The following is a 41160-nucleotide window of genomic DNA, read 5'->3' as shown; positions in this document are numbered from 1 at the left end:
CGGCGCGCCTCGGAGGTCGACGCCGACATCCTGCTGGCAAGCCAGGGCTACCTGTTTTGCGCGCCGGAGAACCTGGCCAGCCTGAGCGGCGAAATGAAGGAATGCTTCGACCGCAACTACTACGCCGTGCTCGACCGGATCCAGGGCCTGCCCTACGGCTGCGCGATCAGCGCGGGCAGCGACGGCTCAGGCGCCGCACGGCAAGTTGAACGGATTTGCACCGGCTGGCGGCTGAAGGCTGTGGCGCCGGCGCTGATCGTCAACATGGGTGCGCAGACGGCCGAACAGATCTGGGCAGAGAAGACGGTGCGCGAGGAAGACCTGGCCAGGTGCGAGGAATTGGGGGGATTGCTGGCGGGAATGGTGCTGATGGGGGGATGATGGGTTACGCGCGGTCGCCGTGCCAAAAAGAAAAAGCCCTTCGGCATGCCGAAGGGCTTTTTGCTTGCAGGCGGATATCGCTTAGACGGCGGCCGTCACGACGATTTCGACCTTGAAGTCCGGGTTGGCCAGGCGGGCTTCGACCGTGGCGCGCGGAGGCGAATTACCGTCGGCGACCCATGCGTCCCATGCCTTGTTCATGCCGTCGAATTCCTTCATGTTGGCCACATAGATCTGGGCCATCAGGATCTTGGTCTTGTCGGTGCCGGCTTCGGCCAGCAGGCGATCGATCGTCGCCAGCACTTGCTCGGTCTGGCCGGTGATGTCCAGCTTGGCATCGTCAGGCACCTGGCCTGCCAGGTACGCGACGCCGTTGTACACGGCCATGTCCGACAGGCGCTTGGCGACGTGGAAGCGCTTGATGCTGCTCATGAATATTCCCCTAGAGTCGAGTTGAGTGGGTGGATCAATACAAGGAAACCAGCAATTTACCCCGAGCCGCCCTCAGGCGGGGGGCAGCTGGAACACCTGGCGCAGATATGCCAGGTAGGCGGGATCGTCGCACATGGTCTTTTCAGGCGCGTCGGACACCTTGGCCACGGGCTGGCCGTTGCAGCGGACCATCTTCATGACGATCTGCAGCGGTTCATGGCCGAGGTCGTTGGTCAGGTTGGTGCCGATGCCGAACGACACCTTGCAACGCCCGGCAAACTGGCGGGCCAGTTCGATCGCGCGCGGGAACGTCAGCGAATCCGAGAACACCAGGGTCTTGGCGCGGGGGTCCACGCGATTCTTCCGGTAGTGTTCCAGCAGACGCTCGCCCCAGACGAAGGGGTCGCCGGAGTCGTGGCGCGCGCCGTCGAAAAGCTTGCAGAAATACATATCGAAGTCGCGCAGGAAGGCATCCATGCCGTAGACGTCGGACAGCGCGATGCCCAGGTCGCCGCGGTATTCCTTGGCCCAGACTTCCAGCGCGTACACCTGGGAATCGCGCAGGCGCGGGCCGAGGGCCTGGCAGGCCTGCAGGTATTCATGGCCCATCGTGCCCAGCGGCAGCACTTCGTGCTGCTTGGCCAGCAGCACGTTGCTGGTGCCGGCAAAGTGCGGCCCCATCTGCGCCTTCATGGTGGACACGACTTCCTGGTGCCAGACTTTCGAGAAGCGGCGGCGCGTGCCGTATTCGGCCACGCGGAAATCGGCCAGCGCGGGGTCGTCCAGCACCAGGTGCATCTTGGACTGCAAGCGCTGGCGGCCTTCTTCCCAGTCGGGATTCTTGCGCGTGTTGCGGAAGTAGACCTCGTTGACGATGGCCAGCACCGGGATCTCGAACAGGATCGTGTGCAGCCACGGGCCCTTGACCTCGATCGAGATCTCGCCGGGCGCGTCGCCTTCGCTGATGTGGATGCAGCGCTCGGGCATGTGGAACAGCCCAAGGAAATCAACGAAGTCGCTCTTGATGAAACGCAAGCCGCCCAGGTAATCCAGTTCGTCCTGCGTGAAGCGCAACTGGCACAATTGGTGCACTTCTTCGCGGATTTCATCCAGATAGGGGCGCAAGTCGGCGCCCACGGTGCGGCACTTGTAACGGTACTCGACCTGTGCAGCGGGGAATTGATGCAGCACCACTTGCATCATGCTGAATTTGTACAGATCGGTGTCGAGCAGCGAAGTGATTATCATGATTGCGCGTATCGTTTCGCGACACCATAGCATAGAGGACAGGGGGTTCAGGGCGATGGGCCACGATGTCAATACGGGTATTACCGGCACATCCCGCCCGCATTGGGTAAAATCCGGGCAACAAGACACAAAAGCCGCCGATCCCGGAGTTCCTGAATGACCCACGTTGTCACCGAAAACTGTATTAAGTGCAAGTACACCGATTGCGTTGATGTGTGCCCGGTGGACTGTTTTCGTGAGGGTCCGAACTTCCTCGTGATCGATCCGGACGAATGCATCGACTGCGCCGTCTGCATCCCGGAATGCCCGGCCAATGCGATCTACGCCGAAGAAGACGTGCCGGAAGACCAACTGAATTTCATCGCGCTGAACGCCGAACTCTCTCCCGAGTTCGCCAGCATCAGCCGCGCCAAGAAGCCCCTGCCGGACGCCGACGACTGGAACGGCAAGCAGGACAAGCTGCAATACCTGGAAAAATAATCCGCGACGGCCGGCTGCCGCATGGCGGCCGGCATCGTGCGATGCCCCGATGACCGACGACTCCAAATACACGCGCCAGACCGTAACCCAGATCCATACCTGGGTGCCCGACAAGCTGTTCTCGGTGCGCGTGACGCGCGACGATGCGTATACGTTCCTGCCGGGCCAGTTCGCCCGGGTCGGTTTACCCGGGGCGGACGACCCAGACGGCCCGCCCACCCTGTGGCGCGCCTATTCCATGGTGTCGGCCCCGCACGAGTCCGGGTTGGAGTTCTATTCCATCGTGGTCCCCGACGGCCTGTTCAGCCCGCGCATGGCGCAGCTGCAGCCGGGCGACGCGCTGTACGTGGAAAAAACGCCCTACGGCTTCTTGACGCTGGAACGCTTCGCCCCGGGCGGCGACCTCTGGCTGCTGGCCTCCGGCACCGGGCTGTCCGCCTACCTGTCCATCCTGCGCGACCCCGCCACCTGGCGCGCCTACCGCCGCATCATCCTGGTGCATGGCGTGCGCACCGCGGCGGAGCTGGCCTACCGCGAAGAGATCGAGTCCTGGGGCACACGGCCCGAGCTGGCCGAGCTGTTCGCGGCCGACCCGCAAAAGCTCGTCTACCTGCCCATCGCGACCCGCGAAGCCCTGCCGGGTATGCCCCAGGCGCGTCTTACCACGCTGATCGCCGATGGCCAGCTGGAACGGCTGGCCGGGCAGCCGCTGGACCCCGAACACGCCAAGATCATGCTTTGCGGCAACCCCGAGATGCTGGCGGATGCCCGCAAGCTGCTGGGTGAACGCGGCTTCAAGCCGGGCCGCCGGGGCATCCCCGGCAACCTGGCGGTTGAGAATTACTGGTGATTCCGCACGACCCGGCTTAGTGCATAAATCCTCCGTTTGGGCTCTGGCCGGGGCAGGAAAACGCCCTAAACTGGTGCTTAATGGGATGACGGGTCTCTTTTTAGCAACAGAATCCCGGTCTTTGCGGCAGTTTCTTCAGGCTGATTGGATATATCTTTAGTCCTCGGCGCAATAATCGGGGCACACGCACGACCCAGAAGGACTTCCCCCAAATGCTGTACCAATTGCACGAAATGCAGCGCGCCTTCCTGACTCCGTTCGCTGCATTCACGGATGCCGGTTCCCAGCTGTTCTCCAGCCCCTACAGTCCCCTCGCCTACACCCCGATTTCCCGCCAGATGGCGGCCGGGTACGAGTTGATGACGCGGATCGGCAAGGAATATCAGAAGCCCGCCTGGAATCTTCCCGAGACTCAGATCAACGGCAAGTCCGTTCGCGTCACCGAAACCCTGGCGCTGGATAAGCCCTTCTGCCGCCTGGTGCACTTCCACCGCGACGTGCGCGCCGCCGGCCGCGACGACCCGAAGGTGCTGCTGGTTGCCCCGCTGTCCGGCCACCACGCCACGCTGCTGCGCGATACCGTGCGCGCCCTCCTGCCCAACCATGACGTCTACGTCACGGACTGGGTCGACGCCCGCATGGTGCCGCTGTCGGCGGGCCCGTTCCACTTGAACGACTACGTGCGCTATGTGCAGGATTTCATCCGGCACCTGGGCCCGGACGTGCACGTAATCTCGGTCTGCCAGCCCACCGTGCCGGTGCTGGCCGCCGTGTCGCTGATGGCGACCGCCAACGATCCCTGCCAGCCGCGCAGCATGGTGATGATGGGTGGCCCCATCGATCCGCGCCAGTCGCCCACGCAGGTGAACCGCCTGGCCACGACCAAGCCTTATTCGTGGTTTGAAAGCCAGGTGATCCACCCGGTCCCGCCCCGTTATCCGGGCGCCGGCCGCAAGGTCTACCCGGGCTTCCTGCAGCATGCCGGGTTCATGGCCATGAATCCCGACCGCCACATGAAGTCGCACTACGAGTTCTACCTGGACTTGCTGCGCGGCGACGACAGCGACGCCGAAGCGCATCGCCGCTTCTACGACGAATACAACGCCGTGCTGGACATGCCGGCCGAGTTCTACCTGGATACGATCCGCATGGTGTTCCAGGACTTCGCGCTGCCCAGCGGCACCTGGGAAGTGGACGGCCAGACCGTGCGCCCGGCCGATATCAAGCAGGTCGCCCTCTTCACCATCGAAGGCGAGCTGGACGATATTTCGGGCCAGGGACAGACGCGCGCAGCGATCAAGCTGTGCAAGAACATCCCGGCCGAGCGCAAGATGCACTACACCGCCCCCAACTGCGGCCATTACGGGATTTTCTCGGGCCGCCGATGGCGCGAAATGATCTGTCCTAAAATTGCCGAATTCATCCGGCAATCGGCTTGACGACGGCGTAACGCCGTCCGGCAGGTGACGCGCGGGCCCGGCCCGCGCGCCCTCAAGCCAGATCCGTATTCCACGGGGCCCGAGTGGCCCCTTTTTCTTTTATTGGCCTTACATGTCCTGTCGCTCACTTGCCGACCGCATCGACGCCTTGCTGCCCCAGACGCAATGCACCAAGTGCGGCTATGACGGCTGCCGGCCCTATGCCGACGCCATTGCCGAGGGCGCAGCCCCGATCAACCGCTGCCCGCCGGGCGGTGACGAAGGCATCACCGCGCTGGCCGCCCTGCTGCAGACCCCCGTCCTGCCGTTGGACCTGGAACGCGGCGAACCCGGCCCGCTGCTGGTCGCGCGCATCGACGAATCCCATTGCATCGGCTGTACGCTGTGTATCCAGGCCTGTCCGGTCGACGCCATCGTGGGCGCGAACAAGCATATGCACACGGTGCTGGCCGACTGGTGCACGGGTTGCGACCTGTGCGTGGCGCCCTGTCCGGTGGATTGCATCCAGATGGTCCCCGCCGGACGCGCCTGGAGCGCGCAGGACGCCGCTGTCAGCCGGCAGCGCCATCGCAGCCACCTGGCGCGCACCGAACGCCTGGCGGCCGACAACGCGCGCCTGATGGCGCCGGAAGCTCCCGCTCAGGCGTCTCCCGTTCAGGCCGCCGCCACTGACGCGCAAAGCGAAGACCGCAAGCGCTCCGCCATTGAATCCGCGCTGGCCCGCGCCCGGGCCCGCCGCAATCCGACGCAGTCATGAACGCAGCCAAACGCCGTGAGATCTTCGCCCGCCTGCAGGCGGCCAACCCCCACCCCACCACCGAACTGGAATACGACACCCCGTTCCAATTGCTGATCGCAGTGCTGCTGTCGGCGCAGGCGACCGACAAGTCGGTCAACATCGCCACGCGCAAGTTCTTCCCGCAGTACGGCACGCCCCAGGCCCTGCTGGACCTGGGCGAAGAAGGCCTGTCCGACTACATCAAGACGATCGGCCTGTACCGCACCAAGGCCAAGAACACGATCGCCACCTGTCGGATCCTGATCGAGCACCATGGCGGCGAAGTGCCGCAGACCCGCGAAGCGCTGGAGTCGCTGCCCGGCGTGGGCCGCAAGACGGCCAACGTGGTGCTGAACACCGCGTTCGGCCAACCGACCATGGCCGTGGACACGCACATCTTCCGTGTGTCCAACCGCACCGGCATTGCGCCCGGCAAGAACGTCCTGGAAGTCGAAGACAAACTGGTGAAGTTCGTGCCGCGTGAATACATGCAGGACGCCCATCACTGGCTGATCCTGCAGGGCCGCTACGTCTGCGTGGCGCGCAAACCCAAATGCCCGCAATGCGGCATTTCCGACCTGTGCGAATTCAAGCAGAAAACGCCTGCGTAAATGGGTCGTTCCGATTATTGCGGAATCATTTCATCGCGTGAAAAACCGGGTTTTCCCTCGCTGAAATTTGCATAAGGCGTTGATAAGAATCAACGCCTATTTGCTGCAACGCATTGGATAAGAAAAGGGTTTTCCCGCCTTGTGCGCCAAGTATTGTCGGCCTGTTGACAATTCAACATGCCGCACTGCAAAACCTATGTAAAACCCTCATGGAATTTTGATAAAGAGGTCCGCATACTCGCCGGCAACTCATCGGAAAACAACGAACAATCGTTGTATTTCACGACCCCGCGGGGGGCCTGCCGAAATCACGGCGGGTTGAGACCATAAAAATCAACGCCGGTGCAGCGGACATGGATGACACAATCCTGGAGACAAAAGGCCTCACCAAGGAGTTCCGCGGATTCGTCGCGGTCAATGGGGTCGATTTGCGTATCAAGCGGGGCGAGATTCATGCCTTGATCGGGCCTAACGGCGCGGGCAAGACGACTTGCTTCAACCTGCTTACCAAGTTCTTATCTCCCACGTCGGGAACGATCAAGTTCAACGGCATCGACATCACCGGCGATCGCCCCGCGCAGATCGCGCGGCGCGGCGTTATCCGCTCGTTCCAGATTTCGGCGGTGTTTCCCCACCTGACCGTGCTTGAAAACGTGCGGATCGGCTTGCAGCGCAAGACCGGCCTGTCGTTCCATTTCTGGCAAAGCGACAAACGCCTGGCGGCGCTGAACGAGCCTGCCCGCGCGCTGCTGGAACAGGTGGACCTGGGCGCCTTCGCGAACGAGACCACGGTGAACCTGCCGTATGGCCGCAAGCGCGCGCTGGAAATCGCGACGACCCTGGCGATGGAACCCGAACTGATGCTGCTGGACGAGCCCACCCAGGGCATGGGCCACGAAGACGTGGACCGCGTCACGCAGCTGATCAAGCGCGTGAGCGCCGGGCGCACCATCCTGATGGTCGAACACAACATGAACGTCGTGTCCTCCATTGCCAACACCATCACCGTGCTGGCGCGCGGCTCGGTGCTGGCCGAGGGCACGTACGCCGAAGTCTCGCGCCACCCGGCCGTGATGCAAGCCTACATGGGCACCACCGACGGCGAACTTCAAGGAGCGCACGCATGAGCACCCCGGCACTGGAAATCTCGGGCTTGCAAGCCTGGTACGGGGAATCGCACATCCTGCACGGCGTGGATATGCGCGTGGGGCAAGGCGAAGTCGTCACGCTGCTGGGCCGCAACGGCGCCGGCCGCACCACGACGCTGCGGGCCATTCTGGGCCTGACCGGATCGCGCAAGGGTTCGGTGCGCATCCACGGCACCGAAGCCATCGACCTGCCCACCTACAAGATCGCCCATCTGGGCGTGGGCTATTGCCCTGAAGAACGCGGCATCTTCGCCAGCCTGTCTTGCGAAGAAAACCTGCTGCTGCCCCCTGTCGTGGGCTCGCTGGGCGGCGGCATGTCGCTGGCCGAGATCTACGACATGTTCCCCAACCTGCAAGAGCGCCGGAATTCGCCCGGCACCCGCTTGTCGGGCGGCGAACAGCAAATGCTGGCGGTGGCGCGCATCCTGCGCACCGGCGCCAACCTGCTGCTGCTGGACGAAATCTCCGAAGGCCTGGCGCCGGTCATCGTGCAGGCGCTGGCCCGCATGATCACGACGCTCAAGCAGCGCGGCTACACCATCGTCATGGTGGAGCAGAACTTCCGCTTCGCGGCTCCCCTGGCCGATCGCTTCTATGTCATGGAGCACGGCCAGATCGTCGAGCATTTCGAAGCGGCAGAACTTTCAGAAAAACAGGACACGCTCAACGAATTGCTGGGCGTCTAAAACAACCTGTCATCCGCCGGAACCCCGGCAACACTACACCGTAGGGAAGAGGAGTCATCCCATGAAGCTGCACACTATCACTGCTGCACTGGCCATGGCGGGCCTGGGATTTGCAGGGGCGACCGCCCATGCGCAAGGTATCTCCGACGATGTCATCCGCATCGGCTTCATCACCGACATGTCGGGTGTGTATTCCGACATCGACGGCAAGGCTGGTCTGGACGCGATCCGCATGGCGATCGAAGACGCCGGCGGCTCGATCAACGGCAAGAAGATTGAAGTCGTCTCGGCCGACCACCAGAACAAGGCCGACGTCGCGTCGGCCCGCGTGCGCGAATGGTTCGACGAACAGAAGGTCGACGTCATTATCGCCGGCACGAACTCGTCGACCAGCCTGGCCATGGCCGGCGTGGCCGCAGCCAAGAAGAAGCCCTTCATGGCCATCGGCGCGGGCGCTTCGGACCTGACCAACGCGCAATGCTCCCCCTACACCGTGCACTATGCGTACGACACCGTGGCCCTGGCGCGCGGCACCGGTTCCGCCGTCGTGAAGGATGGCGGCAAGAGCTGGTTCTTCCTGACCGCCGACTACGCCTTCGGCCATGCGCTGGAGCGTGACACCATGGCGGTCGTCAAGGCCGCCGGCGGTGATGTGAGAGGCCAGGTGCGGGCGCCGCTGGGCGCCTCGGACTTCTCGTCCTTCCTGCTGCAAGCGCAAGCCTCCAAGGCGCAGATCCTGGGTCTGGCCAACGCGGGCGGCGACACCATCAACGCGATCAAAGCCGCCAATGAATTCGGCGTGACCAAGACCATGAAGATGGCGGGCCTGCTGGTCTTCATAAACGACGTGCACGCGCTGGGCCTGCAGGCCACGCAGGGCATGTACTTGACCGACGGCTGGTACTGGGACCAATCCGACGCTTCGCGCGCCTGGTCCAAGAAGTTCGAAGCCAAGGTCGGCCGCAAGCCGTCCATGCTGCAGGCCGGCGACTATTCCGCCCTCACCTTCTATCTGAACGCGGTCAAGGCCACCGGCACGGACGACGGCGATGCCGTCATGAAGTGGATGAAGTCCAACAAGATCAACGACTTCTTCGCCCAGGGCGGCTACGTGCGCGAAGACGGCCGCATGATCCACGACATGTACCTGATGCAGGTCAAGACCCCGGCCGAATCCAAGGCTCCGTGGGACTACTACAAGGTCGTGGCGACGCTGCCGGGCGACGAGGTCTACACCAAGTTGTCCGAGTCCACCTGCAAGCTGGTCAAGAAGTAATCACCGGCTTATGTGACCCCGAGGTGCGGCCAGGCGCAAGCCGCCGCCGCACCTTGCATTTGCTCGCTTCCATCCGTACGCGCAGGATTTTCACAAGATGACTGACCTTTTCGGCATCCCTATACAGGCCTTGTTCGGCCAGCTATTACTGGGCCTGGTCAACGGTTCCTTCTATGCCATGTTGTCGCTCGGGCTGGCCGTTATCTTCGGGCTGCTGAACGTCATCAACTTCGCGCACGGCGCGCTTTACATGCTGGGCGCGTTCGTCGCCTGGATGGGGCTGTCGTACCTGGGGTTGAACTACTGGGTCATGCTGATCCTGGCGCCGTTGGTCGTCGGGCTATTCGGCATCCTGATCGAGAAATTGCTGCTCAAGCACCTGTACAAACTCGATCACCTGTACGGCCTGCTGCTGACTTTCGGGCTGACGCTGCTGATCGAGGGGCTGTTCCGCAGCTTCTACGGCGTGTCGGGCCAACCCTATCCCACGCCGGAGGCCTTGCGCGGCGCGACCAATCTGGGCTTCATGATCCTGCCGAACTATCGCGGCTGGGTCGTAGGGGCGTCGGTGGTCGTGTGCCTGGCCACCTGGTTCGTGATCGAACGCACCCGCCTGGGCGCCCTGCTGCGTGCCGGCACCGAAAACCCGCGCCTGGTCGAGGCGTTCGGCGTGAACGTGCCCCGCATGATCACGCTGACCTACGGCTTCGGCGTGGCGCTGGCGGGCTTTGCCGGCGTGCTGGCTGCGCCCGTCCTGCAGATTTCCCCGCTGATGGGGTCCAACCTCATCATCGTCGTGTTCGCCGTGGTCGTGATCGGGGGCATGGGGTCCATCATGGGCGCCATCGTGACCGGTCTGGGCCTGGGCGTGATTGAAGGACTGACCAAGGTGTTCTGGCCCGAAGCCTCCAGCACCGTGGTGTTCATCATCATGGCCATCGTTCTGTTGATCCGCCCGGCCGGGCTGTTCGGAAAAGAAAAATGAATCGTCAACTCCTGGGCTATGCGGTCCTGGCCGTCGTGGTGGCCGCTCTACCCTTTCTCGGGGTGTATCCGATCTTCGCCATGAAGATCATGTGCTACGCGCTTTTCGCCTGCGCGTTCAACCTGCTGCTGGGCTTTACCGGGTTGCTGTCCTTCGGGCATGCCGCCTTCCTGGGCAGCGCGGCGTATGCCGCCGGCCATGCGATGAAGGTCTGGGGCTTCCCCACCGAAATCGGCCTGCTGTTCGGCGTAGGCGTGGCGGCGCTGCTGGGCCTGGCAATGGGCGCCATCGCCATCCGGCGCAGCGGCATCTACTTCGCCATGATCACCCTGGCATTGGCGCAGATGGTGTTCTTCTTCTTCCTGCAGGCCAAGTTCACCGGCGGCGAAGACGGTCTGCAAAGCGTGCCGCGCGGCACCTTGCTGGGGCTGGTCGACCTGTCCAAGGACATCAACCTGTACTACCTGGTGATGGCCATCTTCATCATCGGCTACTTCATCATCTGGCGCACGGTGAACTCGCCCTTCGGGCAAGTGCTGCAGGCGCTGCGCGAAAACGAGCCGCGCGCCATCTCGCTGGGCTACGACGTCGACCGCTTCAAGCTGCTGGCCTTCGTGCTGTCGGCCGCGCTGGCCGGCCTGGCGGGCGCCACCAAGACGCTGGTGTTCGTGTCGGCCACCCTGTCGGACGCCACCTGGCAGATGTCGGGGCTGGTCATCCTGATGACGCTGATCGGCGGGCTCGGTACCTTGACGGGCCCGATCCTGGGCGCCTTCATCGTGGTGCTGCTGGAGAACAAGGTGGGCGATTTCGGCCAGATGATGGCCAACCTGACCGGCGTGGACTGGTTCCTGCGCCTGGGTGAATCCGTCACCATCGTGATCGGCCTGATCTTCGTGATCTGCGTGCTGGCCTTCCGCCGCGGCATCGTGGGCGAATTCGGCGCCTTCATCGAACGCCGGCGCGCCGCCCGCGCCTGACCGGCACGCGCTTGCCACCCGAACGGGGCCGCACCATGCGGCCCCGTTTGCGTTTGGCCTGCGGCCAAGCACCCGTACAATAAAACGCACCCCATCACACAGGTGCCTGACCATGCGCAACCCGCATCCGCTCGCCCCCGTCATCGGCGCCCTGGCGCTGGCTGCGGCCCTCCTGGCCCCGGCCGCCCAAGCGGCGTCGCCCGCCCCCACCTGCGAAGTCAACCGGCCCATCCGCTTCAGCGGCCTGAACTGGGAGTCCAACCTGGTGCTGGCCGGCATTGAACGCTATGTGCTGGAACACGGCTACGGCTGCAAGACCACGGTCGAAATCGGCGAAACGCTGCCCATGCTGGCGGCGCTGCAACGTGGCGACGTCGACGTGACGCCCGAAGTGTGGCCCGGCCAGATCGAGGGCGCCTGGAAAAAGGCGCTGGCCAGCGGCAAGGTCCTGGGCGTGGGTCACGTATATGACGCCGGCGAAGGCTGGTATGTGCCCCGCTACACCGTCGAACGCCACCCGGAGCTGAAGGCCGCGTCCGATCTGGCACGCTTCAAGAACGTGTTCACTGACCCCGAAGACCCGGGCCGCGGCCGCATTTACGGCTGCCCCGCCGGCTGGGCCTGCGGCACCCTGAACGACAACTTGCTGCGCGCCCTGAAACTGGACAAGGACTACTCGCTGTTCGCGCCCGGCTCGGGCGCGGCGCAGAAGGCGGCCATCGTGTCGGCCTACAAGCGCAAGCGCGACATCGTCTTCTACTACTGGACTCCTACGTCGCTGGTGGGCGCGCTGGACCTGGTGAAGCTGGAGCTGCCCGCCTTCGACCAGGCGGCCTACACCTGCATGACCGATCCCAAGTGCGCCGATCCGGTCGCCACCGAGTTCAAGCCCAACCCCGTTGTCACGGGCGTGAACGCGGCGTTCGCCAAGGAAGCGCCCCGGATCGCCGAGTTCCTGGGCAAGCTGACCGTACCCGACGACGCCATCAACGCCACCCTGGGCTGGCTGGAGAACGAGGGCAAGGAACCCGAGGATGCGGCGCGCTATTTCCTGAAGCAGTACGGCCCCGTCTGGCGGCAATGGATGCCGGCGGAAGCCGCCGATCGCGTCCAGGCAGCGCTTGCGCGCGAGTGACGGACCGAGCGCAGCCGCCGCCTCATGTATCCTGGCGTTTCGGCGCCGAAGAAGCGCCTACCCGATTCAAGCAAAGGAAGATGAACATGGATGCCCTGTACTGGCACGACGGTCACTGGACCACCGAGAACCCCAAACTGCTCGGCCCCGCCGACCACGCCTTCTGGATGGCCAGCATGGTCTTTGACGGCGCGCGCGCGTTCCGCGGCCTGACGCCCGACCTGGACCTGCACTGCCAGCGCGTCGTGCGCTCGGCTGAAAAGATGCTGATGAAGCCGCAAATCGGTTGGGAAGCGATCCAGAAGCTGTGCCTGGAAGCCGTGGCCAAGTTCCCGGCGGGCACCGAGCTCTACATCAAGCCGATGTTCTACTGCGCCGACGGCTTCCTGCTGCCGGATGCCGACAAGACCCAATTCGTGCTGCACGTGTTCAAGGTGCCGATGCCCGGCGAGCAAGGTTTCTCGGCCTGCTTCTCCAGCTTTGCGCGTTCCTGGCCCAATATGGCGCCCACCGACGCCAAGGCGTCGTGCCTGTACCCCAACGGCCAGCGCGCCATCCGCGAAGCCGCGGAAAAGGGATTCGACAACGCCATCATGCTGGACGGCGCGGGCAACATCGCCGAATTCGCCACCAGCAACCTGTGGCTGGCCAAGAACGGCGTGGTGTCCACGCCTGTGGACAACGGCACGTTCCTGAACGGCATCACGCGCCGCCGCGTCCTGGCCTTGCTGAAGGCAGACGGCGTCGAAGTGCAGGAACGCAGCCTGACCCGCGCCGACGTCGAAGAGGCCGACGAAGTCTTCTCGTCCGGCAACTACGGCAAGGTGGTGCACGTGAACCGCGTGGAAGGCCGTGCGCTGGAATACGGCCCGCTGGCCCGCCGCGCGCACAAGCTGTACATGGACTACGCGGAAAGCACCGGCAGCCGCTGAACCGGCGCCGCCCCCTCTCGCACACCCTCGACGCTGCCCGCCCTTTCGCGGGCAGTGTCGTATTCAAGCGATGCCCGACGATGCAGACACGACGCGACTTTCTGCGCAACAGCGCAACCCTGGCAGGCGCCGGCAGTGCGCTGGCGCTGCTGCCGGCCTCCATCCGCCGCGCGCTGGCGATTCCCGCCAACCACCGCACCGGCACGATCCGCGATGTCGAACACATCGTGATCTTCATGCAGGAGAACCGCTCGTTCGACCATTATTTCGGCGGGTTGGCGGGTGTGCGCGGCTTTGGCGACCGCTTTCCCATCCCGGTGCCGGACAGTCCCGAGGCCCGCCATCGCACCGTCTGGGCGCAATACAACGACAAGCCCGACGAAGGCGCCCCGCGCACCGTACTGCCCTATCACCTGGACACGCGTGAAGCCTTCGAGACCTTGCGCATCGCCAGCACGCCGCACACCTGGTCCAACGCCCAGGATGCCTGGGAAGCCGGCCGCATGGGCCGCTGGCCCGCGGCCAAGAAGAACCATTCGATGGCGTACTACACCGAGGCCGACATGCCTTTCCAGTACGCCATGGCGCGCGCCTTCACCGTCTGTGACGCCTACCACTGCTCATTCACCGGCGGCACCAATACGAACCGGCTGTTCGTGTGGAGCGGCACGAACGATGGCGCCGGACGCGGCAATGGCCCGGCGCTGGGCAACGTCTACAACAAGCTCAAGGGCGGAGACCCCGCCCGCGCATACACGTGGACCACCTATCCGGAACGGCTGGAAGCCGCCGGCGTCAGCTGGCGCATCTACCAGGATATGGCGGACAACTACTCGCTGAATCCCACGGCCGGGTTCAAGGCCTATCGCGATGCCTACCACGGGGTGCCGGGATCGCTTGCCGCGCTGAAGGAAAAGGCGCTGACGACCCGTAGCCTGGACCGGTTGCGCCAGGACGTGCTGGACGGCACGCTGCCGCAGGTGTCGTGGATCTGCGCCACCAAGGCGGGATCCGAACACCCCAGCCCGTCCAGCCCCGCGCAAGGCGCGGACTATACGGCCCGCGTCCTGGATGCGCTGACCGCCAATCCCGAGGTCTGGAGCAAGACCGTCCTGCTGCTGATGTTCGATGAGAACGACGGCTTCTTCGATCACATGCCGCCGCCCGCACCTCCTTCGCGCGACGCCACGGGCGCACTGGCCGGCGCGTCCACCGTGGACACCCGCGGCGAATACCACGAGCTCATCACCGGGGTGGAAAAGGACGACACGCCGGCGCATCTGCACGGCGTCTACGGGCTGGGGCCGCGTGTGCCCATGTACGTGCTCTCGCCGTGGACCAAGGGCGGCTGGGTCAATTCGCAAGTGTTCGACCACACGTCGGTGCTGCGTTTCGTCGAGCAGCGCTTCGGCGTGGCCGAGCCGAATATCTCGCCCTGGCGCCGCGCCGTCTGCGGCGACCTGACGTCGATCTTCGATTTTGCCAACCCGGATGGCGCCGACCTGCTGCGCGACTTTCCCGCCACGGCCGAGCGGGCTGCGCAAGCCTCCGCGCTGCCCGGCACCGTGACGCCCCCTGCTCCCGCGCAACCGACGCTGGCTCGCCAGCAATCCGGCACGCGTCCCTCTCGCGCACTGCCTTATGCGCTGCATACCCACGCGCGGGTGGACGGCGACCGCGTCACGCTGCAATTCGAGAACGTCGGCGCGGCCGCCGCGGTGCTGCATGTCTACGACCGGCTGCATCTGGACCGCGGCCCGCGCCGCTACACCGTGGAAGCCGGCAAGCGGCTGGAAGGTGAATGGCTGACGGCCGGCGATGACGGCCGCTACGACCTGTGGGTGCTGGGGCCGAACGGGTTCCATCGCCATTGCACGGGGCGCGCGGTAGCCGGGGCGGTGCCGCCCTTGGAAGTCACCGCCACCTACGCCGGACCCGGCGCGTCCCTGCGGCTGACGGTGCAGAACCCCGGCCCCGAACCGCGCACGTTCCGTGTCGAGGCCAATGCCTACCGCCACCCGCCACAAACCGGCGCCGCATTGGCGCCCGGCGAATCCGTCGAACTGTCGTGGGACATGACCCGAACAGGCGGCTGGTATGACGTCACCGTGCATGTCCCCGACGACCTCGCCTGTACGCGCCGGCTGGCCGGACGCATTGAAACCGGCGCCCCTTCCACGTCCGACCCAGAAATGGGCCAGGAGCTGAACCTGCAATGGACACCCCAAGCGTGAAACCCCCGGCCCCCTACGAAAACGCCGTGACATTCCAGTTCGGCGACTCGCCCGAGCTGGCCGACGAACTGCTGGCGCTGGTGCTGGCCGGCACCAAGACGGCGACCTGCGGCGCTCTGCATCACTTCAACGACAAGGAGCCCGTGCCCGCGGCCGGGCGGCGCGACGTGGTGCTGGACGGCAAGGGCCGGCCCGCTTGCGTCATCGAGACCACCCATGTGCTGATCCAGCGCTTTGACCAGGTGGACGAAGCCTTCGCGCTGGCCGAGGGCGAAGGCCCGTACGATGCCTGGCGCGACGCGCACATCGGCTACTTCGAGCGCAACGGTGGCTATGCGCCGGACATGATGCTGGTCTGCGAACGCTTCCGCGTGGTCGAGGTGTTCGACAGATAAAAAAAGCCGGGCACCTGTCGGTGTCCGGCTTTTTCGGGATCGGCTTGGGGTGCCCGCTCAGTCTTTTTCCGCGCCCTTGCCCAGGCCAAGGTAGCTTTCGATGACCTTCGGATCGCCGGCCAGTTCGCGCGCCGGGCCGTGCAGGATCACTTCGCCGGTTTCCAGCACGTAGCCGTAGTCGGCCACTTGCAGGGCCGCGCGGGCGTTCTGCTCGACCAGCAGGATCGCCACGCCGGTTTCGCGCAGGCGCGCGATGATGTGGAAGATCTCGCGCACGATGCGCGGCGCCAGGCCCAGGCTGGGTTCGTCCAGCATCAGCAGCGTGGGCTTGGCCATCAGCGCACGGCCGACAGCCAGCATCTGGCGTTCGCCGCCGGACAAGGTGCCGGCCTGTTGGGCGCGGCGTTCACGCAGCCGCGGAAACAGGTCAAACACTTCGTTCAACGTGTCGCGCCAGCCGGCCTCGCGCGCCCGATAGCGGCGAAAGCCTCCCAACAGCAGGTTGTCTTCCACGGACATGGTGCCGAACAGTTCGCGGCGTTCGGGCACCAGCGACATGCCGGCCGCCACGCGGCGCTCCACCTGCCAGGTCGACACGTCGGTACCGGCGTACTGCACGGTGCCGGCGGAATGGCCGGTCTGCGGCAAAGAACCCATCATGGCGTTCAGCATGGTGGATTTGCCGGCGCCGTTGGCGCCGATCACGGTCACAATACTGCCGGCGGGCACGGTCAGGGAGGCGCCCACCAGCGCACCCACCTTGCCGTAGCGGGCCGACAGGTTGCTGACTTCCAGGACGGGGGTTTGCGTGGCGCTCATTGCACACCTCCGGCCGACACGGGCTTGGCCTGATCCGCTTCGGGCAGGTCGTCGTCGATGCCGCCCAGATAGGCTTCCAGCACCGCCGGGTTCTTTTGCACATCGGCCGGCACGCCTTCGGCCAGCTTGGTGCCGAAATCCATCACCACGAGGTGGTTGGTCAGGCGCATCACAAAATCCATATCGTGTTCGACGAGCAGAATGCTCATGCCTTCCGCGCGCAGTTGTTCCAGCACGCGCGCCAAGTCCTGCTTTTCCTTGTAGCGCAGGCCGGCGGCGGGTTCGTCCAGCAGCAACAGCACAGGATCGGACGCCAGGGCGCGCGCGATTTCCAGGATGCGTTGCTGGCCCAGTGCCAGGTTGCCCGCCTGCTCGTACAGGTACTCGCCCAGGCCCACCCGCTTGATCTGCTCGGCAGCCTCGTGCAGCAACTGCGCCTCGCGGGCGCGGTCCGAATGCAAGGCGCCCGCCAGCACGCCGACGTCGGAGCGCAAGTGCGCGCCCAGCGCCACGTTTTCCAGCACGGTCATGCCGGGCAGCAGTTGCACGTGCTGGAAGGTGCGGCCGACGCCCAGCTTGGCGATTTCGCGCGCCGAGCGGTTGTCGATGCGCTGGCCCATGAACGTGACCTTGCCGCGCGTCACCGGCAGTACGCCGCTGATCAGGTTGAAGGTCGTGCTCTTGCCGGCGCCGTTGGGGCCGATCAGGCCCATGATTTCGCCCGAACTGACCTTGAAGGTGATGTCGTTGACCGCGACCAGACCACCGAATTCCTTGCGGATGGCGTCCACTTCCAGCACGACCTGCCCCGCTTGCGGACGCTCGCGCGTCGGCAAGGCGGGCGCGGGCGCCGGCGGCGCCAGATTGCGACGCGAACCGTCGGCCCCGGTAACGCTGCCCCACCAGCCCGCCAGGATCGGCCACAGGCCGTTGCGGGCGTATTGCAGCATCAGAATCAGCAGCACGCCGAAAACGATCATTTCGAAGTTGGCGTTGGTATCCAGCAGCTTGGGCAGCAGGTTCTGCAACTGGTCCTTCAGCACCAGGATGACGCTGGAACCGAGCAAGGCGCCCCAGACGTAACCCGCACCGCCCACCACCGCCATGAACAGGTATTCAATGCCGTAGTTCAGGCCGAAGGGGCTGGGGCTGACGGCGCGCTGCATGTGCGCGTAGAGCCAGCCCGAAATGCAGGCCAGCAGTGCCGCCCAGACGAAGATCACGACCTTGTACGCGGCCGTGTTCACGCCCATGGATTCGGCCATGCCTGCGCCGCTTTTCAGCGCGCGGATGGCGCGGCCCGGACGCGAGTTCAGCAGATTCCGCGTGGCCCACAGCGCCAGCAGCACGAACACCCAGATCAGGTAATAGATGTGCCGGCCGCTGGCCAGCGAAATGCCGAAAACGCTGAGGGGTTCGATGCCGGCGATGCCGTCGTGCTTGCCCAGCCAATCGATATTGCCGAACAGGAAATACAGCGACAGGCCCCAGGCGATGGTGCCCAACGGCAGATAGTGGCCCGACAGGCGCAACGTGATCGCGCCCAGCAGATACGCCACGACGGCGGTGATGACCAGGCCGACGGGCAACGCCAGCCAGGGCGATACGTCGTACTGCGTGGTCAGGAAGGCGGTGGTGTAAGCACCCAGGCCAACGAACGCCGCCTGGCCGAAGGACGTCAGGCCGCCCACGCCGGTCAAGAGCACCAGCCCCAGCACGACCAGGCTCGCCAGGCCGATGTAATTGAGTTGCGTCACCCAGAATTCGGGCGTGACCGGCACCAACGGCAGGCCCGCCAGGACGACGATGAATACGGCAAGCAAAATGCGGTTCATGACGTTTATTCCTCTTCGTCCACGTGATGGGTGCTGAACGAACGCCACACCAGAACCGGGATAATCAGGGTAAAGACAATCACTTCCTTATAGGCGCTGGCCCAGAAGGACGAGAACGACTCCAGCACGCCGACCAGCAGCGAACCCGCCGCGGCGATGGGGTAGCTGGCCAGGCCGCCGATGATGGCGCCCACGAAGCCCTTCAAGCCGATCAGGAAGCCCGTGTCGTAGTAGACGGTGGTGATGGGCGCGATCAGCATGCCGGACATGGCGCCGATACCCACCGCCAGCGTGAACGTCAGGCTGCCGGACATGGTGGTGCTGATGCCGACCAGCCGCGCGCCGCGGCGGTTGACGGCGGTGGCGCGCAACGCGCGGCCATACAGCGTCTTGCCGAAGAACAGCCACAGGGCCACGATCAGCAGCGCGCAGGTCGCCACCACGAACAGGCTTTGCGCGGACCAGACCATGAAGCCCAGATCCACCTGGCCGCTGACGAACGCCGGCGTGCGCCAGCCTTCGGCGCCAAAAAACACCAGTGCCAGGCCCATCAAGGCAAAGTGCACGGCCACGGAGACGATCAGCAACACCAGCACGGTGGCTTCGGCCAACGGCTGGTAGACGATGCGGTAAACCATCGGGCCCATCGGGATCACCAGCAACAGCGTCAGCAGCATGTTCAGCCACAGCGAGTTGTCCGGTCCGGTATAGCTCTTGGTCACCCAGAACAGCGCCAGCGGCAGGACGACACAGGTGACCAGCGATTTGGGCAGGCCGGCGAAGCTGCGGGTGCGCACGGCGCGCAGCAGTTCAAGCGCCAGGCAGACGGCGCCCAGCAGCGGCAGCAGATAGGCGGTGCCGGGCACCTTGCCGTCCACCAGCATGGCGAGCGTCAAGGCGCCAAACGCCACGAACTCGCCCTGGGGAATGAAAATGACGCGCGTAACGGCGAAAACCAGCACCAGAGCCATGCCCAACAGGGCATAGATAGCGCCGTTGACGACACCGTCTTGCAGCAGGATCAGCGCAATTGAGGAATCCATCGAACAACTACCTTGTGATTTCTTGCTGATACGACACACCGGCCGGAAAGGCCGGTGCGAAGCATTGCTCGGGTGCCGCAAGACAAGCGCCAGCGACTGGCGCCTGCCTTACGTCGCGCACCCGTGGATCGGGCAATCCTGGGGAATTACAGGCCGGGCTGATAGACCCACTTGCCGCCTTCGACCTTGACGATGACGCGCGAACGCTCGTCAAAGCCGGCGTGGTCGGTGGGCGACATGTTGAACACGCCTTGCGAGGCGGCCAGATCCTTCACGCCTTCCAGCGCGTCGCGCATGGCGACGCGGAATTCCGGCGTGCCAGGCTTGGCGCCCGACTTCAACGCCACCGGCAATGCCGCCACGACCAGTTGGCCGGCATCCCACATGTGGCCGCCGAACGTGTTGGTCGAGCCGGCGCCGTTGGCCTTCTCGTAGGTCTCGACGTAGGCCAGGGCCGACTTCTTGACCGGGTTGGAATCAGGCAACTGGGCCGCCACCAGCAGCGGGCCGGCCGGCAGGAGCATGCCGTCGCAGTCCTTGCCGCAGACGCGCAGCACGTCGTTGTTGGCGGCGCCGTGGGTCTGATAGATGGTGCCGCCGTAGTTGCGGGCCTTCAGTTCTTTCTGCGGCAGGGCCGACGGGGTGCCGGCGCCGGCGATCAGGATGGCGTCGGGCTTTGCGCCGACCAGCTTCAGGACCTGGCCCGTCACGCTGGTGTCGGTGCGGCTGTATTTTTCAATGGCGACGATCTCGATGCCCTTGGCCTTGGCGGCCTTTTGCATCACGTCCAGCCAGCCGTCGCCGTAGGCGTCGGCAAAGCCGATGAAGCCCAGCGTCTTGACCTTGGACTTGGCCATGGCGTCAGCCAGGGCGCCGGCCATCAGCGCATCGTTCTGCGGGGTCTTGAAGACCCAGCGGCGCTTCTCGTCCACCGGCTCGACGATCTTGGCGCTGGCGGCCACGCTGATCATCGGCACCTTGGCTTCGGCGGCCACGTCCACCATGGCGAGCGAGCCCGGCGTCACGGACGTGCCGATCAGCACGTCGACCTTGTCGTCGGAGGCCAACTTGCGCGAGTTCTTGACGGCTTGCGTCGTGTCGGTGGCGTCGTCCAGGACGATCCATTCGATCTTCTGGCCGGCCACTTCCTTGGGCAGCAATGCCACGGTGTTGCGCTCGGGGATCCCCAGCGACGCGGCGGGGCCGGTGCTGGATACCGTCACGCCCACCTTGACCTGTGCGCTCGCCAGGAGCGGCAGAGTCAGGGCGAAAGCGGCAGCCGCCGCGGACAAGCCGAAGTGCTTGCGCATATTTTTGTCTCCTGTGGTGGCTCTTATGTGCCTCGATTGAGGCGAAGCGAGCCTAGTTAAAGTTATACAGAAAAAAATATTATATGGTTAAAACAGTATCAGATGACTTCCCACAACTACGGTAAATCCCTGATGTGCTACGGAAACCTTGTTTTAGCAAACGCATTCGTTAATGGCGAACTTGTACTAGAAAAACTTTCGGCGCGTCAGTTGGGGGATTCCCTGTGCCGCCAGCCTAGCGTCCCAGCATCGGCCAGACGCGTTCAACACGCGAGGCCACCCACGCCGCCACCACGGCCTTGACCAGATCGCCCGGCAGGAACACCGCCACCGCCGTCGCCGCCTTGGGCAGCCCCATCTTGGTCACCGACGCCAGCCACGGCACGCCAAAGGCATACACCACCGCGATGCCGCCCACGACGCATGCGGCCACATAACCCGCCAACACCGTCCAGGAGCTCGTGGCGCGGCCCGCCAGACGGCGCGCCAGCCAGCCCGTCACGAAGGCGCCCGCTACCATCCCGACCAGAAACCCGCCGGTGGGGCCGAAGAAGGCGCCCAGACCGCCCCGGCCGCCCGGCAGCACCGGCAGGCCGATCGCCGCCAGCGCCAGATACAGCAGGCAGGCCAGCGCGCCGCGCAGCGGCCCCAGCATCGCGCCGGCCAGCATGGCGCCCAGCGTCTGCAAGGTGATGGGCACCGGAATGCCGGGCAGTGGAATCGGCGGCATCAGGCTCAAGACGACGATCAGCGCCGCGAACAGCGCGATCAGCACGGTGTTATTGGATTTCATGGTTTCCCCTCTAAGGAATCAAGGCTGTGCGCGCCGCCCTCAGGGGCTGCGCGCGTCGATGGCTTCGGCGACTTCCTGGGCGCGCTTCAACGTCAGCACGATCAGCGGCACGATCAAGGCGACCGGGTGGGCGCCAAGCCCGCGGGCGGCTTGCGCTTCGCGGATCTCCTGGAAATTGCGCCAGATCTCGGGGACGAAGCGCAAGGCCAGCGCCAAGGCCAGTGCGACCTTGCCGGCATCCGCGAGGCCGATGCGTTCAAACGGCATCAGCGCGCGTTCGCAGACGGCGATCAGGTCCGAGGTGCGGGTGGCCAGCGTGACCGCCAGCGCCAGCCCCACCATCGCCCCGATGCGCAACACCACGGCCAGCGCCTCGACCCAGCCTTGAAACCATCCGGTGAACAGCGCGACAGCCAGCAGCACCCAGAGCAGCCCCCGCACCTGGCGCAAGACGGCGGCCGCAGCGACGCCCGTGGATCCGACCAGCGCTGCCGCCGCGGCAAATGCCAAAGCCAGCCAGCGCGGGTCGCGCAGCATGAACAGCCCTGCCCCGGCTCCGATCAACGCCGCGAGCTTCAGCCAGGCCGGCAGCCGGTGCAACGGCGACCGGCCGGCGACGTATAGCGGTTCCATCATGCGCAATGCTCCCGGTACCAGCGCAGGGCGGCGCCCGGCGTGTCGTCGGCGGCGATGCCCCCGTCGCGCACGACCAGCACGCGGTCGAAGTCTTCCAGCAGTTCCAGATCGTGGCTGACGACAATGGCGTCGTGAGGCAGCCCGGCAATGGCGTTGCGCACCCGGTTGCGGTTGCGCAGGTCCAGCTGGGTGGTGGGCTCGTCGAAGACGATCAGCGCCGGCTCCATCACCAGGACGGCCGCCAAGGCCACAAGCTGGCGCTCGCCGCCCGACAACGTGTGGCTGGTGCGGTCGGCCAGATGGCCCACGCCCAGCGCGCCCAATTGGGATTCGATGCGGCTTTCGCGCCGCGCCTTGTCGGGTTCCAGGCGCTTCAGGCCGAACGCCAGGTCTTCCCGCACGATGGGAAAGACAATCTGGTTCTCGGGGTTCTGGAACACGAAGCCGACCCGCTGGCGCACGGCCTTCAGGTCCCGGCGCGTATCCAGCCCATCCACCCGCACGCTGCCCGCGGAAGGCAGCACCAGGCCGTTGACCAGGCGCGCCAGGGTGCTCTTGCCGGCGCCGTTGGGGCCGACGATGCCGATGCGGCGTTCGGCCAGGGTCAGGCTCACCCCGCGCAACACTTCCGCCTGGGGCGTGGACACTACCGCCTGGTCAAACTCGATTAACATGGGGCGGGATTATGCCCGAACCATTTCGGGCATCGGGACTCCAAGAGCTCATATGGAAAAAGTACGCAAATCCGACGCCGAATGGCGCGCACAGCTTTCCCCCGAAGAATACGTGGTCACCCGGGAAAAGGGTACCGAACGCGCATTCACCGGGCGTTACTGGAATACCACCACGCCCGGCATCTACCGCTGCGTGGGCTGTGGCACGGCCCTGTTCGCATCCGACACCAAATTCGACGCCGGCTGTGGCTGGCCCAGCTACTTCCAGCCGCTGGACCCGGAACTGGTTCGCGAAGAGCGCGACACCACCCACGGGATGGTGCGCACCGAAGTGCTGTGCAACGTCTGCGATTCGCACCTGGGCCACGTCTTCCCCGACGGCCCCGAGCCCACCGGGCTGCGCTATTGCATCAACTCCCTGTCGATGACGTTTGAACCCATAGAAGACTGAATGAAGAAGTTTCTGTTCGACCTGTTTCCGCTGTTCCTGTTCTTCATCGCCTACCGGTACACGGACATCTTCATTGCCACGGGCGTCGCGATGGCGGCGGCCGTGCTGCAGATCATCTGGCTGAAAGCCACGGGCCGCCCCACCGAGGCCATGCACTGGATCAACCTGACGGTCATCCTGGTCTTCGGCGGCGCCACGATCTGGCTGCACAGCGACGTCTTCATCAAATGGAAGCCCACGGTGCTGTATTGGCTGTTCGGCGGCGCGCTGCTGTTCGCCCGCCTGCTATTTGGCCGCAACCTGATCCGCCGGCTGATGGAAAAGCAGATCCAGTTGCCCGACGCGGCCTGGGACAAGCTGAACCTGGTCTGGGCCGGCTTCTTCCTGATCGCGGGCGCGCTGAACCTGTATGTGGCGTTCTCCGGCCATTTCACCGAATCGCAATGGGTCAGCTTCAAGGCCTTCGGCCTGATGGGCCTGATGGTCGTTTTCGTAATTGGCCAATCGGTATGGCTGGGCAAACACATCCAGACCGACGAAAACGCCGGCTCCGGCACCCCGCCGGGCAAGCCCTGATCCGCCAGACGGCCCTTCCTATCGGTGCGCCCGCCCCCGGGCGGCGCGCCGGAACTTACCCCTTGCCGCCATGTCAGACACCACCGACCGCATCGCCCTGATCCGGGAGCGCCTAGCCGCCCTGGAACCCCTCACTTTGGACATTCTGGACGACTCGCATTTGCATGCCGGCCACGAAGGCAGTAAAAACGGCGCCGGCCACTATCGCGTGCACATCGTTGCGTCTTGCTTTGCAGGGCTCTCCGCCGTGGCGCGACATAGGCTGGTGTATCATCATTTGCAAGATTTGATCCCCTATCCGATTCATGCGCTTGCGCTAGATGCCCAGGCTCCCAAATAGAAAGTCAAAGGATATTCATGAAACGCATCGTCATGCTGGCTGCGGCCTGCGTCATCGCCGTGCCTGCTTTCGCGCAAAACGTGGCAACCGTCAACGGTAAGGCCATTCCGCAAAAGAACCTGGATCAATTCGTCAAGCTGCTGGTCAGCCAAGGCGCAACCGATTCGCCGCAACTGCGCGAACAGGTCAAGCAAGAAATGATCAACCGCCAGATCTTCGTGCAAGCTGCCGAATCCAGCGGTATCGCCAAGCAGGCCGATGTTCAGACCGAAGTCGAACTGGCCCGCCAAGGCATCCTGGTGCGCGCCCTGATGGCCGACTACCTGGCCAAGAATCCGGTGTCGGAAGCCAAGGTCACGGCGGAATACGACAAGATCAAGAAGGAACAAGCTGGCAAGATGGAATACAAGGTCCGTCACATCCTCGTCGAAGACGAGAAGACGGCCAATGACCTGCTGGCCCAGATCAAGAGCAACAAGAGCAAGTTCGACGACCTGGCCAAGAAGAACTCGAAGGACCCCGGCAGCGCCGAAAAGGGTGGCGATCTGGGTTGGGCTCCCCCGACCAACTACGTCCAGCCGTTCGCGCAAGCCGTGACCCAGCTGAAGAAGGGCCAACTGGTCGACAAGCCGGTGCAAACCCAGTTCGGCTGGCACATCATCATGGTTGACGACACCCGCCCGGTGGAATTCCCGCCGCTGGATCAAGTGCGTCCGCAACTGGAAGAAATGCTGCGCCAGCAAACCCTGGCCGACTACCAGAAGCAACTGCGCGACAAGGCCAAGATTCAGTAAGCCTCTCGCCAGACAAGAAAACTGCCCGCCGATGCGGGCAGTTTTTTTGCCTCCAGCCTCCCTGAAGCAAAAAAAGCTGCGCGCCCAAGGCGTGCAGCTTTTTCGTTTTGCAGGGAAGACAGGAGTGGGGCCTGGGCCTAGGACATGCCCAGCAAGGCCTTTAGCGCGTCTTCGTCCAGCACCGTCACGCCCAGCTCCTGGGCCTTGGTGAGCTTGCTGCCGGCCTCCTCGCCTGCGACCAGGTATGCCGTCTTCTTGGATACCGAGCCGCTGACCTTGCCGCCGGCCGCCTGGATGTGCATCGAAGCCTCTTCGCGCGTCCAGTTGGGCAGCGTGCCCGTCAACACAAAGGTCTTGCCCGCCAACGTCGTGCCTTGCGGCACGGCTTCGGCCACCGGGTTCACGCCCTGCGCCTTCAGTTGTTCGATCACGTCGCGGTTGTGCTGCTCGGCAAAGAAGCGGCGAATGGAAGCCGCAACCACCGGGCCCACGTCCGGCACGGATGACAAGGCCTCTTCGTCGGCATCCATGATGGCGTCGATGCTGCCGAAATGCCGCGCGACGTCCCGTGCGGTCGTTTCGCCCACGTGGCGAATGCCCAACGCGAACAGCAAACGGCCCAAACCAGGCTCCCGGGCCTTTTCAATGGCGGCCACCAGGTTGTCGGCGGATTTCTGGCCCATGCGGTCCAGCCCCACCAGTTCCAGCGGACGCAGGCTGTACAGGTCGGCCAGCGTCTTCACGCGGCCGCTATCGACCAACTGGTCCACCAGTTTTTCGCCCAGGCCTTCGATGTCCAGCGCCTTGCGGCTGGCAGCGTGCCACAGGGTCTGCTTGCGCTGCGCGCCGCAGAACAAGCCGCCGGTGCAGCGCGCGATGGTTTCGTCTTCCAGCCTTTCGATGGCCGAACCGCAGACCGGGCAGGCCGTCGGCATGACGAATTCCCGGGCGTCGTCCGGCCGCTTTTCAAGCACAGGCCCCAACACCTCGGGAATCACGTCGCCAGCGCGGCGCACGATGACGGTGTCGCCGATTCGCACGTCCTTGCGGCGGATCTCGTCTTCGTTGTGCAGCGTGGCATTGGTGACGGTGACACCGCCCACGAACACGGGCTTCAGGCGAGCTACCGGGGTGATTGCACCGGTGCGCCCTACCTGTACTTCGATATCCAGCAGGGTCGTCGTGGCCTCTTCGGCGGCGAACTTGTGCGCCAGCGCAAAGCGCGGGGCGCGCGCCACGAAACCCAGTACCTTCTGGGCCGGCAGCGAATCCACCTTGTAGACCACGCCGTCGATGTCGTAGGGCAAAGTCGCGCGCATCGCGCCCACCTTGGCGTAGAACGCCATCAGCCCTTCGGCGCCGGTGGCCCGGTGGTTGTGCATCAGATTGACCGGCAAGCCAAGCTCGTGCAGCCAGGCCAGCATCGCGCCGTGCGATTTTTCCGGAAGCACCGAGGCCTGGCCGGCGCCGGCAGAAGTCTCATCGAACTGGCCGTTCTGCGCGCCGGGCAGGCCCTGGACCTCTCCCCAGCCATACGCAAAAAAGCGCAGCGGCCGCTTGGCCGTGATGCGCGGGTCCAGCTGGCGCAGGCTGCCGGCGGCGGCGTTGCGCGGGTTGACGAACACTTTCTCGTCGCGTTTGGCCTGGGCCACATTCAACTTTTCGAAGTCGGCGCGGTTCATCAGCACTTCGCCGCGCACTTCCAGCACCTTCGGGGCAGCGCCCTTCAACTGCAGCGGAATCGCCTTGATCGTGCGGATGTTGGAGGTGACGTCCTCGCCCGTCTGGCCGTCGCCGCGCGTGGCGGCCTGCACCAGGCGGCCGTCTTCGTAGCGCAGGCTGATCGCCAGGCCATCGAGTTTCAATTCACAGAAATAATCGGCTTGTTGCGCCGGGCCCAAGAGGCCCGCGCCTCGCAGCGTATCCGTCACGCGGCGATCGAAGGCCGTGACCTCTTCCTCGTCGAATGCGTTGTTCAACGACAGCATCGGCACCACATGGCGCACGCTACCGAACGCCGAGACCGGGGCGGCCCCCACGCGTTGCGTGGGCGACTCCGGCGTGACCAGCTCGGGGTGCTCGGCCTCCAGCGCTTCCAGCTGGCGCATCAGCCCGTCGTACTGGGCATCCGAGATCGAGGGTTCGTCGTAGACGTAATAGCGGACGTTGTGCTGTTCAAGCTCTGCGCGCAAGCGCGCCGCGGCCTGGGCCGCGGATTCCCCACCAGACGTGCCGCTCATTTACGCAAACACCCGTTGAGCGCGCTCGCTTCCGGCGGGCAAGCCCGCTTGTTCGAGCTGTTCGAACAGCACTTGCAGCCGTTCGTCGATGACCGTTTCCGAACCGTCGGCCAGCGGTTTGCCCTGGTCGTCGACCAGTTCGGCGCGCAGGCGCGCGGCCAGGTCGCGGCCCACATCCACCATGCGACCAAAGGCGCGGCTGTCTGCCGGCGCGCAGGGCACGTCCAGCAGCAGGTACAGGCGTTCGACACCACCCATGCCGGCGTCAAAGGCAGCCCCGTCGGCACGCGACAGCGTGAAGCGGGTCACGCCGTTTTCGGCGGGCCAGGCCAGGCGGTTGCCGTCCGCAACGAAACCCGTGTCGCGGGCGACGGACAGGACTTCAGCGGCCGGCTGGGCCGCGCCCAGCATCAGGGTCAGGCCGACCTGGGTATCCAGGGCGGCGCAGGTATCGTCCAGGCGGGCGCCCTGTTCCAGCACGGCTTGCTGGTCCGGGCCCTCGATCGTGGCGTCGAAGCGTTCGGCCATGTCCTGGGCGCGAGCCCAGGCTTGCGACCATTCGATGGCGGTCAGCGGACCGCTGCGGTTGGCCAGCAGCACGGCCAATTGCATGGAGGCATAGGTCTCGCCGGCATGGACCCGCGCGCGATGACGGCGCTGGTCGGTTTCGGCGAACACGCGCATGGGCTTGCGGCCCACGTGCCGCAGGCTTTGCATGTACGGCAGCAGGTCGGCGCCGCGCACCGGTTCGGCGAAGTTGATCTCGATGACCACTTCGCAGGCGGGATCAGGTTCCTCGGCATCGTCGGCATCGCTGCCCGGATCCACGGGCGCAGGCTGGCCTTGCGTGCGCGGCGCATCGCCGCCCATGCCAGGTTCGCGACGCGAAGTCGCCGCCGAAGCCGTCGCCGTGGCGCTGGCCGCAGCGCCTCCGCCCAGGAGCGGATCCTGCTCGGAGGTGGGGAAATGGCTCTGCATCTTGCGCCGGACGCGCCGGTCCTGCCACCAGTTGAACCCCAGCACCAGCAGTATCAGCAAGACGCCCAGGGCAATCAGCCCGATCTGCAAATCACTCATGTGTAAATCCCGCGCCAACAGTGCGGCGCCTTTCTGAATATTGGGTTTATGCCGCTTCGGAGGCCATCATTTGCACGGCCGAATCTATATCTACCGCAACGATACGCGAAACCCCTTGCTCTTGCATGGTTACCCCGATCAGTTGCTTGGCCATCTGCATGGCGATCTTGTTGTGCGAGATGAACAGGAACTGGGTTTGCTCGCTCATGCTGGCAACCAGGTTCGCATAGCGTTCGGTGTTGGCGTCGTCCAGCGGGGCGTCCACCTCGTCCAGCAGGCAGAACGGCGCCGGGTTCAGCTTGAACAGCGCGAACACCAGCGCGGTCGCGGTCAGCGCTTTCTCGCCGCCCGACAGCAGGTGAATCGTGCTGTTGCGCTTGCCCGGAGGCTGGGCCATCACCTGCACGCCTGCGTCCAGGATTTCCTCGCCCGTCATGCTGAGCTTCGCCTCGCCCCCGCCGAACAGCTTGGGGAAGAGCTCGCCGAAGTGGCCGTTCACGATATTGAACGTTTCTTGCAGCAGCTCGCGGGTTTCGCGGTCGATCTTGCGGATGGCGTCTTCCAGGGTCTCGATGGCGGTCATCAAGTCCTGGTGCTGCGAATCCAGGAAGCCCTTGCGTTCGCGCGAGGTGTTCAATTCGTCCAGCGCCGCCAGGTTGACGGAGCCCAGCGATTCGATCTGGCGCGAAATGCGCCCCACTTCCTGCTGCAGCCAGCTGGCGCGGCGCCATTCGTCTGGGGCGTTGGCCAGATCCTGAGCCAGCGCCTCGCGATCGACTTCACGCGCGTTGAGCTGTTCGGTGAACTGTTCTTCGGCCAATCGAGCGGCCTGTTCCTGCAACTGCAATTCCATGATGCGCGCGCGGCGCGGTTCCAGCGTCTGCTCTTGCTGCTGCCGGTCTTCGTCGGCGCCGCGCAGCAAGGCGGCCAGGTTTTCCATTTCCTGGCGCGCGCGCGACAGCGCTTCCTCGCGCTCGGCACGCGCTTCCAGAGCGTCCTGCAAGCCAGCCTGGGATGCGGAGGCATCCAGCTCGGCCAGATCTCCCATCAGTTGTTCCAGTTCGACCGAGCCGCGCTGGCTCTGGTCGGCGGCCAATTGCTGGTTGCGCTGCAGGTCGGTGATGCGGACCTGGATGCCGCGCTCGGCGAATTCCGCTTCCTGAGCCGCGCGCTCCAGCTCGCGCAGGCGCGTGCGGGCGGCTTCGGCCTGGGCGGCCAGCGTTTCGCCGTCGATCTCGGCGTCGGCGAACCGCGATTGGTGCTCGGCCAGTTCCTCGTCCAGGGTCTCGAAACGGGCTTCGGCCTCTTCGCGGGTGGCAAGCAGGTCTTCTTCCTGGACCTTGATTTCTTCCAGGTCCTGCCGCAGGCGCGAGGCGCGTTCACCGGATTGCTCGGCCTGCTGCTGCAGCCGCGAGTGTTCCAGCTGGATGTCGTGCACCCGGCGCGTGACCTCGGCCACGCGAGTGCGCGCCGGGGCGATCGCCTGGGACACCTGCTGCCACGCCACTTCGGCGCGGGCGACCGCGGCGCGCGCCTGGTCGGCGATCAGTTGCTGGGCCTTGATCTCGCGCTGCAGGTTTTCGATTTCCTGCTGGCGGGCCAGCAGACCGGCCTGTTCGGAGTCCGGCGCGTAGAAGCGCACGCTGTGCGCGTCGATCAGGTGCCCGGCCTTGACCACGCAGGCGCTGCCCGCTGGCAAGGTCGCGCGCATGGCCAGGGCCTGCGTCACGTCGGTGGCGGTGTAGATGCCGGCCAGCCAGTCGTTCAAGAGCGTGCGCAGGTCGGGATCAGTGATGCGCAACAGGCTGGCCAGCGGCGTCAGGCCGGCGGGCGCAGGCGGCGTGGGCGCGGCGACCGGCAATTGGTAGAAGGCCAGGCGGGCGGGCGGCGCGTCTTCGGCGAACGCGCGCGCCCAATCCAGATTGCGCACTTCCAGCGACGCCATACGTTCGCGCAGCGCCGATTCCAGGGCGGTTTCCCAGCCCGGCTCGACATGCAGCTTCTGCCACAGGCGCGACAGGCCGGCGAGTTCATGCTTGGCCAGCCAGGGTTCCAGCGCCCCCTGCTTCTGCACGTCTTCCTGCAGTTTCACCAGCGCCGACAAGCGGGCTTCCAGGCGTGCCAGGTTCTGCACGTCGGTCTGGGCGGCGGCCTGGGCGCGGCTGCGCTCGGCATCCGCTTCGGGCACGCGGCCTTCCAGCGTGGTCAGTTCTTCCTGGGCTTCTTCCAGCTGGTCTTCGCCTGCCAGGCGGTCGCCGGCCAACTGCTCCAGGCGCACCGGGTCCGGAGCGTGTAGTTCACGCAGTTCCTGCTGCAGGCGTTCGCGGCGCTGCTCCAGGACCTGCATCTGGCGGTCGGCATCGCGCTGGGTCTGAGCGACCAGCGCCAGGTTCTGTTCGACACGGGCCAGGGCGGCACGCATCTCGTCGCGGCCGGCGGCGGCCTCGCGCACCCGCTGTTCGACGGATGGCAGGCCCGCCTGGGCGTCTTCCGCCGTGGCACGCGCCTCTTCGGTGCGGGCGGCGGCGGTCGCCAGGTCGTCTTCGGCCTGGGCGATCTGTTCGGTGCAGTGCTCGCGCTGGCTGGTCCATTCTGCGATCTGCTGCTGCAACTGGTCGCGGCGGGACTGCAGGCGGTTGCGGGAATCCACCACGTGGCGGATCTCGGCCTCCAGGCGGCTGACCTGGGCGTTGGCCTCATACAGTCCGCCCTGGGCGGCGTGGACCGCGTCGCTGGCCGCGTAATGGGCCTGGCGCCGGGATTCCAGCGCGGCTTCGCCCGCTCGCAGGCCGGCGATGGCGGCTTCCAGTTCGTTCTGGGCCTGCGCCATTTCCTGGGCTTTCTTGGCGCGTTCTTCGCGCGCCCCGGTTTCCTTCAGGAACCACAGCGCATGCTGCTTCTTTTCGCCGTCGGCCTGGAGTTCACGGTAGCGCGTGGCCACTTCGGCCTGCGCCTCCAGCTTCTCCAGCTGGCTGTTCAGTTCACGCAGGATGTCTTCGACACGCGTCAGGTTCTCGCGCGTGTCGGACAGGCGGTTTTCGGTCTCGCGGCGGCGTTCCTTGTAGCGCGACACGCCGGCCGCTTCTTCCAGGAACACCCGCAGTTCTTCAGGACGCGCCTCGATCAGGCGGTTGATCATGCCCTGGCCGATGATGGCGTAGCCGCGAGCGCCCAGGCCGGTGCCCAGGAAGATGTCGTGGATGTCGCGTCGGCGGACCTGCTGGTTGTTGACGAAATAGCTGCTGGTGCCGTCCCGGGTCAGGACGCGGCGCACGGCGATTTCGGCGTAGGTGCTCCATTGGCCCGCGGCGCGCCCTTCGCTGTTGTCGAACACCATTTCGACCGACGCCCGGGCGGCCGGCTTGCGGTGGCCCGAGCCGTTGAAAATGACGTCCTGCATGGACTCGCCGCGCAGCTCGGAGGCCTTGGCCTCGCCCAGCACCCAGCGGACTGCGTCAATGATGTTCGATTTTCCGCAGCCGTTGGGACCCACCACGCCGACCAGTTGGCTGGGCACGGGGATCACGGTGGGATCAACGAAGGACTTGAAGCCGGCGAGTTTTAGCTGAGTGAGACGCACAGTACGATGACGACGGGGTGGGTTGAACGAAAGGCGTTAACGGACCTGCCGCATAGATTGCAAACCGGCCCTTCAAGGGCCGGCTCACATATGGGTCGTATGATACCGCAGGCAGTCTGTCCCCAAACGTCAGCAACGGTCAACCCGCGGGCAAACGCTCAATAGCGTCCATCCGCGCTCCGGCTATACTCCCTGACACTTTTTGGCACGACACATAATTTTCACGCGGACCGGCCGGGCTCAGGCCAAAGAACGGGGACATTCTTGAAACGTGGTTTCTATCTAGTCATGGCCGCGCAGGCCTTCTCATCATTGGCGGACAACGCGCTGTTCATCGCAGCCATCGCCTTGATACAGGAACTGCACGGCCCCGACTGGTTGGCGCCCATGATGAAATGGTCCTTCGCGTTGGCCTACGTGGTGCTGGCGGCCTTTGTCGGCGCCCTGGCGGATTCCTTCCCCAAGGGCCGGGTGATGTTTTCCACCAACGCCTTGAAGGTGGCCGGCTGCCTGCTGATGTTCTCCTATGCCAGCATCGGCGTGGCCCCGGAATATCAGACGTATCTGGTCTGCGCGGCCTACGCGGTCGTGGGCATCGGCGCCGCCGCCTACTCGCCCGCCAAATACGGCATCGTCACCGAAATGCTGCCCCCCCACATGCTGGTCAAGGGCAACAGCTGGATCGAGGGCCTCACGGTCTTCTCCATCATCCTGGGCACGGTGCTGGGCGGCCTGCTGATCTCGTCCTCGGTGTCCAGCGCGCTGCTCAGCCACTCGTTCATCGGCAACCTGGTCCACACGCCCGCCGAAGCGGCCATCCTCGTGATCGCTTTCGTGTATCTGCTGGCAGCGCTGTGCAACCTGATGATTCCGCGCACCCACGTGCGCTATCCGCCGCAGCAAAAGAACCCGGTACGGCTCATCCGTACGTTCTGGGGCTATGTCTGCGTGCTTTGGCGCGACAAGCTGGGCCAGATCTCGCTGGCTGTGACCACGCTGTTCTGGGGCGCCGGCGCGACCCTCCAGTTGATCGTCATCGAATGGGGCCGCAGCCACCTGGGTTATCAGCTGGACAAGGCCTCGATGCTGATGGGCGTGGCAGCGCTGGGCACGGTGGTGGGTTCGATCCTGGCAGGCCGCATCCCGCTGCGCCGCGCGCTGGCCGTGCTGCCGGTGGGCGCCGCCATGGGGCTGGTCGTGCTGCTGATGCCGCTGGTTTACTCGCCCTGGAGCGTCTACCTGCTGCTGCTGATCACGGGCGGCCTGGCCGGCTTCTTCGTGGTGCCGATGAACGCCCTGCTGCAGCACCGCGGCCACGTGCTGCTGTCGGCCGGCCATTCCATCGCCGTGCAGAACTTCAACGAACAGCTCAACATCCTGCTGATGGTGGCGATGTACACCCTGCTGCTCTGGCTGCAATTGCCCATCAACGTGATCATCGTCATCTTCGGCACCGTGGTCGCCGTGCTGATGGTCGTGTTCATGCGCTGGAGCAAGCGCAACATGCAGGCCAACCCCGATCTGCACGACCAGATCGGCCAGGAAGGCCACGGCCGCGCGCTGGATTCCACGCACTAGGCCGCCACAACACCAAGCCATTGATCTTCCAAAGAAAAACCGGGCCCAGGCCCGGTTTTTTCTTATCTAGACAGGCGCCCGCCCCCGGGGCGGTCACACCATCCGTGACGCCAGTTTCAGGTCCTGCCAGGCGCGCGCCTTCTCGGACGGGCTGCGCAGCAGGTAGGCCGGGTGGTAGCTGACGATGACGGGGATCTCGGCGCCCTCGTCCGTCTTGAGCGCGTGCACGCGGCCGCGCAGGCTGCCGATGGTGGCGTCCGTGCCCAGCAGCGTCTGCGCCGCAAAACGACCCAGCACGAGGATGCGCTCGGGTTTCAGCAAGGCGATCTGCCGCATCAGGTACGGGCTGCAGGCCGCGATTTCCTCGGGCTTGGGGTTGCGGTTGCCCGGCGGGCGGCACTTGATCACGTTGGTGATGAACACGTCGGTCTCGCGGCTCATGCCCACGGCGGCCAGCATGGCGTCCAGCAACTGGCCCGACCGGCCCACAAAGGGATGGCCCTGCCGGTCCTCTTGCTCGCCGGGGGCCTCGCCCACGACCAGCCAGCGGGTGGGGGTGGCGCCCTGGCCAAAGACAGCATGGCGCCGGCCGTCGCACAGGCCGCAGGCGGTGCAGGCCACGACCTGCTCGCGCAGCTCGTCCAGGGTGGCGTTCTTGACGGCTTGCGCCACGGGAATGCGCGGCGCTTCGACCGCTTCGTCCTCGGCCGCCTTGGGCACGGGGCGCGGCGGCGGACCGGTGCGGTTCAGGATGGACGCCGGGATACCGGGACGGCCATTCGAGCGCGTGGTCGGAACCACAGGCTCGGCCGGCGCCGCACTAACGGCCACCGCTTGCGGTACGGCGGGGGCCGGCGACGCAACCGTCGGCGGCACCGTTGCCGGCGCGATATCGCGCGCCACCACGGCGGGTGCCAGGCCAGGGGCCAAAACGGGTTCGGAAACAGGCGCTTGAGGCATGACTGCCGGGCGCGCCGCAGCAGGCGCCGGGCGCATCCACAGGCGTTCCATGCCGATTTCCCGCAACCAGATGCGCTGCAGGGGATTGACGCGGGGGGCTGCCGGCTTGGCGGCGGCGATCGGCACCGTCATGCCGCTTCCTCCGCCACTGCGGCAAACCGCTTCTGCATGACCAGTGCGTCTTCACGGGCGCCTTTGGCGGCCGGGTAATACCCGCGCCGCACGCCGATCTGCAGATAACCGTGGCGTTGATAGAAACTGACGGCGGACGCGTTCGACGGGCGGACTTCCAGCAACACGCCTTCCAGCCCGCGCGCACGCGCCTGCTGCTCGCACCAGTCGAGCAGCACGCCGCCCAGGCCCTGGCGATGCAGGTGCTTGTCCACGGCGATCACAAGCAGATGCGCCACGTCGGGCGCGAACATCAGAATGCAGAAACCCGCCACCTTGCCTTCGCGGCGCAGCACCCAGGCGCCATACCCGGCGGCCAGCGCATCCGCGAAATTGCCGCGCGTCCAGGGAAAGGCCTGCACATGGGCTTCCAGCGCGACGACCTCGTCCAGGTCGGCCTCGGTGAGCGGCTGCGGAATCAAGGGCACCTGAGGGGCCTGGGGCGCCAGCGACGGCTGCGCCTTGGGATTGCCGCCTTCGCCGCGCATGCGCTCGGCGGTGGTGAACGCCACCTTGTCGCGCACGTACAGCGGCGCGGCCTGTTCGGGCGGCAGGGCCTCGCCGCGCAGCCAGCCCTGGCGCGCCAGGCGCGCCACGCTGGCGGCTTCGGGCCGTTGCGCGTCGGCGGCGCGGCGCCATGCGGCGGGATGCGCCATATCGGCCGCATAAGCGTCCCAGGCGTCGCCGGCCAGCACCAGATTCAGACTCTGCCCCGTCTGCGCCGACCATGCGGAAAGATGGTGTTCGGTCCAGGGCACGACTTCTGCTGCCGCGATCAGCAAGGGCGGCTGCAAGGCTTCCCAGCCGGATTCCCCTTCCTGGGCGGCAACCGGGCGGTAGACCGCCAGGTAGACCTCATTCATGCGGGCGTCCAGCGCCACGACGATGGCGTCGGACGGCGTCGCATCGGCCACCTGGGCCGCCACGGCCTGGTGGGACACCACGGGCAGCACCGGTATGCCCAGGCCCAGCCCCATGCCCTGCGCCACGCCACAGGCCACGCGCAGCCCCGTAAAGCCCCCCGGGCCCTGGCCGAACGCCACGGCGTGCAGGGCGGACGGCGCCAGCCCTGAGGCTGCCAGCAGTTCGTTGGCCATCGGCAAAAGCCGTTCCGCGTGCTCCTGGGACCCCTCGTGTTCCCGGGTACTGACCTCCAGACGGCCATCGACCGCCCGCAAAAGGGCCACCCCGCAACGGGACGAAGACGTTTCCAAAGCCAGCAGGTTTAGTTCCATAGATGCAGATTGTACGAAATACGGCGGCTTTGGCCCCGGTTGTAAGGGGGATTTCAACCATGGTTCGCAATGTGTAATATCTTGTGAACGCCCACTAGCCGCTGGTTCTCGTCACTGTTACATTTCCGGCCATGAATACGCAAAACACCACCCCCACCCGAAAAATCCTCGTCGTCGACGATGATCCGCGCTTGCGCGATTTGCTGCGCCGGTATTTGTCCGAGCAGGGATTCAACGTTTTCGTTGCCGAAGACGCCAAAGAGATGGGCAAACTCTGGCAACGCGAGCACTTCGACCTGCTCGTGCTGGATCTGATGCTGCCCGGCGAAGATGGCTTGTCCATCTGTCGCCGGCTGCGCGGTGGCCACGACAATACCCCCATCATCATGCTCACGGCCAAGGCGGAAGAAATCGACCGCATCGTGGGCCTGGAGATGGGCGCGGACGACTATCTGTCCAAACCCTTCAACCCCCGGGAACTGCTGGCACGGATCAACGCGATCCTGCGCCGCCGCGGTACCGAGGAGCATCCCGGCGCCCCCAGCCAGGAAAACGAATCCATCGCCTTCGGCCCCTACGTGCTCAACCTGTCCACCCGTACGCTCACGCGCAACGGCGAACAGGTGCCGATCACCACGGGTGAATTCTCGGTGCTCAAGGTGTTTGCGCGCCATCCGAAGATTCCCCTGTCTCGCGACAAGCTCATGGAGCTGGCCCGCGGCCGCGAATACGAAGCCTTCGATCGCAGCCTCGACGTCCAGATCTCGCGCCTGCGCAAACTGATCGAACCCAATCCGTCCAAGCCCGTGTTCATCCAGACCGTTTGGGGTCTTGGATACGTGTTTGTGCCGGACGGTGGTAGCTGATCGGCTCGCCCGCCCCGGGCAGGAGCGCAGCCTCGTGCCCCGCTTGCGCAGAACCTTCAGGAACCTGACATCACGTTTGCGGCTCGGCTTGTTCGGCCGCACGTTCCTGCTGCTTGCCGCGCTGATGCTCGTCAGCCTGGGCGCGTGGCTACAAGTCTTCTTCAGCATGGAGCTGGGACCGCGCGCCAATCAAATGGCGCAGCGGGTGATCACGGCCGTCAATATCACGCGCACGGCGCTGATCTACTCGCATAACGGCGAACGCAGCAAGCTCCTGCTGGATCTGGCCACCAACGAAGGCATCCAGGTCTATCCGCGCGAAGTCACCGACTTTGCCGAAGCCCTCCCCGACGACGACTACTGGCAACGCGTTGCCCAGCACATCCGCACGCGCTTCGGCCCGGAAACGCAGATTGCCTGGGGCGTGAACCAGGTGCCCGGCTTCTGGGTCAGCTTCCAGATAGAGAAAGACCTGTACTGGCTGGTGTTCGAGCGAGAACAGATCGGGTTGACGGGCGGGATCGAATGGCTGGGCTGGGGCGCCACGGCGTTGCTGCTTTCCCTTGTCGGGGCGGCGGTCTCGGTGGGCTTCGTGAACCGGCCCCTGTCGCGGCTGGCCCGGGCGGCGCAAGTCCTGTCGCGCGGCGAAACGCCGGCGGCCCTGCCCGAGCAGGGGCCGCTGGAGATCCGCGACCTGAATGCCTCGTTCAACCGGATGGCCAAAGACCTGCGGCAGGCCGAGGCAGACCGGGAACTGATGCTGGCGGGGATTTCGCACGACCTGCGCACGCCGCTTGCCCGCATGCGGCTTGAGATCGAGCTGAGCGGCGTATCGGAAGACGCCCGCCAGGCCATCGACGAAGACCTGGGCCAGATCGACCACAGTATCGGCCAGCTGATGGAATACGCGCGCCCCGCTGGCACGCTGCCGCAGTTGGCGACCGACATCTCGGCGGTCCTGGCCGAACTCTACGAACGCGAACGCAGCCACACGGCGTCGCTGGGCGGAGAGCTCGAAGCGTCCCTGGAACCTGGGCTGCGCGCCCGGATCACGGCGCTGGACTTGAAGCGCGTGGTCAGCAACCTGATCGAGAACGCCCGCCGCTACGGACGCTCCAGCGACGGCATGGCCCATTTGGTCATGACACTGCAAGCTGAGGGCGTCATGATCGTGATCGAGGTGGCGGACCGCGGTCCCGGCATTGCGCCGGAAGACGTGGACCGCCTGCTGCGGCCGTTCTCGCGCGGCGAGGCAGCGCGCACCGGCGTCAGCGGCGCGGGACTGGGTCTGGCGATCGTCGAACGCCTGCTCAAGCACGTGGGCGGATCGCTGCGGATGCTTCCCCGCGAGGGCGGCGGCCTGACTGCCCGCATAGAGTTGCCCAAAGCTAAGTTTAGGAATTATCAATTAGACAACGATAATCCATAGCGTAGAATTTATGCTTTAAGGCACAGCCTTATTTCCACCAACAACTACTGGGAGTACACATGAAAACTGTTGGCGACAAACTCGAGCCCTTCAAGGTCACCGGCGTCAAGCCCGGCTTCAACCAGCACGAAGAAAATGGCGTGTCGGCGTTTGAAGACATCACCGAAAGCTCGTTCCCCGGCAAGTGGAAGGTGATCTACTTCTACCCGAAAGACTTCACGTTTGTGTGCCCGACCGAAATCGTCGGCTTCAACAAGCTGGCCAAGGATTTCGAAGACCGCGACGCCGTCCTGCTGGGCGGCTCGACCGACAACGAATTCGTCAAGCTGGCATGGCGCCGTGAGCACCCGGACCTGAACAAGCTGGGCCACTACCAATTCGGCGACACCACCGGTGCCCTGATCGACCAACTGGGCGTCCGTGAAAAGGGTGCTGGCGTTGCTCTGCGCGCCACGTTCATCGTTGATCCGGACAACACGATCCAGCACGTTTCGGTGAACAACCTGAACGTCGGCCGTAACCCGGAAGAAGTTCTGCGTCTGCTCGACGGTCTGCAAACCGACGAGCTGTGCCCGTGCAACCGTACGGTTGGCGGCGCTACGCTGTAATTTCCAGCCCGGCAACGGGCCTGCTTGCAGGCCCCGAGCTGGGCTTTAATTGCTCTAGATTATAGGTAAAAGCTATGGAATTTCTTACTACCATTAAGGAACAGCTCCCGGATTGGGCCAAGGACATCCGCCTGAATCTGGACGCCGTGATTGCCCGCTCGACGCTGGCCCCCGAAGACGCCGTAGGCGCCGCCCTGTCCGCCGCTTATGCCGCGCGCAGCCCGGTGCTGGTGGAAGCCTTCAAGAGCGGCCTGTCGGAAGGCGACGCCAATGCCGCCCTGACCGCCTCGGCGCTCATGGGCATGAACAACACCTGGTATCCCTACGTCGAAATGACGGGCGACGCCAACCTGAAGAGCCTGCCGGCCCAGTTGCGCATGAACGCCTACGCCACCCATGGCGGCGTGGAAAAGAAGCGCTTCGAACTGTTCGCGCTGGTGGCCTCGATCATCGGCAAGTGCCATTTCTGCGTGGCCTCGCACTATGAAAACCTGAAGAACGATGGCCTGTCGACGGAACAGCTGCGCGACGCCGGCCGTATCGCCGCCGTGGTGAACGCCGCCGCGCTGGCCCTGGCCGCCCAAGGCAAGTAAGCGAGCAGCCCCCACGCCGCACACGCTTCGCGTGCTTGCGGCGGCCTGGCCCTGAAAGAAAAAAAACCCGCCTGTGCAACCAGGCGGGTTTTTTCTTTGGGGCGGCGCCAGGCCGCGCCCGAAACGTTTAGTTCTTCTTCGCCATGTCGGCGGTGGTGGGCAAACCGTTGGCCACCCAGGCTTCGACGCCCCCGCGGTACCAATAGGCGGTCCAGCCGAGCGACCCGGCGCGCAACGCCGCGTTGTACGACGAACGGTCGTTCATGCTGGCGCCCACGAACACGACCGCCGCACTGCGATTGTTGTTCGCCTTTTTCAGCAGCCAGGCATCCAGGGCGCCTTGCAACTGGTCCGTGACACTGCCATCCGAGCCCGCATCGGCCAGGGGATAACCGATGGGCAACGTATCGCGCAGCCCGCTGGTGTCAACGATCAGCAGATTACTGTCGTTCTTGATCATGCCAACCAGGTCGCCTGTCGTGATCAGCTTGGCGCGATTGATCTGGTTCGGCGTCGGACCCTTATACGGTGAGGGGAACAGCAGGAACGTGGCAGGCACGCCCATATCCTTGAGTTCGTCGATGGCGCTCGGCGGCATCCCCTGCCCCGGCGGTGATGGCCGAGGCTGCTGTTGGGGCTGCTGCTGCGGTTGTTGAGACGGCGCCTTGCCGCCGCCTGTGGCCACGACTTCACCGCCCACTGTGCCCATTTCGATGTCGGAGATCATCACCGCAATGTTCTCGATCAGCTCATAGCACATGGTGATCGAGCCTTCGCGCGGGCTGTACCACGCGTTGAGCGTGTCGCAGTCTTTGAACACCACGTTCACCGGACGGGGCAGCACATAGGTCTGCCCAAGCAGCTTGATGTTGGCCGAGATCGCGTCCGACAGGGCAGTGGCGAACAGGTTGCCGATCTTGCGCTTGGACGGCTCGAACACCACGTTGACCGGCGCACCGGGCGCGTTGGCCGGCTGCTGGCCGTCGGGCGACCAGGTGCCGACACGGGTGTGCGGCGCCAGGATCTTGCGCCAGGCGCGGTTCTGCTTGTTGAATTCGTCGGCGCAACGCGCCTTGGTCCGGTCTTCCAGGCCTACGTGTTTGGCGACCGATTCGAACACGGCCGGATTGCCGCCATACATGATGCACAGCATGTTGCGAAAGCGCTTGAGGTCGCCCGTGTGCTCGTCCTGCCAGGCCGACGATTCGGATGCCCCGCGCTTTTCCGCCAGCTTGCCGCTGTAGTACCACTGCAAGGCGGCGTAGGTCGCGGCGTCACGCGCCATGGTGTTCGCGTCTTGGTCGGCCGACGGATACATCGTCGGCTCGACAATCTGCAAGGCGGCGTAGATATCCACCGCATCTTCTTCCGCGCCCGTGGACGGCAATTCCAGTTCGCCGATCAACGCATGGCCGAACTCATGCATGAAAATGCTGCGCATGATGCCGACGTACACCGACACGATACGCATGGTATCGCCGCCAAAACGCGGATATGGACCGGCGCCGGCCAAGCCGGAACTGCCCGAATTGTTGGGAGCCGGGGCCGCGACAGGCGGTTGC

The 41160-nt window shown here is 65.1% G+C and carries 39 protein-coding genes; 24 read left to right on the top strand and 15 right to left on the bottom strand.

Going from position 1 to position 41160, the window contains the following annotated elements; all coding sequences use genetic code 11:
- Positions 1-381 (top strand): flavodoxin family protein (locus AC27VE_RS26850; protein WP_488705462.1); only part of this gene is annotated, 381 nt, incomplete at its 5' end.
- An 81-nt stretch (positions 382-462) separates the two neighbouring features.
- Here AC27VE_RS26850 and AC27VE_RS26845 read toward each other — a convergent pair.
- Positions 463-813, bottom strand: a complete 351-nt coding sequence (locus tag AC27VE_RS26845; RefSeq protein ID WP_006223803.1) for a RidA family protein — start codon at positions 811-813, stop codon at positions 463-465.
- A gap of 72 nt (positions 814-885) precedes the next feature.
- Positions 886-2061 carry a nicotinate phosphoribosyltransferase gene (pncB, locus tag AC27VE_RS26840; RefSeq protein WP_006223802.1) on the bottom strand — a complete coding sequence of 392 codons (1176 nt, stop codon included), beginning with the start codon at positions 2059-2061 and terminating at the stop codon, positions 886-888.
- 156 nt (positions 2062-2217) lie between these two features.
- Between pncB and fdxA the strand changes: the two genes are divergently transcribed.
- The 14 genes from fdxA (at position 2218) to AC27VE_RS26770 (ending at position 15990) form a co-directional block, all read left to right on the top strand.
- A complete protein-coding gene (gene fdxA / locus AC27VE_RS26835) occupies positions 2218-2541 on the top strand; it encodes a ferredoxin FdxA (protein WP_488705461.1) in 324 nt (107 codons plus the stop codon).
- 49 nt (positions 2542-2590) lie between these two features.
- On the top strand, positions 2591-3391 hold the full coding sequence (locus AC27VE_RS26830; RefSeq protein WP_088587967.1) for a ferredoxin--NADP reductase: 801 nt from the start codon (positions 2591-2593) through the stop codon (positions 3389-3391).
- 212 nt (positions 3392-3603) lie between these two features.
- Positions 3604-4830 carry a polyhydroxyalkanoate depolymerase gene (locus tag AC27VE_RS26825; protein WP_280025639.1) on the top strand — a complete coding sequence of 409 codons (1227 nt, stop codon included), beginning with the start codon at positions 3604-3606 and terminating at the stop codon, positions 4828-4830.
- A 112-nt stretch (positions 4831-4942) separates the two neighbouring features.
- Positions 4943-5587 carry an electron transport complex subunit RsxB gene (gene rsxB, locus AC27VE_RS26820; protein ID WP_488705460.1) on the top strand — a complete coding sequence of 215 codons (645 nt, stop codon included), beginning with the start codon at positions 4943-4945 and terminating at the stop codon, positions 5585-5587.
- Positions 5584-6219 carry an endonuclease III gene (gene nth, locus AC27VE_RS26815; protein ID WP_280025643.1) on the top strand — a complete coding sequence of 212 codons (636 nt, stop codon included), beginning with the start codon at positions 5584-5586 and terminating at the stop codon, positions 6217-6219. Before rsxB ends, nth begins: the two co-directional genes overlap by 4 nt.
- Before the next feature lie 353 nt (positions 6220-6572).
- Positions 6573-7346, top strand: coding sequence for an ABC transporter ATP-binding protein (locus tag AC27VE_RS26810; protein WP_006223797.1), 774 nt, complete (start codon positions 6573-6575; stop codon positions 7344-7346).
- Entirely contained in the window at positions 7343-8053 is a 711-nt protein-coding gene (locus tag AC27VE_RS26805; RefSeq protein WP_006223796.1) for an ABC transporter ATP-binding protein, read from the top strand. Before AC27VE_RS26810 ends, AC27VE_RS26805 begins: the two co-directional genes overlap by 4 nt.
- A 61-nt stretch (positions 8054-8114) precedes the next feature.
- Positions 8115-9329, top strand: coding sequence for an ABC transporter substrate-binding protein (locus tag AC27VE_RS26800; RefSeq protein WP_006223795.1), 1215 nt, complete (start codon positions 8115-8117; stop codon positions 9327-9329).
- A 97-nt stretch (positions 9330-9426) separates the two neighbouring features.
- Positions 9427-10314, top strand: coding sequence for a branched-chain amino acid ABC transporter permease (locus AC27VE_RS26795; RefSeq protein WP_427957094.1), 888 nt, complete (start codon positions 9427-9429; stop codon positions 10312-10314).
- Positions 10311-11294 (top strand): branched-chain amino acid ABC transporter permease, encoded by a 984-nt coding sequence (locus tag AC27VE_RS26790; RefSeq protein ID WP_006223793.1) that lies wholly within the window; start codon positions 10311-10313, stop codon positions 11292-11294. The genes AC27VE_RS26795 and AC27VE_RS26790 overlap by 4 nt, the downstream gene beginning before the upstream one ends.
- Before the next feature lie 112 nt (positions 11295-11406).
- Complete coding sequence (locus AC27VE_RS26785; RefSeq protein ID WP_427957093.1) at positions 11407-12429, top strand: ABC transporter substrate-binding protein; 1023 nt, start codon at positions 11407-11409, stop codon at positions 12427-12429.
- An 86-nt stretch (positions 12430-12515) separates the two neighbouring features.
- Positions 12516-13361: a branched-chain amino acid aminotransferase gene (locus AC27VE_RS26780; RefSeq protein ID WP_035212823.1), complete on the top strand. Its 846-nt coding sequence runs from the start codon at positions 12516-12518 to the stop codon at positions 13359-13361.
- Between the two features lie 80 nt (positions 13362-13441).
- Positions 13442-15595, top strand: coding sequence for a phosphocholine-specific phospholipase C (locus tag AC27VE_RS26775; RefSeq protein ID WP_488705459.1), 2154 nt, complete (start codon positions 13442-13444; stop codon positions 15593-15595).
- Entirely contained in the window at positions 15592-15990 is a 399-nt protein-coding gene (locus AC27VE_RS26770) for an ASCH domain-containing protein (protein WP_488705458.1), read from the top strand. The genes AC27VE_RS26775 and AC27VE_RS26770 overlap by 4 nt, the downstream gene beginning before the upstream one ends.
- A gap of 57 nt (positions 15991-16047) precedes the next feature.
- Here AC27VE_RS26770 and AC27VE_RS26765 read toward each other — a convergent pair whose 3' ends face one another.
- The 7 genes from AC27VE_RS26765 to AC27VE_RS26735 form a co-directional block, all read right to left on the bottom strand.
- The gene (locus tag AC27VE_RS26765) at positions 16048-16809 is read right to left on the bottom strand and encodes an ABC transporter ATP-binding protein (RefSeq protein ID WP_315132436.1); all 762 of its coding nucleotides are present in this window, start codon (positions 16807-16809) and stop codon (positions 16048-16050) included.
- Positions 16806-18644 (bottom strand): branched-chain amino acid ABC transporter ATP-binding protein/permease, encoded by a 1839-nt coding sequence (locus tag AC27VE_RS26760; protein WP_088587960.1) that lies wholly within the window; start codon positions 18642-18644, stop codon positions 16806-16808. The genes AC27VE_RS26765 and AC27VE_RS26760 overlap by 4 nt, the downstream gene beginning before the upstream one ends.
- A 5-nt stretch (positions 18645-18649) precedes the next feature.
- Positions 18650-19687 carry a branched-chain amino acid ABC transporter permease gene (locus AC27VE_RS26755; protein ID WP_006223786.1) on the bottom strand — a complete coding sequence of 346 codons (1038 nt, stop codon included), beginning with the start codon at positions 19685-19687 and terminating at the stop codon, positions 18650-18652.
- 146 nt (positions 19688-19833) lie between these two features.
- Positions 19834-20997, bottom strand: a complete 1164-nt coding sequence (locus AC27VE_RS26750) for an ABC transporter substrate-binding protein (RefSeq protein ID WP_315132445.1) — start codon at positions 20995-20997, stop codon at positions 19834-19836.
- A gap of 235 nt (positions 20998-21232) precedes the next feature.
- Positions 21233-21790 (bottom strand): biotin transporter BioY, encoded by a 558-nt coding sequence (locus AC27VE_RS26745; protein ID WP_488705457.1) that lies wholly within the window; start codon positions 21788-21790, stop codon positions 21233-21235.
- A gap of 39 nt (positions 21791-21829) precedes the next feature.
- Entirely contained in the window at positions 21830-22426 is a 597-nt protein-coding gene (locus tag AC27VE_RS26740) for an energy-coupling factor transporter transmembrane component T family protein (protein WP_488705456.1), read from the bottom strand.
- On the bottom strand, positions 22423-23100 hold the full coding sequence (locus AC27VE_RS26735; protein WP_088587956.1) for an energy-coupling factor ABC transporter ATP-binding protein: 678 nt from the start codon (positions 23098-23100) through the stop codon (positions 22423-22425). The genes AC27VE_RS26740 and AC27VE_RS26735 overlap by 4 nt, the downstream gene beginning before the upstream one ends.
- A gap of 52 nt (positions 23101-23152) precedes the next feature.
- On the opposite strand from AC27VE_RS26735, the gene msrB reads away from it, so the two are divergent.
- From msrB to AC27VE_RS26715, 4 genes are all read left to right on the top strand, one after another.
- On the top strand, positions 23153-23551 hold the full coding sequence (msrB, locus tag AC27VE_RS26730; RefSeq protein ID WP_006223781.1) for a peptide-methionine (R)-S-oxide reductase MsrB: 399 nt from the start codon (positions 23153-23155) through the stop codon (positions 23549-23551).
- Positions 23552-24127, top strand: a complete 576-nt coding sequence (locus AC27VE_RS26725; protein ID WP_006223780.1) for a septation protein A — start codon at positions 23552-23554, stop codon at positions 24125-24127.
- 70 nt (positions 24128-24197) lie between these two features.
- Positions 24198-24467, top strand: a complete 270-nt coding sequence (locus tag AC27VE_RS26720; protein WP_006223779.1) for a BolA family protein — start codon at positions 24198-24200, stop codon at positions 24465-24467.
- 17 nt (positions 24468-24484) lie between these two features.
- Complete coding sequence (locus AC27VE_RS26715; RefSeq protein ID WP_088587955.1) at positions 24485-25261, top strand: peptidylprolyl isomerase; 777 nt, start codon at positions 24485-24487, stop codon at positions 25259-25261.
- Positions 25262-25398: 137 nt separating this feature from the next.
- On the opposite strand, the gene ligA is transcribed toward AC27VE_RS26715, so the two are convergent.
- Genes ligA through smc form a run of 3 tightly spaced genes read right to left on the bottom strand, consistent with a single transcriptional unit; the run spans position 25399 to position 32158 of the window.
- Positions 25399-27501, bottom strand: coding sequence for an NAD-dependent DNA ligase LigA (ligA, locus tag AC27VE_RS26710; RefSeq protein WP_488705455.1), 2103 nt, complete (start codon positions 27499-27501; stop codon positions 25399-25401).
- The gene (locus AC27VE_RS26705; RefSeq protein WP_488705454.1) at positions 27502-28578 is read right to left on the bottom strand and encodes a cell division protein ZipA C-terminal FtsZ-binding domain-containing protein; all 1077 of its coding nucleotides are present in this window, start codon (positions 28576-28578) and stop codon (positions 27502-27504) included. It lies immediately after the preceding gene.
- Between the two features lie 46 nt (positions 28579-28624).
- A complete protein-coding gene (gene smc / locus AC27VE_RS26700) occupies positions 28625-32158 on the bottom strand; it encodes a chromosome segregation protein SMC (RefSeq protein WP_488705453.1) in 3534 nt (1177 codons plus the stop codon).
- Between the two features lie 264 nt (positions 32159-32422).
- Here smc and lplT point away from each other — a divergent pair, with 264 nt between their 5' ends.
- A complete protein-coding gene (gene lplT / locus AC27VE_RS26695; RefSeq protein WP_006223774.1) occupies positions 32423-33736 on the top strand; it encodes a lysophospholipid transporter LplT in 1314 nt (437 codons plus the stop codon).
- Positions 33737-33829: 93 nt separating this feature from the next.
- On the opposite strand, the gene AC27VE_RS26690 is transcribed toward lplT, so the two are convergent.
- Positions 33830-34828, bottom strand: coding sequence for a uracil-DNA glycosylase (locus AC27VE_RS26690; protein WP_488705452.1), 999 nt, complete (start codon positions 34826-34828; stop codon positions 33830-33832).
- Positions 34825-36102: a tRNA (adenosine(37)-N6)-threonylcarbamoyltransferase complex dimerization subunit type 1 TsaB gene (gene tsaB / locus AC27VE_RS26685; RefSeq protein WP_488705451.1), complete on the bottom strand. Its 1278-nt coding sequence runs from the start codon at positions 36100-36102 to the stop codon at positions 34825-34827. The genes AC27VE_RS26690 and tsaB overlap by 4 nt, the downstream gene beginning before the upstream one ends.
- A gap of 131 nt (positions 36103-36233) precedes the next feature.
- On the opposite strand from tsaB, the gene risA reads away from it, so the two are divergent.
- The 4 genes from risA (at position 36234) to AC27VE_RS26665 (ending at position 39598) form a co-directional block, all read left to right on the top strand.
- A complete protein-coding gene (gene risA, locus AC27VE_RS26680; RefSeq protein ID WP_003813882.1) occupies positions 36234-36968 on the top strand; it encodes a response regulator transcription factor RisA in 735 nt (244 codons plus the stop codon).
- Between the two features lie 34 nt (positions 36969-37002).
- Complete coding sequence (gene risS, locus AC27VE_RS26675) at positions 37003-38397, top strand: sensor histidine kinase RisS (protein WP_167390022.1); 1395 nt, start codon at positions 37003-37005, stop codon at positions 38395-38397.
- Between the two features lie 59 nt (positions 38398-38456).
- Positions 38457-39005 (top strand): peroxiredoxin, encoded by a 549-nt coding sequence (locus tag AC27VE_RS26670; protein ID WP_006217982.1) that lies wholly within the window; start codon positions 38457-38459, stop codon positions 39003-39005.
- A gap of 74 nt (positions 39006-39079) precedes the next feature.
- Positions 39080-39598, top strand: a complete 519-nt coding sequence (locus AC27VE_RS26665; RefSeq protein WP_006223770.1) for a carboxymuconolactone decarboxylase family protein — start codon at positions 39080-39082, stop codon at positions 39596-39598.
- A 127-nt stretch (positions 39599-39725) separates the two neighbouring features.
- On the opposite strand, the gene AC27VE_RS26660 is transcribed toward AC27VE_RS26665, so the two are convergent.
- A partial coding sequence (locus AC27VE_RS26660) for a DUF4344 domain-containing metallopeptidase (RefSeq protein ID WP_488705450.1) occupies positions 39726-41160 on the bottom strand: 1435 nt, incomplete at its 5' end.

It is taken from the genome of Achromobacter sp. 18P8.1.1, assembly GCF_057799415.1.
This window is presented reverse-complemented; position numbering and strand designations above follow the sequence as displayed.

Bases quoted from the DNA above. Each gene is read 5' to 3' on its own strand.
- AC27VE_RS26845 (WP_006223803.1), bottom strand. From the start codon at position 813: ATGAGCAGCATCAAGCGCTTCCACGTCGCCAAGCGCCTGTCGGACATG.
- pncB (WP_006223802.1), bottom strand. From the start codon at position 2,061: ATGATAATCACTTCGCTGCTCGACACCGATCTGTACAAATTCAGCATG.
- fdxA (WP_488705461.1), top strand. From the start codon at position 2,218: ATGACCCACGTTGTCACCGAAAACTGTATTAAGTGCAAGTACACCGAT.
- AC27VE_RS26830 (WP_088587967.1), top strand. From the start codon at position 2,591: ATGACCGACGACTCCAAATACACGCGCCAGACCGTAACCCAGATCCAT.
- AC27VE_RS26825 (WP_280025639.1), top strand. From the start codon at position 3,604: ATGCTGTACCAATTGCACGAAATGCAGCGCGCCTTCCTGACTCCGTTC.
- rsxB (WP_488705460.1), top strand. From the start codon at position 4,943: ATGTCCTGTCGCTCACTTGCCGACCGCATCGACGCCTTGCTGCCCCAG.
- nth (WP_280025643.1), top strand. From the start codon at position 5,584: ATGAACGCAGCCAAACGCCGTGAGATCTTCGCCCGCCTGCAGGCGGCC.
- AC27VE_RS26810 (WP_006223797.1), top strand. From the start codon at position 6,573: ATGGATGACACAATCCTGGAGACAAAAGGCCTCACCAAGGAGTTCCGC.
- AC27VE_RS26805 (WP_006223796.1), top strand. From the start codon at position 7,343: ATGAGCACCCCGGCACTGGAAATCTCGGGCTTGCAAGCCTGGTACGGG.
- AC27VE_RS26800 (WP_006223795.1), top strand. From the start codon at position 8,115: ATGAAGCTGCACACTATCACTGCTGCACTGGCCATGGCGGGCCTGGGA.
- AC27VE_RS26795 (WP_427957094.1), top strand. From the start codon at position 9,427: ATGACTGACCTTTTCGGCATCCCTATACAGGCCTTGTTCGGCCAGCTA.
- AC27VE_RS26790 (WP_006223793.1), top strand. From the start codon at position 10,311: ATGAATCGTCAACTCCTGGGCTATGCGGTCCTGGCCGTCGTGGTGGCC.
- AC27VE_RS26785 (WP_427957093.1), top strand. From the start codon at position 11,407: ATGCGCAACCCGCATCCGCTCGCCCCCGTCATCGGCGCCCTGGCGCTG.
- AC27VE_RS26780 (WP_035212823.1), top strand. From the start codon at position 12,516: ATGGATGCCCTGTACTGGCACGACGGTCACTGGACCACCGAGAACCCC.
- AC27VE_RS26775 (WP_488705459.1), top strand. From the start codon at position 13,442: ATGCAGACACGACGCGACTTTCTGCGCAACAGCGCAACCCTGGCAGGC.
- AC27VE_RS26765 (WP_315132436.1), bottom strand. From the start codon at position 16,809: ATGAGCGCCACGCAAACCCCCGTCCTGGAAGTCAGCAACCTGTCGGCC.
- AC27VE_RS26760 (WP_088587960.1), bottom strand. From the start codon at position 18,644: ATGAACCGCATTTTGCTTGCCGTATTCATCGTCGTCCTGGCGGGCCTG.
- AC27VE_RS26755 (WP_006223786.1), bottom strand. From the start codon at position 19,687: ATGGATTCCTCAATTGCGCTGATCCTGCTGCAAGACGGTGTCGTCAAC.
- AC27VE_RS26750 (WP_315132445.1), bottom strand. From the start codon at position 20,997: ATGCGCAAGCACTTCGGCTTGTCCGCGGCGGCTGCCGCTTTCGCCCTG.
- AC27VE_RS26745 (WP_488705457.1), bottom strand. From the start codon at position 21,790: ATGAAATCCAATAACACCGTGCTGATCGCGCTGTTCGCGGCGCTGATC.
- AC27VE_RS26740 (WP_488705456.1), bottom strand. From the start codon at position 22,426: ATGATGGAACCGCTATACGTCGCCGGCCGGTCGCCGTTGCACCGGCTG.
- AC27VE_RS26735 (WP_088587956.1), bottom strand. From the start codon at position 23,100: ATGTTAATCGAGTTTGACCAGGCGGTAGTGTCCACGCCCCAGGCGGAA.
- msrB (WP_006223781.1), top strand. From the start codon at position 23,153: ATGGAAAAAGTACGCAAATCCGACGCCGAATGGCGCGCACAGCTTTCC.
- AC27VE_RS26725 (WP_006223780.1), top strand. From the start codon at position 23,552: ATGAAGAAGTTTCTGTTCGACCTGTTTCCGCTGTTCCTGTTCTTCATC.
- AC27VE_RS26720 (WP_006223779.1), top strand. From the start codon at position 24,198: ATGTCAGACACCACCGACCGCATCGCCCTGATCCGGGAGCGCCTAGCC.
- AC27VE_RS26715 (WP_088587955.1), top strand. From the start codon at position 24,485: ATGAAACGCATCGTCATGCTGGCTGCGGCCTGCGTCATCGCCGTGCCT.
- ligA (WP_488705455.1), bottom strand. From the start codon at position 27,501: ATGAGCGGCACGTCTGGTGGGGAATCCGCGGCCCAGGCCGCGGCGCGC.
- AC27VE_RS26705 (WP_488705454.1), bottom strand. From the start codon at position 28,578: ATGAGTGATTTGCAGATCGGGCTGATTGCCCTGGGCGTCTTGCTGATA.
- AC27VE_RS26690 (WP_488705452.1), bottom strand. From the start codon at position 34,828: ATGACGGTGCCGATCGCCGCCGCCAAGCCGGCAGCCCCCCGCGTCAAT.
- tsaB (WP_488705451.1), bottom strand. From the start codon at position 36,102: ATGGAACTAAACCTGCTGGCTTTGGAAACGTCTTCGTCCCGTTGCGGG.
- risA (WP_003813882.1), top strand. From the start codon at position 36,234: ATGAATACGCAAAACACCACCCCCACCCGAAAAATCCTCGTCGTCGAC.
- AC27VE_RS26670 (WP_006217982.1), top strand. From the start codon at position 38,457: ATGAAAACTGTTGGCGACAAACTCGAGCCCTTCAAGGTCACCGGCGTC.
- AC27VE_RS26665 (WP_006223770.1), top strand. From the start codon at position 39,080: ATGGAATTTCTTACTACCATTAAGGAACAGCTCCCGGATTGGGCCAAG.